The 57671-nt window shown below is 46.8% G+C and carries 55 protein-coding genes and 1 rRNA gene (1 of these 56 running past the window's edge); 25 read left to right on the forward strand and 31 right to left on the reverse strand.

Annotation, left to right across the window (positions count from 1 at the left end):
* Positions 1-117 precede the first annotated feature (117 nt).
* Positions 118-232: ribosomal RNA gene (gene rrf / locus MHN31_RS04395) — 5S ribosomal RNA — on the forward strand.
* Positions 233-500: 268 nt separating this feature from the next.
* Here rrf and MHN31_RS04400 read toward each other — a convergent pair.
* The 3 genes from MHN31_RS04400 to MHN31_RS04410 all read right to left on the reverse strand — a co-directional run bounded on the left by MHN31_RS04400 (position 501) and on the right by MHN31_RS04410 (position 4156).
* Positions 501-1388: an SAM-dependent methyltransferase gene (locus tag MHN31_RS04400; RefSeq protein WP_239443550.1), complete on the reverse strand. Its 888-nt coding sequence runs from the start codon at positions 1386-1388 to the stop codon at positions 501-503.
* Positions 1388-2593, reverse strand: coding sequence for a cyclic nucleotide-binding domain-containing protein (locus tag MHN31_RS04405; RefSeq protein ID WP_138538772.1), 1206 nt, complete (start codon positions 2591-2593; stop codon positions 1388-1390). Before MHN31_RS04405 ends, MHN31_RS04400 begins: the two co-directional genes overlap by 1 nt.
* A 426-nt stretch (positions 2594-3019) precedes the next feature.
* A complete protein-coding gene (locus MHN31_RS04410) occupies positions 3020-4156 on the reverse strand; it encodes a PQQ-dependent sugar dehydrogenase (RefSeq protein WP_239443551.1) in 1137 nt (378 codons plus the stop codon).
* A 449-nt stretch (positions 4157-4605) separates the two neighbouring features.
* On the opposite strand from MHN31_RS04410, the gene MHN31_RS04415 reads away from it, so the two are divergent.
* Positions 4606-5847: a carbohydrate porin gene (locus tag MHN31_RS04415; protein WP_239443552.1), complete on the forward strand. Its 1242-nt coding sequence runs from the start codon at positions 4606-4608 to the stop codon at positions 5845-5847.
* Positions 5848-5905: 58 nt separating this feature from the next.
* Here the strand turns inward: MHN31_RS04415 and MHN31_RS04420 are convergent, their stop codons facing one another.
* From MHN31_RS04420 to MHN31_RS04430, 3 genes are all read right to left on the reverse strand, one after another.
* Positions 5906-6109, reverse strand: coding sequence for a hypothetical protein (locus MHN31_RS04420; protein WP_125561554.1), 204 nt, complete (start codon positions 6107-6109; stop codon positions 5906-5908).
* Positions 6110-6449: 340 nt separating this feature from the next.
* Positions 6450-7664 (reverse strand): Xaa-Pro peptidase family protein, encoded by a 1215-nt coding sequence (locus MHN31_RS04425; RefSeq protein WP_125561552.1) that lies wholly within the window; start codon positions 7662-7664, stop codon positions 6450-6452.
* A 22-nt stretch (positions 7665-7686) separates the two neighbouring features.
* The gene (locus MHN31_RS04430; protein WP_239443553.1) at positions 7687-8952 is read right to left on the reverse strand and encodes an FAD-binding oxidoreductase; all 1266 of its coding nucleotides are present in this window, start codon (positions 8950-8952) and stop codon (positions 7687-7689) included.
* A 203-nt stretch (positions 8953-9155) separates the two neighbouring features.
* On the opposite strand from MHN31_RS04430, the gene MHN31_RS04435 reads away from it, so the two are divergent.
* The 4 genes from MHN31_RS04435 (at position 9156) to MHN31_RS04450 (ending at position 13479) form a co-directional block, all read left to right on the forward strand.
* Positions 9156-10070: a dihydrodipicolinate synthase family protein gene (locus MHN31_RS04435; protein WP_239443554.1), complete on the forward strand. Its 915-nt coding sequence runs from the start codon at positions 9156-9158 to the stop codon at positions 10068-10070.
* A 4-nt stretch (positions 10071-10074) separates the two neighbouring features.
* On the forward strand, positions 10075-11076 hold the full coding sequence (locus MHN31_RS04440) for a 4-hydroxyproline epimerase (protein ID WP_125561545.1): 1002 nt from the start codon (positions 10075-10077) through the stop codon (positions 11074-11076).
* A 54-nt stretch (positions 11077-11130) separates the two neighbouring features.
* Complete coding sequence (locus tag MHN31_RS04445; protein ID WP_239443555.1) at positions 11131-12624, forward strand: aldehyde dehydrogenase (NADP(+)); 1494 nt, start codon at positions 11131-11133, stop codon at positions 12622-12624.
* Between the two features lie 186 nt (positions 12625-12810).
* Entirely contained in the window at positions 12811-13479 is a 669-nt protein-coding gene (locus MHN31_RS04450; protein WP_125561541.1) for a GntR family transcriptional regulator, read from the forward strand.
* A 154-nt stretch (positions 13480-13633) separates the two neighbouring features.
* Here the strand turns inward: MHN31_RS04450 and MHN31_RS04455 are convergent, their stop codons facing one another.
* The 3 genes from MHN31_RS04455 to MHN31_RS04465 all read right to left on the reverse strand — a co-directional run bounded on the left by MHN31_RS04455 (position 13634) and on the right by MHN31_RS04465 (position 18597).
* The gene (locus MHN31_RS04455; protein ID WP_239443556.1) at positions 13634-15202 is read right to left on the reverse strand and encodes a sulfotransferase; all 1569 of its coding nucleotides are present in this window, start codon (positions 15200-15202) and stop codon (positions 13634-13636) included.
* 68 nt (positions 15203-15270) lie between these two features.
* The gene (locus MHN31_RS04460) at positions 15271-17682 is read right to left on the reverse strand and encodes a TonB-dependent receptor (protein WP_239443557.1); all 2412 of its coding nucleotides are present in this window, start codon (positions 17680-17682) and stop codon (positions 15271-15273) included.
* A 576-nt stretch (positions 17683-18258) separates the two neighbouring features.
* Positions 18259-18597 carry a hypothetical protein gene (locus tag MHN31_RS04465; protein ID WP_125561535.1) on the reverse strand — a complete coding sequence of 113 codons (339 nt, stop codon included), beginning with the start codon at positions 18595-18597 and terminating at the stop codon, positions 18259-18261.
* A gap of 275 nt (positions 18598-18872) precedes the next feature.
* Between MHN31_RS04465 and MHN31_RS04470 the strand changes: the two genes are divergently transcribed.
* Both MHN31_RS04470 and MHN31_RS04475 read left to right on the forward strand, forming a co-directional pair.
* Positions 18873-19412 (forward strand): hypothetical protein, encoded by a 540-nt coding sequence (locus MHN31_RS04470; RefSeq protein WP_239443558.1) that lies wholly within the window; start codon positions 18873-18875, stop codon positions 19410-19412.
* Between the two features lie 113 nt (positions 19413-19525).
* Positions 19526-19822 (forward strand): hypothetical protein, encoded by a 297-nt coding sequence (locus MHN31_RS04475; RefSeq protein WP_239443559.1) that lies wholly within the window; start codon positions 19526-19528, stop codon positions 19820-19822.
* Here MHN31_RS04475 and MHN31_RS04480 read toward each other — a convergent pair.
* From MHN31_RS04480 to MHN31_RS04500, 5 genes are all read right to left on the reverse strand, one after another.
* Positions 19819-21306 (reverse strand): SIR2 family protein, encoded by a 1488-nt coding sequence (locus MHN31_RS04480; protein ID WP_239443560.1) that lies wholly within the window; start codon positions 21304-21306, stop codon positions 19819-19821. The genes MHN31_RS04475 and MHN31_RS04480 overlap by 4 nt on opposite strands.
* Positions 21307-21450: 144 nt before the next feature.
* Positions 21451-21975 carry a macro domain-containing protein gene (locus tag MHN31_RS04485; RefSeq protein ID WP_239443561.1) on the reverse strand — a complete coding sequence of 175 codons (525 nt, stop codon included), beginning with the start codon at positions 21973-21975 and terminating at the stop codon, positions 21451-21453.
* A 9-nt stretch (positions 21976-21984) separates the two neighbouring features.
* Positions 21985-22515 carry a hypothetical protein gene (locus tag MHN31_RS04490; RefSeq protein ID WP_239443562.1) on the reverse strand — a complete coding sequence of 177 codons (531 nt, stop codon included), beginning with the start codon at positions 22513-22515 and terminating at the stop codon, positions 21985-21987.
* 114 nt (positions 22516-22629) lie between these two features.
* Entirely contained in the window at positions 22630-22851 is a 222-nt protein-coding gene (locus MHN31_RS04495) for a hypothetical protein (RefSeq protein ID WP_239443563.1), read from the reverse strand.
* Between the two features lie 341 nt (positions 22852-23192).
* Positions 23193-23753: a hypothetical protein gene (locus MHN31_RS04500; RefSeq protein ID WP_239443564.1), complete on the reverse strand. Its 561-nt coding sequence runs from the start codon at positions 23751-23753 to the stop codon at positions 23193-23195.
* 339 nt (positions 23754-24092) lie between these two features.
* Here MHN31_RS04500 and MHN31_RS04505 point away from each other — a divergent pair, with 339 nt between their 5' ends.
* Positions 24093-24857, forward strand: coding sequence for a class II glutamine amidotransferase (locus MHN31_RS04505; protein WP_010385515.1), 765 nt, complete (start codon positions 24093-24095; stop codon positions 24855-24857).
* A gap of 87 nt (positions 24858-24944) precedes the next feature.
* Here MHN31_RS04505 and MHN31_RS04510 read toward each other — a convergent pair whose 3' ends face one another.
* Genes MHN31_RS04510 through purM form a run of 3 tightly spaced genes read right to left on the reverse strand, consistent with a single transcriptional unit; the run spans position 24945 to position 27371 of the window.
* A complete protein-coding gene (locus MHN31_RS04510) occupies positions 24945-25715 on the reverse strand; it encodes a DUF3108 domain-containing protein (protein WP_171045093.1) in 771 nt (256 codons plus the stop codon).
* Positions 25657-26319: a phosphoribosylglycinamide formyltransferase gene (gene purN / locus MHN31_RS04515; RefSeq protein WP_239443565.1), complete on the reverse strand. Its 663-nt coding sequence runs from the start codon at positions 26317-26319 to the stop codon at positions 25657-25659. The genes MHN31_RS04510 and purN overlap by 59 nt, the downstream gene beginning before the upstream one ends.
* Positions 26319-27371: a phosphoribosylformylglycinamidine cyclo-ligase gene (gene purM, locus MHN31_RS04520; RefSeq protein ID WP_010385511.1), complete on the reverse strand. Its 1053-nt coding sequence runs from the start codon at positions 27369-27371 to the stop codon at positions 26319-26321. The genes purN and purM overlap by 1 nt, the downstream gene beginning before the upstream one ends.
* A gap of 127 nt (positions 27372-27498) precedes the next feature.
* Between purM and MHN31_RS04525 the strand changes: the two genes are divergently transcribed.
* Positions 27499-29199 carry a GGDEF domain-containing phosphodiesterase gene (locus MHN31_RS04525; RefSeq protein WP_239443566.1) on the forward strand — a complete coding sequence of 567 codons (1701 nt, stop codon included), beginning with the start codon at positions 27499-27501 and terminating at the stop codon, positions 29197-29199.
* A 205-nt stretch (positions 29200-29404) separates the two neighbouring features.
* Positions 29405-29992, forward strand: a complete 588-nt coding sequence (locus MHN31_RS04530) for an ABC transporter substrate-binding protein (RefSeq protein ID WP_239443567.1) — start codon at positions 29405-29407, stop codon at positions 29990-29992.
* Positions 29993-30031: 39 nt separating this feature from the next.
* Here MHN31_RS04530 and MHN31_RS04535 read toward each other — a convergent pair whose 3' ends face one another.
* Positions 30032-30838, reverse strand: a complete 807-nt coding sequence (locus MHN31_RS04535) for a DUF2989 domain-containing protein (protein WP_138538792.1) — start codon at positions 30836-30838, stop codon at positions 30032-30034.
* A 333-nt stretch (positions 30839-31171) separates the two neighbouring features.
* Between MHN31_RS04535 and MHN31_RS04540 the strand changes: the two genes are divergently transcribed.
* From MHN31_RS04540 to MHN31_RS04565, 6 genes are all read left to right on the forward strand, one after another.
* Positions 31172-32617, forward strand: coding sequence for a glyceraldehyde-3-phosphate dehydrogenase (locus tag MHN31_RS04540; RefSeq protein WP_239443568.1), 1446 nt, complete (start codon positions 31172-31174; stop codon positions 32615-32617).
* Positions 32618-32829: 212 nt separating this feature from the next.
* Positions 32830-33957, forward strand: coding sequence for a M14-type cytosolic carboxypeptidase (locus MHN31_RS04545; RefSeq protein WP_239443569.1), 1128 nt, complete (start codon positions 32830-32832; stop codon positions 33955-33957).
* A 66-nt stretch (positions 33958-34023) separates the two neighbouring features.
* Positions 34024-35757: an AGCS family amino acid carrier protein gene (locus MHN31_RS04550; protein ID WP_125561507.1), complete on the forward strand. Its 1734-nt coding sequence runs from the start codon at positions 34024-34026 to the stop codon at positions 35755-35757.
* Positions 35758-35959: 202 nt separating this feature from the next.
* A complete protein-coding gene (locus MHN31_RS04555) occupies positions 35960-36286 on the forward strand; it encodes a hypothetical protein (RefSeq protein ID WP_125561505.1) in 327 nt (108 codons plus the stop codon).
* A 2-nt stretch (positions 36287-36288) separates the two neighbouring features.
* The gene (locus MHN31_RS04560) at positions 36289-36570 is read left to right on the forward strand and encodes a DUF1315 family protein (protein ID WP_125561503.1); all 282 of its coding nucleotides are present in this window, start codon (positions 36289-36291) and stop codon (positions 36568-36570) included.
* On the forward strand, positions 36560-39244 hold the full coding sequence (locus tag MHN31_RS04565) for a DUF349 domain-containing protein (RefSeq protein ID WP_239443570.1): 2685 nt from the start codon (positions 36560-36562) through the stop codon (positions 39242-39244). Before MHN31_RS04560 ends, MHN31_RS04565 begins: the two co-directional genes overlap by 11 nt.
* Positions 39245-39302: 58 nt before the next feature.
* Here MHN31_RS04565 and MHN31_RS04570 read toward each other — a convergent pair whose 3' ends face one another.
* Complete coding sequence (locus tag MHN31_RS04570) at positions 39303-40199, reverse strand: TIGR01777 family oxidoreductase (protein ID WP_239443571.1); 897 nt, start codon at positions 40197-40199, stop codon at positions 39303-39305.
* A gap of 203 nt (positions 40200-40402) precedes the next feature.
* Between MHN31_RS04570 and MHN31_RS04575 the strand changes: the two genes are divergently transcribed.
* Positions 40403-41437, forward strand: coding sequence for an AI-2E family transporter (locus tag MHN31_RS04575; RefSeq protein WP_239443572.1), 1035 nt, complete (start codon positions 40403-40405; stop codon positions 41435-41437).
* A 29-nt stretch (positions 41438-41466) separates the two neighbouring features.
* Here the strand turns inward: MHN31_RS04575 and MHN31_RS04580 are convergent, their stop codons facing one another.
* The 5 genes from MHN31_RS04580 to MHN31_RS04600 all read right to left on the reverse strand — a co-directional run bounded on the left by MHN31_RS04580 (position 41467) and on the right by MHN31_RS04600 (position 44515).
* Entirely contained in the window at positions 41467-41892 is a 426-nt protein-coding gene (locus MHN31_RS04580) for a hypothetical protein (RefSeq protein ID WP_125561496.1), read from the reverse strand.
* Positions 41876-43213, reverse strand: a complete 1338-nt coding sequence (locus MHN31_RS04585) for an ATP-binding protein (protein ID WP_125561494.1) — start codon at positions 43211-43213, stop codon at positions 41876-41878. Before MHN31_RS04585 ends, MHN31_RS04580 begins: the two co-directional genes overlap by 17 nt.
* Entirely contained in the window at positions 43207-43881 is a 675-nt protein-coding gene (locus tag MHN31_RS04590) for a response regulator transcription factor (RefSeq protein ID WP_125561491.1), read from the reverse strand. The genes MHN31_RS04585 and MHN31_RS04590 overlap by 7 nt, the downstream gene beginning before the upstream one ends.
* Positions 43882-43884: 3 nt before the next feature.
* Positions 43885-44136, reverse strand: a complete 252-nt coding sequence (locus MHN31_RS04595) for a PepSY domain-containing protein (protein ID WP_125561489.1) — start codon at positions 44134-44136, stop codon at positions 43885-43887.
* Positions 44137-44215: 79 nt separating this feature from the next.
* Positions 44216-44515 (reverse strand): YciI family protein, encoded by a 300-nt coding sequence (locus MHN31_RS04600; protein ID WP_125561487.1) that lies wholly within the window; start codon positions 44513-44515, stop codon positions 44216-44218.
* A 259-nt stretch (positions 44516-44774) separates the two neighbouring features.
* On the opposite strand from MHN31_RS04600, the gene MHN31_RS04605 reads away from it, so the two are divergent.
* Entirely contained in the window at positions 44775-46199 is a 1425-nt protein-coding gene (locus tag MHN31_RS04605; RefSeq protein ID WP_049862992.1) for a sodium-dependent transporter, read from the forward strand.
* Positions 46200-46248: 49 nt separating this feature from the next.
* On the opposite strand, the gene MHN31_RS04610 is transcribed toward MHN31_RS04605, so the two are convergent.
* Complete coding sequence (locus MHN31_RS04610; protein WP_125561573.1) at positions 46249-46890, reverse strand: type II CAAX endopeptidase family protein; 642 nt, start codon at positions 46888-46890, stop codon at positions 46249-46251.
* Between the two features lie 322 nt (positions 46891-47212).
* On the opposite strand from MHN31_RS04610, the gene MHN31_RS04615 reads away from it, so the two are divergent.
* Positions 47213-47491, forward strand: a complete 279-nt coding sequence (locus tag MHN31_RS04615) for an HU family DNA-binding protein (protein WP_049862994.1) — start codon at positions 47213-47215, stop codon at positions 47489-47491.
* A gap of 8 nt (positions 47492-47499) precedes the next feature.
* Here MHN31_RS04615 and trpA read toward each other — a convergent pair whose 3' ends face one another.
* The 6 genes from trpA to MHN31_RS04645 are packed head-to-tail and all read right to left on the reverse strand — an operon-like array spanning position 47500 to position 54020.
* Positions 47500-48306, reverse strand: coding sequence for a tryptophan synthase subunit alpha (gene trpA / locus MHN31_RS04620; protein WP_125561485.1), 807 nt, complete (start codon positions 48304-48306; stop codon positions 47500-47502).
* On the reverse strand, positions 48303-49484 hold the full coding sequence (gene trpB / locus MHN31_RS04625; RefSeq protein WP_239443573.1) for a tryptophan synthase subunit beta: 1182 nt from the start codon (positions 49482-49484) through the stop codon (positions 48303-48305). Before trpB ends, trpA begins: the two co-directional genes overlap by 4 nt.
* Before the next feature lie 10 nt (positions 49485-49494).
* Positions 49495-50859, reverse strand: coding sequence for a bifunctional indole-3-glycerol-phosphate synthase TrpC/phosphoribosylanthranilate isomerase TrpF (gene trpCF, locus MHN31_RS04630; protein ID WP_239443574.1), 1365 nt, complete (start codon positions 50857-50859; stop codon positions 49495-49497).
* Positions 50852-51856 carry an anthranilate phosphoribosyltransferase gene (gene trpD / locus MHN31_RS04635; RefSeq protein ID WP_239443575.1) on the reverse strand — a complete coding sequence of 335 codons (1005 nt, stop codon included), beginning with the start codon at positions 51854-51856 and terminating at the stop codon, positions 50852-50854. The genes trpCF and trpD overlap by 8 nt, the downstream gene beginning before the upstream one ends.
* A 2-nt stretch (positions 51857-51858) precedes the next feature.
* Positions 51859-52449, reverse strand: coding sequence for an aminodeoxychorismate/anthranilate synthase component II (locus MHN31_RS04640; RefSeq protein WP_049862997.1), 591 nt, complete (start codon positions 52447-52449; stop codon positions 51859-51861).
* A complete protein-coding gene (locus MHN31_RS04645) occupies positions 52446-54020 on the reverse strand; it encodes an anthranilate synthase component 1 (protein ID WP_239443576.1) in 1575 nt (524 codons plus the stop codon). The genes MHN31_RS04640 and MHN31_RS04645 overlap by 4 nt, the downstream gene beginning before the upstream one ends.
* A gap of 518 nt (positions 54021-54538) precedes the next feature.
* Between MHN31_RS04645 and MHN31_RS04650 the strand changes: the two genes are divergently transcribed.
* The 5 genes in view from MHN31_RS04650 to rluB are tightly spaced (at most 50 nt apart) and all read left to right on the forward strand, a layout consistent with a single transcriptional unit that may run on beyond the window.
* Positions 54539-55384, forward strand: coding sequence for a PHP domain-containing protein (locus MHN31_RS04650; protein WP_239443577.1), 846 nt, complete (start codon positions 54539-54541; stop codon positions 55382-55384).
* Positions 55385-55388: 4 nt separating this feature from the next.
* Positions 55389-56009 (forward strand): L-threonylcarbamoyladenylate synthase, encoded by a 621-nt coding sequence (locus MHN31_RS04655; RefSeq protein ID WP_010385480.1) that lies wholly within the window; start codon positions 55389-55391, stop codon positions 56007-56009.
* Between the two features lie 2 nt (positions 56010-56011).
* A complete protein-coding gene (locus MHN31_RS04660; RefSeq protein WP_125561474.1) occupies positions 56012-56827 on the forward strand; it encodes a segregation/condensation protein A in 816 nt (271 codons plus the stop codon).
* A 50-nt stretch (positions 56828-56877) separates the two neighbouring features.
* Positions 56878-57465 (forward strand): SMC-Scp complex subunit ScpB, encoded by a 588-nt coding sequence (gene scpB, locus MHN31_RS04665; protein ID WP_010385478.1) that lies wholly within the window; start codon positions 56878-56880, stop codon positions 57463-57465.
* On the forward strand, positions 57462-57671 hold the beginning of the coding sequence (gene rluB / locus MHN31_RS04670) for a 23S rRNA pseudouridine(2605) synthase RluB (protein ID WP_010385476.1). The gene runs 651 nt beyond the window's last position; the window shows 210 of its 861 coding nt (coding positions 1-210); its start codon is at positions 57462-57464; its stop codon lies beyond the right edge, outside the window. Before scpB ends, rluB begins: the two co-directional genes overlap by 4 nt.

Raw genomic sequence — 57671 nt, forward strand, 5'->3', positions numbered from 1 at the left:
ATACAACGCCAAAGTGGTTTTGTTTGTTAGAAGTTAAGAAATAAAGTAGACGAAAGAATTTAATACGCTTTTCCAGATTTTAGTGAGATGTTGATAAACATCTTGCACACAGAATTTCCTGGTGAACATAGCATTTTGGGACCACCTGACCCCATGCCGAACTCAGTAGTGAAACGAAATAGCGCCGATGATAGTGTGGGGTTTCCCATGTGAAAGTAGGACATCGCCAGGGCATAATTAAAGAAACCCGTTGCAGTAATGCAGCGGGTTTTTTGCTATGTGCGATTTAAAAAAGTTGTAGACAGAGCGGTGTTGTCTATTCATCCATGAAGCTGGGTTGGATGGTGCATGCAGTACTTAGCAACCTTTGGGGACACTTCCCTGTGGAGGGCTCCCGGCTCGGCGTCCATGCCTCGCGTTCATTGCGCTGCGAAGCGGTGCTTCGGTCGCAATTCACCCTGACAATCATATCGAGGTTCATCATGCTAGAAAGCGTGTGCTCACTGGAAGGTGCAATGGACAAAGTATTCACCCTGATGTATTTTTTGTTTTAGTCCGCCAGTGAGTTGCTGTGCAACTAACTCCGGGCTACCAGCAACCGAGTGGAGCGTACATCCATGTGACTGTAAATAGGTTGGCATTTGGCTGCTGTCTATATCCCACACGATTGGCTCTCCCAGCTTTTCCAAATGGCGATACAGTAATTTAGGTATCGTGTTTTTAAGGCTCTCCTGGGGTTCCAGGGTGGAAAAAATAAATTGAGTGTCCTTGCCAGATAATATTCGGATCGAATCAAAAAGTAGATTGACATCCTGTTCGCTTAAATACATTAAAACCCCCTCGCAGATAAACAGCGTTAAGCGTTCTCGGTTAAATGCGCTAAATTCAGCGAGTGCGGTATTTAACTTTTGTTGAGCAAAATCCACAGCTAAAAAATGGATATTCTGGCTCTGAGCAATTCCCTTTTTAAATGCTTTGACCTTGAGAGCTTGAGTGGAAGGGTGATCAATTTCAATAAAGTTAACTTCAGGGTAGGCTTTCTGAAGACGCCAACATAGCGAGTCAAACCCTGCGCCTAACACCACAACTTGAGTGACGCCATTTGAGATAGCATTCAGCGTTAGTTGCTCAATATGCCGCTTGCGCAGAACATAGTGCAGAGAAATACCCGGTAGCAACAGGCGCTCCTTTAATTTTGACAGTTTGCAAAACCACCAACTATCGAGTTGTTTGAGTCTGTGGCGGCCATGCTGGCTGCCTTGCAGTATCTGGCGTGATACGGAAATCACGTTCTCGTCGACTAAGTTTCCGTGTGGAGAGTTTTTAGCGGCAAATAAAAGGCCCTGAGCGACGGTAAAAGCGGTAGAGCTGGCTTCATTGTCTTTCATTATCTGGCCTCACTATAAAAAACAATGCTGTTTTCTGTTAAGCCGATACAGCCTGCCTGAGCCTGGCGTTCCAAAAATGCCTGGCTTTCATCACGCTTAATCCCCGAGATGACGGAAAACGCATGCCCACCCATTCTGACAACACGTTGATGCGGCTTTCGCAGCATAGGTTGTGCGGTTTTTGCCAGTTGCTCCAGAAAAAACGCTAATCTTTCTTCGTGCGAGGCATGTGCATAAATGAGCGCTCTGCGGCCGACATCTCGAAGTTTTTGCTCCATCACTTGGAGAACCACTTTCATATAGCTCTGATCTTGATTCACCTGGTGCCAGAAGTCTTGTTTCTTTAGTACCAACAGATCTGTGTTTACGATGGCTGTAGCGTTGACTGTGCGTGCCTGTTCATCGAACAAACACGATTCACCAAATAGCTCTCCGGCCGTTAAGGTGGCAAGGTCAAAGCTCTGTTGTTCGGTTGTTGTATCCATAGCGATGCTGATGGCGCCACTGCTAATAAGGTAAGCTTCATTCGCATTTTCATCAGCAGCATTAAAAATAGGTGTGCCAGCGCTGACCAGTAAGTACTCATAGCACTGTGAGAATAATTCCGTTAGTTTTGAGTGTGTTCTTGCACCACCAAATGCCCATTGGGTGATCTGTTCCATGGTGCAGTGCATAGGCACCATAGAAACCGAAATATGCTCATGACGAATTTGCGCCCCCAGGGCTTTCAGGCCCATGCGTTTGTAAAGTGCCAGCGTTTCTATATTCGCCGTCGTGATTATATCTGTGACGCCTTTTACTTCGCCGATATCACAGCTCAGCTTGAACAGAGCTCGAAATAAATCGCGACGATTTCTCCATCTGGCATCAATCGCAAACATACCAGAATTAGCCAGTAAGGGGTGGGGTAAGCCTTGTGACTGAGCTTGTTCAATCAGTTGCATCCGGTATTGGTTAAAGTCGTACATTTGATCTGCTGGCAGCCGCAGCGCGCCATCGATAACCACACGTATTGTGCCAACCGGTATCTCACCATCATAGGCAATAATATTATAACTATCAGGCATACCATCAAACATATCCATGATGATTTGTTGTGGATTAGCCTGCATGTAGGCGTATTCCTCCACGTAGACCCGATACCTGAGCTGGTATACATGATTAAGCTCAACCGGTGTAGTAGCGACTTTGACTTTGATAGACATCGAACGAGACTTTATATTATTTATTGCAAAACCGTATTGTAACCTTTATTTATTAAAATTATAAAACGATTAATGAAATAGTCGTGGTAAGGTGAAAGTTTAGTGACCTGATCGCAATGACTGCCGGGTATATTACTCTTGTAGACACAGTTGCGAAGTATGCTTTTTAATTGCGCACTTTCGAAGTCAGCAAGACCTGACAAATTGGAGTTGAAAATTTTACTGAAGGATTTAGTTGAAAAGTGAGGGTTATAATGTTTATTGGAAGCAATGGGTCATTCCCCCAACAAAGCAAGTTAGCAAAGGTATTCTGAATTAACCACATTGCTTTGATATACTAAATTGTCATCTAATATTTAATCGGTTTCTTGAGCTGACATTGCGAGTTCTTCCCGGCTCCGGTGGCCGGGAAGATGGTATTACTGACTATTTGGTTTTGGGTACCACTTTAAAGATCCCGCTGCCATCTATACCCAGGTAGAGATCACCGTTCGGATGCGTGGCAATACTACGAACGCGTCCGGCACCTTCAAAGAGTTTACTGTGACCAATCACCTTATTGCCATCGAGCTCAACTAATACCAGGTGAGCAAACTTCATTGCACCCACAACCAGGTGACCTTGCCAGTGAGGGTATTTATCACTGGTAATGAACTCCATTCCCGAGGGGGCGATTGAAGGTACCCAAACCCAGTCGGGTTGCTGCATACCGGTGCGAGAGGTCTCATCGGTGATCTTGGTACCATTATAGTTGATCCCATAGGTGATGACGGGCCAACCGTAATTGCGTCCTGGCTTGATAATGTTTATTTCATCACCGCCGCGGGGGCCATGTTCATGTGTCCAAATCTCGCCGGTTTCAGGGTGCATAGCCATGCCCTGTGGGTTTCTGTGGCCAAATGAGTAAACACTTTTCCGTGCATCTTTTTGTTTTGCAAATGGGTTTGATTCCGGGATGGTGCCATCAGCATTAATCCGGTGTATTTTGCCTGCATCATGATCCAAACGTTGGGGATGCACGTCCCGATTACCCCGGTCGCCGATTGAGAAATACAGGTAGCCGTCTTTATCGAATTCAATACGAGAACCAAAATGGAACGCACGTTCGGTATTTGGGGAGCCATCAAATATTAATTGCTTGTCGACCAGTTTCATGTCTTTCAGTCGGGCACGCATGATAGAAGTGTTACTGCCTTTTTCTTTGCCTTCAAAGCCCGAATAAGAAAAGTAGATCCAGCCATTTTTATCGTAGTTTGGATCGATCTCGATATCCAGCAGGCCGCCCTGACGCTCAGCATGTACCTCAGGGACGCCTTCAATGGGCTTGTCGATTAGTTTTCCTTCTTTGATCAGGCGGAGCTGACCTGATCTGTCGGTAACCAGCAGTTCTTTGTCATTTAGCCAGACCATCCCCCAGGGGATCTGAATGCCTCTGGCTACCAACTCCAGCTGATAGTTGTCCGCGCTCTTTGCCAGCTCAATGGTTTGCGGCTCCACAGCCTGAACGCTTTGAGCAGAGATAAATAATAAGCTTAACGCAATCTTGTTTAGTGTTTTCTTCATGCTTGTTCAACTTAAGTCCACAGAAAGATACTCACAGATTAGCGTGTTTTGGTAAAAAATGTCGGCAGGTGCGGTAAGTGACAGGTGTCCGTTTGAGCTAGGAGTATGGAGGAATTTTGCTCACTTAAATCAATTAAGTAGAAATGTTCGCTAGAGCTGTCCATGGCCCCACCATTCCTAACTTTTCTTTAACTTTACCTGTAAAAGTTAGAATTTGTACTTATATAACTTTATGATTATTATGTTTATTTGTTTTTCCTCTGTGTCTTTGTTTGCGTTTGTATAAAAACAGCCTGACTGCATTTTCACTACAACTTTTACAAACGGAAACGCGAATTCCGAAGTCTTTAACATGCCTTACATTCTTACGAATTTCTTTAATTTGAACGTGTCAGCGTTGTCATATAGGCTTGCGCGAATTTTTTAGATTTCCCCTGGAATGTGTATCTATGTCATTTAGTCGTCGACATACTGCTTTGCTTTCGAGCGCCTTACTGATTGGCTCTTCACCTGTTTTCGCCAACACCACTGAACTGGATAGACTCAAACATGAGCTGACTCACCTGGAACAAAAAGTGGCTCAGCTTGAGGCACAATCTGACAGTGCCATTACACGCACAGAAGCACCTGAAAAAGGTGTTCAGGTCGGCGGAGCAATTCGTTTTAACTATGGTATGAATTCTTATGATCAGGACAGTGAACGCCGCGGCGGTGACATAGATTTTGATTTGGTTCGTATTAATTTATCCGGAGAAGTCGCAGAAGTTGGGATTAATGCTGAGGTGCGTTTCCATGACTATATGCGCGTCGTTAAGTTCGCTTACCTGGACTATGACATCACGCCACAGTGGCAGGCTCAGTTGGGCTTAGCGCCGGTCCCGTTTGGCAATACACCGGTTGCGTCACACAGTTATTTTATGACGCCAAATTACTTTGTGGGTCTGGAAGAGGACTATGACTTAGGTCTGGTGTTTAAGCGCGCTATGCAGGACAACTGGCAGCTTGATCTGGCGTTTTTCAAGAATGATGACCATGGGGGGATTGACGGGTCGGCAGAAGATCGTCAAGACCGCTATTCAGTAGATCTCGTTGGCCTGCGCGGAGCGGGTGAAGGGGTCTATGATGCGCCTGGTCAAAAACTGGCTGAGTACAATACACTGGTAGGTCGCTATGCATATCAGTTTGAGCATGCGCTTGGGCAAACCCAGATTGGCGTGTCTGCGCTGCATGGTGGTCTGGATAATGGTATTTCCCGTGCTGGCGACTATCAGGCCTGGGCAGTGCATGCGTCCAATCGGTATGAGCAATGGTATTTCCACATTCAACATACTGAATATGATTATCAGGTTGATGAGTCAACGCAAATGGTTGTGGCGGCAAATGCCATGTATGACACCATAGCGGCAAAAGCTTCCTCAACCACTTTGGGCGTGTCTTACGATTTGTCGGTGGCATTGGGGCCCATCGAAGATCTGACTCTGTATAATGATTTTGGTTTGATGCACGATAAGTCCGATGGCAGTGCTAACACCTGGATGAATATTACCGGCGTGTCCGTCGCTGCAGGTCCTATTTTTGCCTATATCGATTTGGTGCACGCTCAAAATCAGCCTTTTGTTGGTGGCACGCTTGTGGGCGACAGTGACGACTTTGAGCGCCGTTTTAACGTCAACCTAGGCTATTATTTTTAATCCGGACACCATGAAACCTCTGAGCATTTTGCTCAGAGGTTTGGCCGAGTAGGCTGAATTAAAGCTTGCAGTGATCCTGCGAGCAAAGTAGTTTTGAACATTCCTGCGAGCAGTTCACCAGCGACGTAACCACACATAATACGCCTGCAGAAATAGACGCAGCTTGCTGACCGCCAGCAACCTGAGGTGTGGCGTTTTTTGCCAATCCAGCGTGCTTGTCTGATAAACGTTTTAATTGGGTCTTTTTAACCTTTAATTTCATAATTATTCCTTGTTGATATGGGTATTTCATAGTCGTGGGCAGTGTCTTTTTGTGGGTTGATTGTATGCGCCGCCCACAGTATTTAAGCGCATTGAATTTAATTGGTCAAACGTTTTTACTAAATAAAAATTTATGTAATAAATACAGATGTATAGTGTTTTTTGAGTCTGTATTTTTGATTGGGTTTGGTCTGTTTTTAAAGTGATTGGGAAGAAGGTTTCCCATGTGTTTAATTGCTCAAAGGCGAAAGATGTGGATATGTGGTTAGTAGAGTGATGTCTGTTGCGTGAAATAGGTTGGATTATCATGGCGCCGCCTTTTGCACGGCGCCTGAAGTTAACTAGTTATCTAACCCAAACGGATCATCAATAGACAGCGCTGGTTGGGTAAACCACTTTGGCCCGTTTGATGTCATATAAAAATGATCCTCCAGTCGGATGCCAAACTCACCCGGTAGGACCAGCATGGGTTCATTAGAAAAGCACATACCGGCTGCCAGTGGCTGCGGATTGTCTTTTACCAGGTAAGGCCACTCATGAATATCCAGTCCAATCCCGTGTCCGGTGCGGTGTGGGCAGCCAGGTAGTTGATAATCTGGCCCCAGTCCTTGTTCGGCCAGATAGCTGCGGGCTGCAAAATCGACATCGCCACACGGAGTACCAATTTGCGCAGCTTCGAATGCGGCGAGCTGGGCATTTTTTTCGTGTTGCCACATGGTGCGTTGATGCGCTGTTGGCTCACCGAATACATAGGTTCGGGTAATATCACTCAGATAACCATGTAGCTTACAACCGGTATCTATCAAAACGACATCACCTTGTTTCAGTGTTTGCGGATCTTTCACACCGTGAGGGAAGGAGGTGGCTGTGCCAAACAGCACAATACAAAAATAGTTGCCTGTGGCGCCTACTTTACGGTGCGCTTCGTCAATGAAGGCTTCTACTTCTGTTGTGGTGATCCCTTCGTGAAGTATGGAGGCTGCCGCTTTGTGCACAGCCAGTGTCATGTCCATGGCCCGCTGGATCAGGGCAAGTTCACTAGCAGATTTATGCATACGACAATGTGCTGTGACACATTTGGCATTGATCAGATTAAGTGCAGGCCCAGCCTGGCGTATACCATCGGCAATAAAAAAGGCCGCGCTTTCATCAATACCAAGTGTGGCATCAGGTGCTACGTTCAGGTCGTTCAGCACCTTGACGAGCAAACTGTAAGGCGACTGTTCTTCCTGCCAGGTATGCATGGGACCTTCAATGACCTGATAGTCTTTGATTGAGCCAACTTCGAAAAAGGGCACAATGAACTGGACGTCGCCTTGTGCTGGTAAAACAGCCCCGACCATACGCTCGCTTGGGTACCACTGCAAGCCAGTAAAGTACTTCAGGTTAGTACCCGCATTAAGATAGATTGCGGCAATCTTATGCTCGCGCATGTAGGCTTGTGCTGTTGAAATACGTTGCTGGTATTCTTCTGGTTCAATTGCAGCTACGTCCCGGGTCATGTCTGTCAGTGCAGCCAGTGCCGCTTCACGATTTTGGTAACCTATGCCTTTCATAGTGATTCCTGTTTGTTATTCGTTATTGAAAACGCGCAATACTGTACGGGCCAATATCCAGCGTTGTGGGTTGGTTTGCAATGCATTGTGCGATGAGCTCACTGGTGATTGCGGCCTGAGTAAGACCCAGGTGCTGGTGTCCCAGTGCAAAATAGATGTTTGGATGATCCGGCGCCTGTCCTATAACAGGTAAGGAATCAGGGAGTGAAGGTCTGGGACCCATCCAATGTTCGCCTTGCTCTAAAGTGTCGCTGCCTTCAAGCAAAGCCCGGGCATGTGTCAGTAACATATCCGCGCGCTCATAGTTGGGTTGGGTGTCCAGCCCGGCAAACTCCACCGTGCCTGCGAGGCGCAGACCTCCTTGCATGGGTGTCATAATAAATTGTCTGTCCGCCGAGGCAACCGGGCGGCTGAGATTGCTGGTGACGGGTAGCATATTGTGATAGCCCCGCTCTGCTTCGATAGGAAGCTTGTAGCCCAACTGTGCACACAGTGTTTTACTCCATGCCCCGGTTGCCACTACAAGCCGTTCAAAGGTATGGCAGCCATGTGATTGCGTGGTTACTTTTATCTTTGCAAGCTGAGCCTGTTTTGTATCCGTATTAAGTGGCGCTATCTTTTCAACTTTGGCTTTAACAAAGGTGCCACCAAGCGCGGTAAACTGTTGGAACAGGGCCTGGCTCAGCTGGTAAGGGTCCGGTGTGTGGCCAGCTTGAGTAAAATAGAGTGCGTACTGAATACGCTGATCCAGGCCGGGTTCAAGGGCAAAAAGTTGTGTGCGATCCAAAAGCTCAACGGCAACGCCTTGTTGTTGGTATTTCTTCTGCAAAGCGCGGATCTGCTCAATCTTATCATGTTCAAAGGTCAGCAAGCTGCCACGCATGCTGATGTTGTTTTCGAAATCCTCTTGCAAGAGTTGCTTAAATGCGGGCAGGGCGGCTTCGTTCAGAGCGCGCAGTGCCCGAGTATGGCGTTTAAACCGGCTCGGTAACATATTGAGGCAAAAGCGGCTAAACCAGGGAAATGCTTTAATCAGGTATTTATGATCTATTCGTAACGGACTGAGCCTATCCAGCAGCATTATGGGTAAGCGGGGCAGCAGGGCTTTGTCTGCCAGCGGAAATACTTGCTCTGTTGCGAAATGGCCGGCATTACCTCGCGAACACTGCTCGCCAATACCTGCCGGGTCGTAAAGCGTGACGCTGTGTCCCTGACGGGCCAGTTGCAAGGCGTTACACAGGCCAACGACTCCGGCTCCCACAACTGCAATTTGAAGTGAATGTGTCATTTTTATTCTCGTTTGTCAGATTGCATTTTACCTACCAGATGCCCCCGCGAAGCATATAAAAAAATTAACCCTATAAATTTCATTGGTTTACTAATTTTATTGCCCCGATTTTTGACATTCTGATCATTTTCTTAAATTTGGATATTGATTATTGTATACAATATACCTATGATGGCAAGCACAAACTAAGTAGAGGACTTATCATGAAAGTAGATTGGCAGGGTGTTTATCCCGCAGTAACGACCCAGTTTAATGACGACGAAAGCATTAACTTTGAAACCACCAAAACCATGATCAACACCCTGATTGAAGAGGGTGTGCATGGCATCATCGTGCTGGGAACAGTCGGTGAAAACTGTTCACTACGTGCTGAAGAAAAGCGTGAAGTATTGCGTGCAGCAAAAGAAGTGGTTGGCGGGCGAGTCCCTGTGATTTCTGGTGTGGCCGAAACCACAACCGCACTGGCCGTTGAGTTTGTGCGTGATGCAGAGGAAATCGGGGTCGATGGTTATATGGTGCTGCCTGGTATGGTCTACCGTTCGACAGAGCGTGAGGCTATTCATCACTATCAGCAGGTTGCTCGCAACACAAACCTGCCTGTCATGATTTATAACAACCCGGTGACCTATGGCGTGGATGTATCTATCGAAGGCATGAAAGTGCTGGCAGAGGAAGCCAACATTGTTTCAGTGAAAGAAGCGACTGAAGACACGCGCCGGATCAGTGAATTATTTTCTGCCTTTGGCGACCGTTACGTGGTGTTCGGTGGTGTGGATGACATTGCGCTTGAAAGCTTGATGCTGGGTGCGACAGGCTGGATCTCAGGTCTGACAAATGTATTCCCGCGTGAGTCTGTCGCGATTTATAAGCTGGCCCAGCAAGGTCGTTACGAAGAAGCCCGAGAGCTGTGGCGCTGGTTCTTGCCTTTGTTGCGCCTGGATACGATCCCAACTCTGGTACAGTGCATCAAGTATGCAGAACAGTTGGCTGGTCGCGGCAGCGAAGTAACACGTTCACCGCGTTTGCCACTGACAGAGGAAGAGAAAACTTATGTGCGCCGTTTGTACGATGAAGCGCTCACAAACCGGATTGATTTAAGCAAGTTTAATCTGGATTAAGCCTATGAATAAGGGAACATTTTTCTGCATTGACGGGCACACCTGTGGCAACCCGGTACGACTGGTAACCAGTGGACATCCGCAGCTTGAGGGCGCGACTATGAGCGACAAGCGTCAGCACTTTCTGGCTGAGTTTGACTGGGTGCGCCGTGCGCTGATGTTTGAGCCGCGTGGCCACGACATGATGTCCGGGTCATTCTTGTATCCACCTACCACTGAAGATGGTGATGTGGCTATTTTGTTCATTGAAACATCTGGCTGTTTACCCATGTGTGGTCACGGCACCATAGGCACAGTGACCTTTGCGCTACAACAAGGCCTGGTGACACCAAAAGAGCCGGGGCGGCTGCGGCTCGATACGCCTGCGGGTCGCGTGGATGCTTATTATTCAATGCGCGATGGCCGGGTGGAATGGGTCAAGCTATTTAATGTTCCCGCATTTCTGGCACATCGGAATGAGGTGATCTCAGTCCCCGGTATTGGGGAGCTGCAGGTCGATATTGCCTATGGGGGAAACTTTTACATTATTGTTGAGCCTCAGAGGAATTTTAAAGGCACACATGCTACGAGCGCAGCTGAGTTATTGGCAATGAGTCCTAAAGTACGTGATGCCGTCAATGCACAGCTTGCTTGCGTACACCCTTTAGACCCGACTGTATGTGGCGCGTCTCACGTACTTTGGACCGGCGACCCCAAACAGGCCGACTCCAGCGCCGCCAATGCGGTGTTCTATGGTGACAAAGCAATAGACCGCTCACCCTGTGGAACGGGTACCAGCGCACGGATGGCGCAGTTGTTTGCGAAAGGCGCATTGCAAAGTGGCGAGGATTTTGTCCATGAAAGCTACATCGGCAGCCAATTTATTGGCCGGATTGAAGGCACGACAGAAATAGCTGGTCACAGTGCCATATTACCCAGCATACAAGGTTGGGCCCGTATTACGGGCCATAACTGTATCACTGTAGATGACGACGACCCGTACGCGTTTGGGTTTCAGGTGCTTTAACAAAGTGAGGCAGTCAACTTGCCTCATCATCTTATTTGTCTTAAGGAGACAGCCATGACTTTGACAGGACAGAGTTTTATTGCCGGGCAATGGCGCGGTAACGCAGACAATGGGCAATTTTTTGCGTTTTGCCCGCAAACCAATGAGAGACATCATCAGCCCTTTTTCAATGCAGAGGCCGGCGACCTGGATGCCGGTATTTTGGCCGCGCAACGTGCATTTAAGACTTACCGACGTGTGTCTTATTCGCAGCGTGCGGCTTTTTTGCGCAAAATTGGAGAAGAAATCCTGGCGCTGGGTGATGGCCTGATCGAAACCACCATGCTGGAAACCGGACTGCCAAGAGCGCGTCTTGAAGGTGAGCGAATGCGCACGGTAAATCAGTTGAATGCTTTCGCAGCTGCACTGGAAGCGGATCTTGCGCCATTGGCACTGACACGTCAGGATGCTCCTGATCCGGATCGTGCGCCTTTGCCTAAGCCTGCAACCGAACTACGTTACTTGCCCGTTGGTGTGGTGGCTGTATTTGGCGCATCTAATTTCCCTTATGCTTTTTCTACCTTAGGGGGAGACACCGCAGCAGCGCTGGCTTCAGGCTGCCCTGTTATTGTGAAAAGCCACACTGCACATCCAGGTACCAGTGAGTTGATGACACGGGCGATCGAACAGGCGATCCGTCACTGCCAAATGCCTGATGGAGTGTTTTCGATGATCCAGGGCACGGATTATGCCTTATCTCACCAGCTGGTGGGTGCAGCAGATGTGAAAGCAGTGGGTTTCACGGGGTCTTTGAATGTAGCGAAAGCGCTGCTGGACACCATTCATCAGCGCGAAGAAGTGATCCCGTTATACGGTGAACTGGGCAGTGTAAACCCGCAGGTGATCCTGCCTGACTATGCACAGGAGCAGGGGAGTGAGCTTGCAAAATCTCTGGTGCAGTCGCTGTTGATGGGTAATGGTCAGTTCTGTACCAGCCCGGGTTTATGGCTAATACCACAAGGGCAGGTTGAGTTTGAATCCGTCGCGATGAACGCAATCCAGGCTGCACCATCAGATACTTTGTTGACGCCCCGTATTCTGGACAGCTTCAACAAAGCCATGGTTGAGCTGAAACACAATGCCCATGTTGATTTACTGGCAAGTGGTGAGCAGAGCCAGGCGTTCCATGCCAACGCGCATTTATTTGCTTGTGAGGCAGAGGATTTCATTCACGATGCCAGTTTGCATGAAGAAGTTTTTGGCCCTAGTGCCCTGATTGTGCGCTACCGTGATGAAGCGCAATTACTGCGTGTGGTGGAACAGTTAGAAGGTCAGCTGACAGCCAGTGTGCACGCTACCAAAGCGGAAATGGCAGTTCAGGAAACACTGCTGGACGAGTTGAGCTATAAAGTGGGTCGCCTCATTTTCGGCCAGATGCCAACCGGTGTGGAAGTGTGTGGCTCGATGAATCATGGCGGACCTTATCCGTCATCAACGGATGTGCGTTCGACGTCGGTCGGGACACAGGCCATGACGCGATTCTTACGCCCACTATGTGTACAGAGTTAAGCAAACTCAGAAGATAGAACTTCTGTAACCCCGTGGAGTGCGGTTGCACAGGCTTGTTCCTTGGCATGTGCAACCGCCTATTTGATCATGATATGATTTCATAGACTGTGAACCTGTTCCCTCACAACGTGCAATTTATGGCAATGCACGTATAATGTATCCCAATGATAATAATTAACTAACCCTATGGCGATTGTACATAAAACCCGAACTCAACTGGTTGCGGAAGCGATCCGAGAAAAAATCCTGTGTGGTGAAATCAAAGCCGGTGAACCATTGCGTCAGGCTGCCCTTGCTGAGGAATTGAACGTTAGCCGTATCCCGGTCAGAGAAGCGCTATTGCAACTGGAAGCCGAAGGCCTGGTAAATTTTGAAGCGCACAAAGGGGCCACTGTCACTCGGTTGAGTGCTGAACAAATTGATGAGATCTTTGATTTGCGCGCCATACTGGAAGCAGAGCTACTGAGCCACTCTATTGATAATCTCACCAAACGCGACCTGCTGGAAGCTGAAGCCATTTTGGCCGATCTGGAAGAAGCAACAGATGCAGGTGATACCCAGCTGGCAACCGGTAAACTAAACGCCGAATTCCACAACAAATTGTACAGCCGTGCTGAGCGCCCCCAGACCCGAGAACTGGTCGACGTTTACAGTAAAAACTCAGAGCGTTACGTTCGTATGCATATCTTGCTTGCCGGCGGTTTGAAAACGGCGCCAGAAGAGCACCGCACTTTACTTAAGCTGTGTCACGAAAAAGACAAAGCCGGGGCCTGCGAATTTCTCAAAAAGCACATCATAGGCGCAAAAGACGACATTAAAGCCTTGCTCCTGCGCCTTGAGCAGGAAGCACAATAAGCCTCAACATATTAATGCGTTATAACTAACGCGTTATTTCGCTGTGCACACCGGACGCGTCTTTTTCCTCCGGCGCGCAGCGTTTGTTGCCAGTCTCATGGCGGGCTTTCAGTCAGCCTGGCCTCTAGTACTTGCTTTGGCAATGCCAGGCCATTTATGACAATACACCATGCTGACGCAAATACTGCTGTGCAGCATCTGTGTGTGGCGCAAAGCGTTTCCAGCGCCCGATAGCGCGGCGGTTAAGCGGTTCACGCACCTGTACTTTACTCGCTGTTGACACAGGCGCATCGTTAAGATGAAAATGCATACAGCTGTCCTGCCAGGGCAAATCACAATAATCCAGTAGTTTAGCGATTTCCTGCTCAGGATTATCAACCAGGGATTCGTACTGCATCATATAAAACTGCTCACCATGAAGCTGCTTCCAGTGCTGCATCAGCTCATAAAATCGGCTGTAGAAGCGTGCTGTATCCATCAGATCTAACGAATACGCGTAATACGGGTTGTTGATAGTAAACAACTGGCGGAAGTTACCAATGCAGGTATCCATCGGGTCACGCATCAGGCAGATGATTTTGGCATTGGGTAACGCCCGGCGGATCAGATCAACATAGAAAAAGTTAAATGGCAGCTTATCGACAAAGTGTGCATGGCTGCCGGTAACCACCCGGGTTGCATTCAGATAGGTCAGTCCGAGTTGGTGTGGGTCGCACTGATAAGCTTGCTCGAGTGTGAGTGGGTCGAGTACGGTCTGGCTGGTGGTCTGAGCCAGGCGTTTTACGCTGATCCCAAAATCCTGTAGTTCCCCGGCTGACATCACATCGCTGTGACTGGATAAGATCCTCTCTACCAGGGTGGTGCCAGAGCGCGGCATCCCGAGTACAAAGATGGGTTCGTGGCTGCTGTGACCAGCCTTTGGGTCGACGGTGCTGGTGGTGCTGAGTGCCTGAATACGCTCGAATAAGGCCTCGTTGTTTGCATGATCAAAGGGACGTGCACGGTGTAATGCCGTTTTACCCTGTTTAAGTGAATAGAATGCTGAATCAAACTCACCCAGATCCTGATATTCTTTTGCCAAAGCATGGCCAAGATGGAGCTGAGATTCGGGTGTGTTTGCCCGCGCAAAGGCGCTTTGTAAGCGTGTCAGGTGGTTGTTGTCTGTGCTGGCTTTTTTCAGGTCAGACAAAGCAAAGTGCGCTCTGTGGTGATCTTTATCTAATGCCAGCGCTTGTTCAAAGGCTTGCTCTGCGTCATCAAATAAGCCGACAAACTTCGCACTGACCCCAAAGTTATAATAATATTGCGCGTTGCTCTGAGTGAGCTTGAGTGCTTGGCGGAAAAATGCCAGGGCGTCATCGTGCAGGCCAACATGGCTCAGTGCCACCCCAAACGTGTCAGCATCAAGAGCTCGAGTCAACGCAGCAGGACTTGTCTGCTCTGCGGTTTGTCTGGCTAGTGTCAGCTCGCCCTGCAAGGCATAACATTTAGTCAGCTGAGCACGATACTCATCGCTGCTATGCAGTCCCAGCGCCTTTTCGAGCAATTTGATTGCTTTTTTTAACTGCCCAACCTGAAGGTTGATCACACCGAGCAGAAAGTAGCCGTCGGCATAGTCTGGCGATGCATTAAGCAGTTTGACCAGGTATTGATGGGCGGTTTCGAGCTGGCCCTGATTGAGTGCGCTAATGGCGCTTCTGTGTAATTGCTGGATAGACGTCATTGTGGGTTGTCACTTGTTATATAAAGGCCCATCACAATGGATGGGCCTCAGCGGGAGAGTTCAATTTACTAAAGTTCGAACTGATAGTCGAACTTAATGCCGACTGTCAGTGGTTTGTTCAGGTAGTGGCCATAGTTACGCTGGATCTCAGCGCCGTTGGCGGTCGTAATATCCCGTACATCGCGACGCACCGAGGTAAAGGCGTATTTATTGAACAGGTTGTTGACGTACAAAGTGGCGGACCACATATCGCCGGTTAGCTTGGCAGACAGGTTGCTGATCCCATAACCCGAGAGGGTTTCACCACTGTCACGCAGACCCACTTTGGAGATGATATCGCTCTGTGCCGTCAGGCCATAGTTGATATCCAGGGTTTTATCGCCCAGGACTTCAGTTTCGTAATTTATACCCAATGAGAACTGATGTTCCGGAGAGCCGGGCAGTCTGTCTCCATCTTGACCGCCATCGGTGCCATCGGCATTAAATAAGTAAGGTGCATCCGAGGTTAACTCTGCCTTAGTGTAGGCATAGGTTGCATACGTGCTGATAGAGTCACTGAGGATAGCACGTGTGGAGATCTCAACCCCTTTGGCGTTGGCTGTTCCGGCATTAGAGGTATACGGAAGCTGGCCAACCACAGTGGCACCGGCAATTTGTGCATCATCCCAGTCAACATTGAAAATGGCCGCGTTGAAATGCAGACGGTTCTTTAACCAAGTGCTCTTCAGACCCAATTCATAGTTGGTGGTGGTGTCTGCGGTGTACAGCATTTCGTCGGGCATACCACAACCGATCTGTTTGTCAGGCAGGGGATCCGGGCACGGCGCCAGACCGTTAGAACCACCAATACGGAAACCTTCACTGGCCGTGATATACGCCATGACTGAATCTGTAAACTGGTAATTGGCGTTGAACTTAAACAGGTTACCATCGTCTTCAGCATTGTTTTGCTTAAAGTCCAGAGTTATGTCGCTTGGACCTGCGCCGCTGTATAGCGTATTGGCCAGCGGGAAGTCAACGGCGGACTCTGCCTTCACTTCATACTCATAAAATCGTGCACCCAGGGTAATGGTTAGCTTGTCATTGACCTGATAACCCACTTCCCCGAACAGGGCCTGCTCTGTGATTTCACTGCGGTCGACCGAGAAATACTCGAGGTTGTCCGGGCGGGTTTGCTCGCCACCAAAATTAGCTACGGCAAATTCCCCAAAGCCTGGGGTGAACTCTTTACTGCTGGCATCACTTTCGAATTTGTTGTAGAAGCCACCCACAATCCAGTTCCAGGCTGAGTCGCCCTGCGACACCAGCCGGATCTCCTGCGTGAAGGTGTCTTCTTCTTCCACTTCGCGGGTAAACGCCGAGAAGGACGGGAATTCTTCATAGCCATAATCGAGGCGGATCAGCAGATCGGTCTGGTCGCGCTGTCCATCGGCTTCAAAGCTGGACCAGCCCGATGCAGAAACCAGTTCTGCAAATCCCAGATCGGCTTTTAATTCCAGGCTCAGCAGATCATCTTCTTTGTCTCTGGGCTCTTCATAGCGATAGGCCGATTCATATTTGCCGATGCGATCATTGAGTCCGTTTGCCGGGTTGAGTGCCTGATAATGTACTATCGAGCGGCCCTCACTTTCTTGTTTCTGGTAAAAATAGTTCAGCGTGCCATCGAACCAGTCATTTGGCTTCCAGCGCACAGAAATACGGCCGGTGGTGGTGGTTTCGCCATTGGCATCGGCTACGCGTTTGAGGTTGTTATCAACGTCACTTTGACTGCTCCAGTTGGGATCTGCCAAAGAAGCTCCGCCTTCGCGGACCACATAGTTGTAATCAATAAATCCGGGATCTTCATACTGGTTCAGGCTGGCACGCAGCGCCAGTTCATCTTCGATGATGGGGGTGTTGAAAATAAAGCCGCCTTCACCTCCAACTGAATCACTCTCTGAGTTTTGAAATAAGTCGCCATACAGTTGCACTGTGGTGATGTCTAACTCTGGCGCTTTAAGCATATAGCGAATAGCGCCGCCTAGGGTACCCGCGCCGTACAAGGTACCTTGTGGACCGATTAATACCTCTACGCGTTCTACGTCAGTCAGGCGCATATCCAGTGAAACGGGGATCTCATTCACATAGGTTGCAACGGTGCCGCCATCCTGATCCGGACCTGATGAGTTGGTGTTTAGGCCGCGAACGATGATCGGTGAGCCAGAGCGACCACCCTGATCGGTCACAGTCAGACCTGGCACCCAACGCGCCACATCGGCCAGTTCACCAATGTTTTGATCTTTCATTATATCCGCATCAAGAGCGGTGATGTTTAAAGGGGCTTCCTGAACTGAGCCACTGCGGCGAGTGGCAGTGATCTGGATAACTTCCAGAGACTTCTCTTCGGCACCTGCTTCATCGGCCTGTGCTGTTGCACTGAGCATAATTGAGCCTGGCAAAGCCGTAGCTATGGCCAGAGATATGAGTTTTGGTTTTAGCATTATTTTACATCCCGGATGTGTTCTGGTTGTTGTTTTTATGCAAACTAAGAAAGCATAAAGTGAATCTCGTAACAAGATTATCAAAAAAGGTACGGAGATAATTATTTATTATATTTGCAAAAATATTCACTATCAATGGGTTTTTCGTCAGAATTGTGCATGAAATTGCAGTAAAAAAATTTTTTGCGTTATTCTGGTTTCTTTGGGTTTTTTAGTTGGTTTTCGGGGTTTGGTATGCACCATTTTGAATTGAATATGCATTTTTAGTTATTGTTGAATCACCTTGTTGCCTTGGAAAGGTGAAAGTTTATGCGTTAAATAGCCGGGGTTAACCAATTCTAGAGGTGCTGAACTGTCGGTTATGCTGCTGTTTTTCGGACTGATGGCGAATTTTGTTTGGATTGTGCGAAGTGAATAAGTATGCGATGTTGAAAGAGGGAGATGATTTGAAGGGTATTTGCACAGTGAATAGAAGTGCAGAATTACTCATTCCGTGACGGTTTTTTCTGCCGAAGGCCGTGCGCCTTATTTGAGACACACGGTTCCGCTTAATTGCGATTTATGAATGAGGGCGGGTTACCTTTTAACGTCGACCGCGTAAAGTTTGCAGTAGTGTCGGCCTGGAGACCCGTTCCATTTACTGGCACTGTCATCCAGCCCGACGATGCTTACGGCTTTTTCGCTATAGAATGACGCCAGTAATGTAGAGAGGGCGGCATCATGACCTTTTGATCCCGTTTCAATCCAATACCCGTAACAGGTATTACCCCGATTGCTCAGTTCGACAATGGTGTTTCCGTTGCCAAAATCAGGATAGGTAACCATTCTGTCGATATGACCCGACATGGTTTCACGCGCAGCAAGGCTCTGAGTTGATGCCAAAGCCAAAAGTGTAAAGATAAGTGTTTTTCTCATATAGTTAGCTCCTTTATTGAGATGTTCCTATTATAAGGCTTAATCAAAAAGGTAACACTCTGTTTTTGTGTGAAATACAAAAGATGTTGTACGCTGACTTTTACCTGTATACACCCGAAGAGGCGCAGCAATGGGGAATTTTTGGATACTGATGGGTGTAAAAGGGGGGACAGGGTGAATTCGACCCTTTTACTAATGAATATTGCGGTCAACACTTTGCCGGCACTATATTTGGCGGCATACTGAGTCTGGTTGTTTCTAATAGTGAGCCCGTTATGCGACTCTTATCTTTGTGTTTTTTCAGTGCTTGTTCTTTTGCTTCTTATAGTGCCGAGCTCTATCCCGGCGCACCAGCGGCGGCCAGTGACTATGCTTTTTTGATTGGTCACTGGCAATGCCAGTATGAGCAGCTGGGCCCGCAAGGGAAAGTGCTATTCTCAGCCCCATGCCGCTGGCAAGCCGACTACGCCTTTGATAATAAAATGGTGGTGGACGACTTCAGCCTGCTCGATGCGCAAGGCAAAGTAACTTACGCAGGCAGAACACTCAGAACCTATTCATTGCAGGACAAGCGCTGGCATCAGGTATTTCTGCCCGTACAAATGAACGCAACCCTCAACCCGTTTACCGCACATCGGGATAAAGACGGCGTGCACCTCAAGGTTGAACAGCGCCTGCCTGGCGGCGAGCTACAACCCGCACGCTTTCGCTTCAGCCAGATCAGCGACAAGGGCTTTGTCTGGGAAAGCAGCAAGCAACTTGACGGCAGCGACAACTGGTATGTTGATATGCGGATTAGGGCTACGCGGGTATGAGGAGTGAGTTACAGTTTATGGGGGAGTTACAGAGGGGATCATGCTGGGCAGTCAGAAGAATTTTGACATCAAAGCCCACCAGAACATGACGTTGGAATCGCTACAAACCCTGCATGCCAAAAGCAACGCATTTGGCGAAAGTGCAGGAGGTAACCGTGTGGCTCGGGGATGAGTCGGTCAACATGGCACAGGTGCTGCTGGATCTGATTGAACTGATTCAGTCACTGAGCAGTGATTTAGTATCCCATGGTCATAAAGATCGGGGGTGGGACCGCCTCTCACCAAAAGCGCTTGTGATGGGCATAAGGACACTGCCGAATCACTGGCCAACACCGTGCGGCCAGTTGTCTCTAGCTAGCGCTTACAGCTTAGGCGTGAGCTTGCGAACGTCCTATGCCTGTTATTGTTAGATACTTCTTTCAATCTCTTTGATAATTTTAGGAATCTCATCATAGTTTTCGTACCAGATAATATTTACACCAAGCTCTCGCATGACTTCTTCATTTAAACTATGATGTCTCTCAAGAAATTTTCTGGTTGTATTAGCTGACGTCTTTACAACGGTTTTCCCCTCTTCCTTAGAAAATTCTTCAAAGCTGATTCTCTTGAGAAATGCAAAATGTTTCGGCTTGTCTAGTGACTTCGCAGAAATTTCAAGCAGCCTTCTTAGATTCGGATCAGTAAGAGAAAGCCCAACCATCAAGCAAGCTGTTTCTTTCAAACTATTTAGCTGAATTAAATTAGACCAATGATAAGCTTCACCATATATCTGGTGGTAGCCCTCTTCTGAAAATACCAATGTTGATTGTTCAATATTTGGATAATTAGAACGATCTTCTGGTAAAAACCCGTGTACATGGTAAACCGGTAGCTCCTCAGGTCCAGCCAAGTCAATTTCTTCAAAAATACTCTTGAATGACAACCCTCGATCTTGCAATTCCCTCTCAAGAAGGTCATCAAAGTTATATGTAAGAACAGACCTAACCCTAGCTCCCGTGCGACTTGGTGTGCATAAGCTTGCTATCGACTTAATTAAAGGTGAATTTAAGGAAAATCTCTTGTCTCTTAGTTGATATAACTGACTAGTTACAGATTCAATAAATTTACTTTGCTCTTCAGATGAACCCGAAGATAACCCTTTTCTTAAGTAGCGGGCCAACATTAGGGAAGAAGGCCCGTCTATTTCACGCAATCTTCTAACGATGCTTGATATTTGGTCATTTTCAGTTTTTTTTGTGTTTAAACCATCGTCAGTAAGCATGGAAACAAATAGAGAATTTAATAATGTATCCCAATCAGGAAGACCTGCGCTACTTGATACTCCCGCGCCGAGCATCATCGAGAATCGGCCGCTTTTGTAGTGATAAGAGATTTCTTTGATTACTTCTTTTCTTTGCTCTTTCCAGTCCTCGGATGAACGAGAAATTGCTTGTTTAAAGCGAATTGAGAAGAGGGTGTTTACCAGTTTGCTGGCTTCATCAGAATGCTTGTCTATCAAGCTCTGTATTTCATTCTTACCCCAAAAAATTATCTGTTCATTAAGCCCAATGCCGAGCTCTTCGAAAAATGAATAGTTTTTGATGTCTCGCATTGAGATAATTAAAAGGGATTCATCTTCAGAATTACTGAGCTTTTTATACCAACTAACAATAGAGTCGATTTTTTTGGGAGATATTGAGTGGACTATTTCTATGGCTAGAGGCTTATTAATTTCCGAGAGGCCATTAGGAGCATAGGCGTCAAATCTAGATCTAGAGTTACGCTCTCCTGTTATCAGTTTTCTTCCAGAGCTATTTGCCTCGAGTCTCAGCAACTCCAGTAAGAAGGACTCAATCAGGTAGTAACCACCTGTTCCATAGTCTAGTAGCTTTTCTTCTAACAGATTAAAATTCAATTTCTTTGATTCCTATTCTTGGTATTTAACGCTGCATTAAGGTGTGAGCAATGCTGTCACTGAAACTGACCATTCCACCGTAAACACGAAACTCAACGGTGGCACCCAAAATACTAAGCGTTGGGAGTCACTCTAAAATGCTTGTTATATGCCTTTTCTCAACAAGTTCAATTTGTCTAAGTACATTTTATATAGGTCTTGCTCTACTAGATAAAAGTAGATTTGAAGACCTGTTTCTAGAGATGGTTCTAGCGCATTAATCGCTATTTCTGTAGCTTCTTCATATGGGTAGCCATATTTACCACATGAAATGGCAGGAAAAGCGATCGATTTACATTTAAGCTCTAGTGCTATCTTAATACAATTAGTGTATGCGCTTCGTAAGAGTGCTTCTGGGTTACTGCATTCTCGATAGATGGGACCAACAGTGTGGATTATAAACTTGCAATCAAGGTGACCAGACCGAGTTACTTTCGCTTCACCTACAGGGCAACGAACACCATCAAATTGCTCTATCTCTAAGCACTCTTTCAGTACACTTGGTCCTGCCGCTCTATGAATAGCCCCGTCTACACCGCTACCTCCGGCGAGAGAAGACTTAGCAGCATTCACAATAACATCTGCTTTAGCTGATGTTATATCACCTAAAACTACTTTAAATTCATCCATTCCTTTCTACTAATCCACACCAAAGTCTTTTGACAACGCTTTCATTAATTTATCATTTGCTTGATCAAGTTTCGACTCTACAAAGTTTCCGTCAAAATACTCATTAAACTCATCTCTCCAAGAGGCCAACTCTTTAAACTTTATAGCTTCTGCAACGATTCCTGCATTTGCCTTGTGTCCTCGATTAGTAACAAAACATGTATCCATAAACTCTTTGTAAGCAAGCTGCATTTCTTTTGACCAGAAAGGCCTTGTTGAGTGCATCTTTTGATCAACTTCTCTTTTTTTATTAATAACCTCTTCTGGTTTTAGTGTTTTCCACTTACCTACACGTTTGATGTAGCAATAAATATCATTTAATGGTTCATGTATCTCAGCATAAATTTCTGCTCTCTTTTGTACTATAGCCTGATTAGCTTGTAAGCGACTTTTCAATTTCTCTAATGACCGGTTAAACCAAAGGCCTGACAATAAAATCACTATTATTGGAGAGAGCACTGAGAGTACAGGAGCTATCTCATCCCAACTTGTTAAATCCATAAATATTTTACTTACTTAATTTCTAACATGGAGTACTCTGACATATAACAACTCAAGCCGCGGCGCGCGTTAGCGCGTCCAGCGACGTTGCTGCCTTGACTTGTTAAATGTCTTTTAGGATAAATCGAAAATGACATTACCACGCCCAGCAGCAGCGATTTTTACTAGTTGATCGGTCATTTTGCTGTCAGCATTTTTAATTATTACCTTGGCGCCAGAATTGACAGATGCGGCAGCAATTTTTATTAGTTGGTCAGCCATCTTTCCTTCTGCATCAACTATAACTCCTCCTCCTGAAGCTACGATGTTAACAATTTGGTTTGTCATTTTGCTCATATTCATTCCTTCAAAATGGCCGGATATCTCCGGGGGATTGTGGCATTTAACAGTTTTTTAGTAAGACCTTCCAAGGTCGGGAGTGACCGATGTATGGGTAAACCACTAAATTACTAAAAAATTTACGCAAATAATACATTAATAAAAATAATATTACACCTCAATAGCTAGATGACTCACATTTCCTGTGGGTAAAATTATTATTTGTACTGCATTCATCGACCATTAAAAACGCCGCATTACGCGGCGTTTTTGGTACAGATAATCCGTATTGACTTTTCAAATCTGTTTTCAATAAGTGTTTTTCTGATTGTCAACGTCCCCTCCTAAGAGGGCGTTTCTCAGTCTTCTGTTGGCATACATTTTATGTTCGCTACATAAAGGAGGATAGGTGTTATTATAAAAAACGGTATAATAATAGCTGCACTGAGTGCCCAGACGTGTGTGGGATAAAGATAAGCTAAAAGGCTTGACGTAGTTGCGGTTAAGCCTAATATACTTAGAATATTAGCTATCGTACTCACTTTCTCTAGCTGCGTTCTAGCTTTTTCAGCTGACTGCTCATGCTTTGCAATAATTTCACTGATCTCCTTTCTGGACTGATAGCTAGATTCACCTTTAAGGTTGTTTTCTTCCTTATCTGTTAAGTCTTTTAGTTTGTAGTACCTTTTTATAAGGTCTTTAGCTTTTTTCCACACTTGTACTTTTTCGTCAATTATAAAGTAAACCAGTAGCGCCCCTCCATGAATGTACATAGCAACTACAGAAGAAATAAATGACAATTCTAAAATTGGTTTACTATGAGTCGAAAGTTTCATACCTACGATTGAGGTAATGATTGTTAATGCAATAAATAAAGCAGATGCGTGAAATGCTTTTAAGGTGTTGATTGGAAAAAACACTTTTGATTGTCTTTTCGAGAACTTGTAACAAAGGTACTTTATCAGAGCTAAACAGGTTCTTGTAGTTTGGGGCAAGCGGTGGGGCTTTCATGTCCCTGTATATACCCCCGAAAATTCCTCAGGATAGACATATTGGGATATGTGAGATCACTCATTATTCTTTTGGGGGTTCGGCTCCCTCTGAGGTAAGTGCTAATTACGCATTCGTACTACCTGTGGTAAAATTTCGGAATGATTATTCCATAATCAAAATCCAATGTGTGACCAAAACTGTGACCTATTGAGGTTGGGATGGATTTTGAGTTTTCAAATTTTTGAAATTTAAAGGCTTTTTATTCTATGTGTGAACTTTTGGGCATGTCTGCCAATGTACCCACGGATATTTGTTTTAGTTTTTCCGGGTTGCTGGAGCGTGGAGGGAATACCGGGCCGCATAAAGATGGCTGGGGGATCACTTTTTATGAGGGTAAAGGGTGTAGGACGTTTAAGGACCCTGAGCCAAGCTGTCAGTCGGAAATTGCCAAACTGGTGAAAGCCTATCCGATCAAAAGTGTGTCGGTGATTAGCCACATTCGCCAGGGCAACCGGGGCAGAACGTGTCTGGAGAATACCCATCCTTTTACCCGTGAACTTTGGGGCAGGGAAATTACCTATGCACACAATGGTCAGCTGTCTAACTATAAAGATCTGACCACTGAGTTTTATAAGCCAGTAGGAAATACCGACAGTGAACTGGCGTTTTGCTGGATTTTGGACAAGATCCGTGAAAAATACCCGAAAAGACCCAAAAATATGGCCTCGGTGTTTCGTTATGCGGCTAAGCTGGCAAAAACCCTGATGGACAAAGGGGTGTTTAACATGCTGCTGACCGACGGCGTGTTTGTGTTGGCGTATTGTTCTAATAATCTGCACTGGATCACGCGTCGTGCGCCGTTTGGAAAAGCGACGTTAATCGATGCGGATATGGTGGTGGACTTTCAAAAAGAAACGACCCCGGATGACGTGGTGACTGTGATTGCAACCCGACCGCTGACGAATGATGAGCAGTGGAATAAGATGGAACCCGGCGAGTCTGTGCTGTTTAAGCTGGGTGAGAAAATCTAGCGCTGATGCTGGGAAGCAAGTTCACGAAATGAATGACATAAAAAAGCCCTGATGATCAGGGCTTTTTTATCTTATATTGCTGGGATATTACTCAGCCGACTTTTCTGCATCAAAGCTCTTTAGCTGGATCATAAACTGCTCCACGCCATCTTTGCCTTTAAACATTTGCACTACAGAGTAGTGGTATGCCGGTGCCAGCCAGGCCATAGCCTGACGCTTATCGTTGTCATACAGGCGCTTCACTTTAATGGTTTCGACATTGCCGATGGGCAGGGTGATGGCTTCGGTGCCAACCACTTCAAAGTCATAGCTACGCACATTGCCTTTTTTATCGACAATGGGGTAACTCATTTTGGTTTTACCGGCTTTGACATCGTTGCGCAGGGCTATCTGGTAAGACAGAACATCATGACGTTGCTCATTCCAGTCGGCATTGATGGGGTATTTCTCATTGTCTTTAAACAGTTGTTTGTTGTCTCTGTCAAAGCGGATTTTGTAGCTTTTGTCCGGCCCGGTGCCTTCGCGCTTGAGTGTGTAAAGCAAAGGTTTGGGGTGCTTATCATGGTAAGTGAACAGTGAGTTTTCTGTGCGTTCGTCGGAGAAAATCATCCATTCGATGTTACTTTCGTAATTCAGGGAGTAAGTGTCGTTTGAGACTTTTGACAGCTCTCTGATGGCGTTGCCGTGCACTGAGCCTTTACGCAGTACATCATATTCTGCGCGGTAGGGAACCAGATCACTGGCTAATAAGGAAGAAGAGAAAACAGCGCTTAAACCAAATAGTAAAGCGCTGTATTTTTTATTCTTCTGGGTAGGTTGCGCCTTGAGCTGGAAGGGGTTGATTGTCAAAAACGGCATAGTCTGCTTCCATCGTTAGTCTGTGTTCGCTGAACCACTTGACCACCAAAGGATAGATTATATGTTCTTGTTCATGAACCCGCTGTGACAGCGTGTGCGCAGTATCATCAGCCAGGATTGGCACCTTGGCTTGTACGATGACCGGTCCACCATCTAGTTCTTCTGTCACAAAGTGAACACTGGCGCCATGAAACGTTTCTTTTGCATCAATCGCTCTTTGGTGGGTATTCAGCCCTTGATACTTAGGCAACAAAGAAGGATGAATGTTCAACATTTTTCCTTTAAATTTTTGCACTAAGTTAGCAGTTAGAATACGCATAAATCCAGCTAATACAACTAAATCTGGATTATAAGAGTCAATTAATTGTGCTAAACGTTGGTCATAGGCTTCACGGCTGTCAAAGTCTTTATGACTTAATACTTGCGTGTCAATGTTCGCTTGCTGGGCTCTTTGCAGCCCGTAAGCATTTGCTTTATTACTGATGACGGCACAGATCTCGCCATTGATTTCGTTGCGCTGACAACTGTCCATAATGGCCTGTAAATTAGAGCCACTACCTGAGATCAGCACAACAATCCGAATTGGAGATCGTTCGGGTGCCATTACTCGGCACCGCCCAGGATTTCAACTTGTTCTTCACCTGCGTTTGCAGCTTGAATTTCACCAATGTGCCAGGCGTTTTCGCCCTGTGCCTTCAGGATTTCCAAGCTTTGTGCAAGTTTATCAGCAGGAACAACCAGGATCATGCCCACACCACAGTTGAAAGTACGGTACATTTCATGGGTGCTGATGTTGCCGTTTTCCTGTAACCAGTTGAATACAGCAGGCCATTCCCAGCTGTCGCCTTTTACAACGGCTTTTGCTGATTCAGGTAATACGCGCGGGATGTTTTCCCAGAAACCACCACCTGTGATGTGAGACAGTGCATGCACATCGACTTCTTTAAGCAGTTCCAAAATAGGCTTAACGTAAATACGGGTTGGTTCAAGCAGATGCTCGGCCAGAGGCTTACCTGCGAACTCTTCGCTGGTATCAGCACCAGAAACTTCCAGTACTTTACGGATCAGCGAGTAGCCGTTTGAGTGTGGGCCGCTTGAAGCCAGTGCGATCAGCTGATCACCTTCGGCGACTTTAGTGCCGTCAATAATTTTAGACTTTTCAACCACACCAGTACAGAAACCAGCCATGTCGTAGTCTTCGCCTTCGTACATGCCAGGCATTTCGGCAGTTTCACCACCGATCAGGGCACAGCCAGCTTGCTCACAACCAGTGCCAATACCTGTCACTACGTCAGCAGCAGTATCAACATCCAGTTTACCAGTTGCGTAATAGTCAAGGAAAAATAGGGGTTCAGCACCTTGAACTATTAAGTCGTTTACACACATGGCAACCAGGTCGATACCTACGGTATCATGTTTTTTCAAATCGATGGCCAGACGCAGCTTAGTGCCTACGCCATCTGTGCCAGCAACTAAGACAGGCTCTTTATATCCGGTTGGTAGTTCGCATAATGCGCCAAAGCCGCCAATACCGCCCATCACTTCAGGGCGACGCGTCTTTTTAACTACCCCTTTAATGCGCTCAACCAATGCATTGCCCGCATCGATATCAACGCCTGCGTCTTTATAGCTCAGAGACTGTTTTTGTTCGCTCACAGGTTTTCCTCAAAAATAACATAATGGATTTGCTTAGAAACGCGCGTATTTTACATCAAATGCACGAGTGCGGCTAGTCGATTTGGTTCGCATACACGCTGATTTCGTGTGTCAGAAGTGGCTACAAATGCATCGTTGGCGCTTGGCTGTACCTGTTATCAATCGCGCAGGGTGGGGGATTCTTCACTATACTCTTTACATTTTAGTCTGTGTGAATGTGATCTATGTGGAAAGCCTGAGCTTAAGTTTCATCTTAGTTGGGTTCTTGCTGCTGGTGGTGGCACTGCTACCGGCACTACAGATCTGCCAGATCACTCAAAATCGCGGCTGGCGCGTTTTGCTGGCATTGATATTTTTCTTTGTATGCGGATACCTGGCCTTTGCTTATCATGTGTATCGCACAGCCGATGCTTCTCCCATGGTACTTGGTCTGTCGGTGATCCTGATGCTGGGCGCGGTATTTGTGATTGTGGTCGTACAGTTAAGCCGCTCCAGTTTGTTGCTGTTGCAGGAGATTGCACAAAGCGAGCGTCACCTGGCCCGGCATGATTCTTTAACTGAGCTGGAAAATCGCCAGCAGTGCACTAAGTATGTGGAGCAATGCATACAGCAAGGTAAAGCGTTTAGCGTCTTACTCCTGGACATCAATAACTTCAAGCAAGTAAATGATGCGCTGGGCCATTTCTTTGGTGACAAGCTGCTGGTGGCCTTTGCTGGCAAATTGCGTTCACTAGCCAAACAGGGCAGCAAGGTATATCGAATGGGGGGCGACGAATTCGTCATTGTGACGGACGCGGCGAGCGAAACTAAGTTGTTTTCACTCAACAACGGACTACTGAAGGCCTTTAATGATGGCCTGGTGATTGATGAAGTTCACGTGGATGTATTTTACAGCGCCGGTGCGCGTATCTTTGATGCCGACGAAAAGTCGTCTGTCACAGAGCTGATGAAGCATGCAGATATTGCCATGTATGCGGCCAAAAACAGCCGGCAAAGCCTGGTGATATTTGATCAGGCGCTGCACGACGGCGTGGCCGCAGAGTTTGAACTGTTTAATGCCTTAAAAGTGGCTTTAAGCGAGAAAAAACTTAAGGTGTTTTATCAGCCACTGGTGTGTGGGCACAATAATGAAGTGCATGGGCTGGAAGCCTTATTACGCTGGACTGACGGGCCGGGCTCATACATTAGCCCGATGCGGTTTATCCCCATTGCTGAGAAAAACAATTACATCAAGCAGATCACCAGTTTTGTCATTGAACAGGTATTTAAAGATCTGGATAACTTTTTGACCATAGAGCCGGGAGTCACAATACACATTAATCTGTCTTGCCAGGACTTTCATGGCCGTTACCTCATCAATCAACTGGTTGAGCTGCAATCTAAATATCAAATCCAGCCGAGTTGTATTGTGTTCGAATTAACAGAGAGTATGGTGATGGTTGATGTTGAGCAGGCCAGGTATATGATAGGCGTGTTGATTGATATGGGATTTGCGGTGAGCATAGATGATTTTGGCACCGGATTTTCATCCTTTTCAATGCTCAGAGAGCTGCCTATTTCTCAGATTAAAATTGACCGCTCATTTGTGAGTAGTTGCCTGGACAGTGACAAAGATCAGGCCATAGTCGAAACAACCATTTACCTTGCGAATCGCCTGGGATGTTCGGTGGTTGCTGAAGGGGTGGAGGACAGTAAAACCGCAGCCTATCTCAACAGTAAAGGATGTCACTACTTACAAGGCTACTATATAAGTGAAGCACTGGAGAAAAATAGCGCAAAACAGTGGTTACACTCTCATCGTATGGTGAAAAAAGTACTTAAGCGGTAACCTTCCCAGTAGCTCTTTAATCGCAAAGTTTAATAGGGTCCGCAGAGGTATGCTGACTGGCTACTGAATCCGATATATTTTCATACATTTTCTCACACATTCAGACGCGTTTTAGCGTTACATTATTAATCTCGCACCATCCGACCCCCATAGCTCTGGCGGGGCTGGACCAGGACGTCATTTTTTCAAGTATCGAGGAACGAACGTGAACAAATTAATTGCTGGACTTTTTCTGTTGCTGTTTTCATCACTGACTCTGGCATCAAAACCACCGTTAGAGTTAATCAATGAAGTAGGTGACTCACTATTTTCTGACATTAAAGCCGTTAATCAGGATGGCAATGCCAGCCCTTTGGAAATGCGTCAGATCGTTAAGGCACATCTGATGTCACACATTGATATTCGCTTTGTGTCATACAAGTTATTGGGTAAGCATATAAAAGGGTTAACCAAACCGCAGGCGCTGGCGTTTATTGCTGCTGTTGAGCATTATCTTGAAGTGAGCTACGCCAGTGCACTTATGCAATATAAAGGACAGCAAGTGACGTTCGAAGCCTTGCCCACTGACAGCAAAAGTAAATATGCTACGGTCAAAGCTGTGGTGAGACAGCCTTCAGGTCCGGACATCGACATCCACTTTAAATTTCGCAAAAGTAGCAAAGGTGAATGGCGCGTATACGATCTGGTCGCAGAAGGGATCTCCCTGTTAAGTGCTAAGCAAAAAGAAATTTCTGTACGGATCTCTGAGGTGGGGTTAGCGCAGGTAACGGCGGAGCTTAATGCTAAAAGTTAATCAAAGTGGCCCGTATAGGCCACTTTGTTAAGATACAGATTAAAAGTTTCTCGGGGAGAGGAATTCTCCATTACTGATTTCTTCCCAGGTTTTTGTAGCCAGCGTATCCAGTGCACCTAAGTCTTTACCACTGGCAGAAAGTTTATGTTCCACAGGCAGAATATCAATATTCTCAAAGCCAGATAGCTGCGCCACCCGGGCAAATGTATAAGCATGCTTATATTTTTGTTGTTTGTAAAAAATACTGACCAGACTCGCGAATACTTCCGGGTCTGGGGTTTCGCCCGCTTTATTCAGTTCCAATACACGATATAAAATGTCTATGGTCTTGTCGTCATCAATCTTGGCATAGAAGGTTGCCAAAAAGAGTTGTATCTCCCGATCACTTTTTACATGTTCCTGATCCTGCATATTAAGTAGCTTGTTTAATGCCATGCGGTTGTTGCGTCGGGACCAGTGATAGTAAAGTAAGCCCGGATGTTCAGTATTAATCGTGTCCTGATAGATGCGCGTCATTTCTTTCAGGCTGGTGAGATGGCCTTCAACCCGTGATGTGGTTTTTTCTTTTAGTTTGATGTGTTCAATTTGTGCGGCGAGCGAAACACACTCATTATACTGTTCAAAATCTTTTAGCAGCGTGTATTTATTCTCGTCAGTTGGCGCTTTGTATTCGCGGTAACGTGAGAATATGACTGATGCACGCTCTTCTTTGCAATGACTGTCTTTATTGAGGTCTTCGCAAAACCCCGGTGTATCCGAGCAAATTTTACTCAGCGTTATCGTGTCATCGCAGCCACTGAGCAGTGCTGTTGTGATACACAGGCTTGATATTAGCCACCACCTCATTGTTATCCGTACTCCAAGTCTTTGTTGTTGCTTGCGTATAGTACCAATTTCGACAATTCTGGACACCCTTTATTTAGGTCAAGTGTAGCAAGGGATCACGCGCCTGGCAGATTAGCGCAGAATTTCTTGTGTTGTGTGGGTTCTGAACCTGAAAATCTGCGTTGAGATTAACTGTGCAGTTAATTTTACAGCAACAATTGTCAGTAAATGGTGGAGAATCCGAGCCAATTAAATTAAAATGTCGCTGCCTTGGGGCCTGTTGACTCTCAAATTATGCAATACATCAGGCTCGGTTAGGCTATCCGTTCAAAAATTGTTTATTAGGCAGAAAAAATGACCTTATCTCACGAGCAAGAATATCAAAACAGCTGGCAAGAACGTCAAGACTACGCAGAAAGCATGCAACCGATCATCGGTCGTTTGTATCGTAATCTGGGTGTAGAAATTGCGGTTTATGGCCGTCCTCTTGTTAACACCAGCACTATCGATGTTATTAAAGCCCATAAAACAGTCGCGCGTTTTGAAGAAACTAAACTGCGTCTGCGCGAGAGCTTCCCATTCTTAGAAGCAATCAGCAAGATGGAACTGGCTCCAGGCCGTGTTGACTTAGGTAAACTAGCCTATGCATATATTTACAAGAACGCAGGCGAAGGTCGCTCAATTGAGGAATACCTCAATGCTGAGCTGTCTGTACTGCTAAATACAGGCAACCGTCCGGCCCCTCGCGACGTGGTACTGTATGGTTTTGGTCGTATTGGTCGTCTACTTGCTCGTCTATTGATTGAGCGCGGTGGCTCTCACGCTGATCTGCGTCTACGTGCAATTGTTGTGCGTGGTGGTCGCGATGGCGATCTTGAGAAGCGTGCAAGCTTGTTACGTCGTGATTCAATTCATGGTCCTTTCAACGGTTCAATTACTGTTGATCACGAAAAAGGCGCTATCAAAGCAAACGGTAACTACATTCAGATCATCTATGCTAACTCTCCGGAAGAAGTAGATTACACACAGTACGGCATTGAGAACGCACTAGTTGTAGATAACACGGGCGTGTGGAAAGACGAAGATGGTTTAGGTAAACACCTACAATCTAAAGGTGCGTCTAAAGTACTTCTTACTGCCCCTGCGAAAGGCGACATCAAGAACGTTGTATACGGCGTTAACAATGCTGACATTCTGTCTGAAGACAAAATTGTTTCTGCAGCAAGCTGTACAACAAACGCCATTACACCAGTATTGAAAGCGTTGAATGACAAGTTCGGTATTAAGAACGGTCACGTTGAAACGGTTCACTCTTACACCAATGACCAGAACCTGATCGACAACTACCACAAAGCTGAGCGTCGTGGTCGCAGTGCTGCACTGAACATGGTTATTACGTCTACTGGTGCTGCAAAAGCAGTTGCAAAAGCATTGCCAGAGCTGGCAGGTAAATTAACGGGCAACGCAATCCGTGTTCCTACGCCAAACGTTTCTATGGCTATTTTGAACCTGAACTTGAAAGCAGAAACGACCGCAGAAGAGCTAAACGAGTTCCTGCGTGAAACATCTTTGCATTCAGAATTACGTGATCAAATTGATTACACAGCGTCAACTGAAATTGTATCAACTGACCTGGTTGGTAGCCGCTACGCTGGTGTGGTTGATTCACAAGCTACCATCGTTGACGGTGATCGTGTGGTACTTTACGTATGGTACGATAACGAGTTTGGCTACAGCTGTCAGGTTGTACGTGTAATGCGTGACATGGCTGAGGTAGAATTCCCAAGCCTGCCGCGTTAATTCTCGGTTTGTCTAAAAAAGCCAGCGATTGCTGGCTTTTTTTGTTTTTGTCTCGCACCAGGTGTGTTAGGCTTGCAGCTGATTTATTGCTACAAATCACTAACAAAAATCATCAAGGTTAAAACAAAGTTCCTTGACTATGTACTGCGCTGTTAAGTGCTCTGTACATAACACCTGGCGCAATGAGATGGTTTTTTTATTTAGGGTATATGATGAAGATCACCAGTAATTTTGACAGCGGAAATATCAAAGTGATTTCTGCTGAGGCTCCACTCGACATTCAGCTGGAAATTAACCACGACAACGAATCTGAATTCTTTCAATGGTTCCACTTTCGTCTCGAATCAACACCATTTGTAGAACACAAACTTCATATTAATAATCTGCAAAATTCAGCCTACCCAGAAGGGTGGGATGATTATCAGGCTGTTGCTTCCTATGACCGACAAACCTGGTTCCGGGTGCCGAGTACTTATCAGGATGGCCAGCTGGTTATCGACTTTGAACCTGAATGTCATCACACTTATTTTGCTTACTTTGCGCCGTATAGCTACGAGCGTCATTTGGATCTGGTTTACTGGGCCCAAAGTCATGATGCGTGCCGGGTTGAAACTCTAGGTGAAACACTAGACGGTCGTGACATCAGTTTATTGTGCATCGGTGAGCCGGGTGATGAAAAGAAAAAAATCTGGATCACAGCACGTCAGCACCCAGGCGAAACCATGGCTGAGTGGTTTGTAGAGGGTCTGTTACACAAACTACTGGATGATGAAGATCCGCATGCAGCAGCGCTGTTATCAAAAGCGGTGTTTTATATCGTGCCAAATATGAACCCGGATGGCAGTGTGCGTGGCCATTTGCGTACTAATGCGAAAGGCGTGAACCTGAACCGTGAATGGCAAACGCCATCACTTGAAAACTCGCCTGAAGTGTACCATGTCCTGAATAAGATGCATGAAACGGGGCTGGATTTGTACCTTGATATCCATGGTGATGAAGCGCTGCCATACAACTTCGTTGCAGGTAGTGAAGGGATCCCAAGTTATGATGCTCGTCTTGAGTCGTTGGAAGAGCAGTTTAAGCAAGCCTTATTAACTATCACTCCTGAGTTTCAGGATGAGTTTGGCTACCCTAAAGATGAGCTTGGTCAGGCTAATCTGACGGTGGCTTCTTGTGCGGTAGGTGAAGCCTTTAAAGCGCTTGCATACACCATTGAGATGCCATTTAAGGACAATGCTAATTTACCTGATCCGCATTATGGCTGGTCTGATCGCCGTTCATATCAGTTTGGTCAGGATACCTTAGCCGCCATCGTAAACGTGGTGGATAATCTAAGATAAACATCATCGCAGGCAACCTCATTGGTTGCCTGTCGCATATAATAACAACGAGAAAGAGGAAGAGTCGTGGACGCGTTAGGAAGTTTTCTGGATAGTCTGGATGCCTTGTTGGGGGGCTCCTGGTGGTTCCCTTATGTATTACTTGGGGTGGGTCTGTTTTTTACACTGTACTTAAAATTCCCACAGATCCGATATTTCAAGCATGCGTGCAAAATTGTTACGGGTAAATACGACAAGAAAGGACAGGAGGGGGACACCACGCATTTCCAGGCGTTGTCCACAGCCCTGTCAGGCACGGTAGGTACCGGTAATATCGGTGGTGTTGCACTGGCCATTTCAATTGGTGGTCCGGCAGCTTTATTCTGGATGTGGATGACCGCATTTTTCGGTATGACGACTAAGTTCGTTGAGGTAACCTTATCTCACAAATACCGTACTAAAGCAGAAGATGGCACTATGGCTGGTGGTCCCATGTACTATATGGATCGTCGCCTGAATATGAAGTGGCTTGCTGTATTGTTTGCCATTGCGACGGTTATCAGCTCGTTCGGTACGGGCAGTTTGCCGCAGATCAATAACATCGCGCAGGGTATGGAGGCAACCTTTAACATCCAGCCTATGGTCACCGGTGCGGTACTGTCTATCCTACTTGCCCTGGTTATCCTGGGTGGTATTAAGCGTATTGCTGCGATTACTTCTCGGGTTGTGCCTTTAATGGCTGCTGTATACATTATCGGTGCACTGGCGGTTATTCTTTATAACGCTGAAAATATCATCCCCTCTTTTTCTGCCGTGTTTGTTAATGCATTTAGTGGTTCGGCTGCGGTTGGTGGCTTCCTGGGTGCGTCTTTTGCCTATGCCTTTAACCGGGGTGTAAACCGTGGCTTATTCTCTAACGAAGCTGGTCAGGGGTCGGCACCGATTGCGCACGCCTCAGCCAAAGCTGATGAGCCAGTATCAGAGGGCATGGTGTCTATTTTGGAGCCTTTCATCGATACCATAGTGATTTGTACGCTGACAGGCTTGGTGATCTTGTCATCCGGTGTATGGACAGAAAAATTCGAAACCACTTTTGAGCGTTCGTCAATGACGATAGTTCAGGGCAACTATGTTGAATCAAACGACAGCGATCGGGAAGAGTTGTACAAATACCTCAATGGTATTGATGGTCACAGTGTTGAGGCCTACAACGGAAATATTCGGGTAGTCGAAGGGGTTGCTGTGAATAAAGACTTCACGGTGATCCATTCGCGCTCGATCGGTGAGGACATTCGTTTTGGCATCACCGATAAGCATCGTTATACAGGTACGGTTGAAGTTAACAAAGGCATGCTAGTTGATACCAGTATCAGTATTAAAGGTAAGTCTTTGGTGCACTCTGCTGAGCTTACAACGAAAGCGTTCACCCGTGGATTTTTTGGTGACAGCGGTCAGTATATTGTTTCAATCGGTCTGTTGTTGTTTGCGTTTTCCACAGCGATCGCCTGGTCATACTATGGTGACCGAGCTATGACTTATCTGCTGGGCTCTCGTTCTGTTATGCCGTATAGGGTGTTCTATGTCGCGGGCTTTTTCTGGGCATCATTTGCTGATACTACATTGATCTGGAAGCTCGCAGCAGTTGGGATAGTAGTAATGACACTACCAAACTTGTTCGGGATTATGCTACTTCGTAAAGAAATGAAAGAGTCTATTGACGAGTACTGGGATAAGTTCGATAAAGAGCAACGTAGCTCGGAAGGAAATGTTGAGGTACAAAAAGACAATTCTATGCATTTCCAAAAAGACAAACCTGAATAAACCAAGTAGAATAGGGCGCCACATGGCGCCTTATTTTTTGGTCTTACTCTTTTAGAAGCAGTCATACCTTTTTGCGCTTATTTGTTGCTTGATATGCCAGCAGGCCTTTTGTTCAATCAAGATGACACTAAGCACACTGGGTTCAGCACTCTAAAGGTGACCGGCGTGTAAATGCTAGTTTTTCGTTAGGAGTCACTCGAGTATGGCGATTGCCCAATGCCCCAGTTGTAACAAGCCCATTTCTTCTATGCACAAAACCTGCCCACACTGTGATTTTGATCTTGCGAATATGGATGAAGAGTCTTTGCACAGAGAAACAGTTCGCAGGCGAATTAAGAAACAGCAGACCATCATGAATTATTCATTTCTGGCACTGATTTTGTTTCTGGGTGGGTTTTTATACTTATATTGGCAGCAGCCGGTAGAAGGGACATTAGAAATGCTGGCAGCCAAGAGCGCAATTGGCGTAGGCTTGGTTTGGTATTTGGTTAATCGGGTGATTTTAGTCGTACTGAAAAAGAAAAAGTGAACATGAATATAGACAGTTTAGTTAAAAATATTACTCCGGAACTTTATGAGCGATTGCAGTATGGCGCCGCGACTGGACGCTGGCCGGATGGCACACCACTGAGTGACGCACAAAAAGAACAAACCGTTCAGTTGGTCATGTTATATCAGGCAAAAGTCGCGAACAGCACTGAGCAGTTCACCATCAACAAAGAAGGTGAAATGGTGCAAAAGTCAAAACGTGAGTTACAACAAGAATTTAAAGCAGAAAATGAAATAGCCAGGTTTAGTGAAAATGATCTTTAAAAACCTTTTTACCCCTAAATGGAAGCACCCGAAAACACAGGTGCGATTAGCCGCAATCGATAAACTGGACATGAGCAAAGACGCCGAGGTGTTACAGACCTTGGCACTTGAAGATGCCTCAAGTCAGATCAGAAAAAAAGTGCTGGATAAAATCAATGATTTGAGTCTTTGGTGGAAGGTATATAAGCAAGACCAGGAGTTGAAAGAACTGGCCGAGCAGCATATCTCTCAGGCAGTTTTATCCGGTTCACAGTCGCTGAGTAAGGCAATTCGTGATGAGTACATCGATCGTTACGCACCGGCAAAAACGCTGGAAAAGGTGGCTTTTAGTGATATTGCGAACGAGCAAAAAGCCAAGTTATTAAAGCGTCTTGCCAATGCCAAGCTGATTGAAAAGGCATTTAAAGAAGGCAACGAGGCACTCCAGAGCCTGTTATTGCCTTTGATCGCTCAGTATCAGCTAGAAAAAACCGTGCTAAAAGCCGCTAAGGGTGAGGCTCTTACTGCGCTTGAGCAGACCCTGGAACAACAGCGACTGAGCCAGGTTATGCCAGAGCAGGTCGCTCAGGAAGCAAAACTGGTCTTGGCCAAGCTCAACGCATTGCGTGACAAACAGGACTACCAAGTGGTTGCTAATCAGTCTGATGTACTACTTGCGCAATGGCAGGCACTGGAAGTGCAGTGGCTAAGTGAAGAAGCCCAGCAGGTCAATCAGGAAAAATTCACCACTATCTCGGAAAAACTGGGTAAGCACCGTGACGCATTAAAGTTGGCGTTTGATCAAGCGCAGCAACAAGCTGAACAGGCTGCCAATAAAGCTAAAGCGATCGGTGAATTTGAGTCCGATTACTTGGCACTGGAGCAAGCTCTGTCAAGCGCCGTTGATGCCTTGAACTTGTCTGCTCAAGAAGCTTTAGAAGCACAGTTATCGCAGCTTCAGAGCCGCTTAGAGGCTTCTCCTTATCAAGCTGATGCTCCGCTTCAGAGTCTACTTGGAAAGTTACGTGCATGTGCCAGACAACTTGAGAGTTTGCCTGAACTTGTCAGTGCGAAAGCGCAATTCGATGATGCGCTGAAAGCGTTGGCCGAGATAGCTCCGAGTGAAGCGCTTGAGCAGTTGGATGCCACTATGGCGCAACAAAAACAAGCCTACCAGCATGCTCAGACTCAGTTACGCCAGTTGCCGGGGGAGTTGAAAAAACAAGCTTCAGAGCAGCTTAAAGCTGTCAGTGGCCAATTTAATCAGAGCATGAAACCTCTGGTTGATGGGCAGGAAAAGCACCTTAAGGAAGCGCGCAAGAAGGCAAGAGACGTACAGCGACTGTTGGATCAGGGTCGTTTTAATGTCGCGTTCGGCGTATTTAATGGTTTCATTGAGAGCTATGACTTGCTGAGCGAAGGATATAAACAGCAACTGGCCAAACAGCATACGACTTTGAGTGAAGCGCTCGAAGAGCTCAAGGACTGGCAAAAATATGCGTCTCAGCCGAAGCGCGCTGAGTTGCTGCAACAGTTGGATGACATGCTCACAGAGCAAGAGATTGACCCTAAATCTCGTGCAGCGCAGGTAAAGTTATTACGCGTACGCTGGAATGAGCTGGGACGTGTAGAAAGCGATGAAGAAAAAGCGCAGGCTGCTCAGTTTGATGAGAAAATTGAGCTGCTATTTGCCCCGTGTCGTGCTTATTTTGCAGAGCAAGATGCACAGCGCAAAAAAGTCATCGAGCAGCGTGAGGCGCTGGTTGGTCAAATGACAGAGCTGATGGAGCAGGCGCAAACAGCAGAGCCTGATTGGCGCCAGGTTGAAAGCGCGTTTAACCGTATCAACAAGCAATGGCGTGGTGCAGGCAGCTTAGATGCAGCGACTTATCAGGCACTTAATACGCGTTATCGTCAAGCCTATACTCAGGTCAATGAGCTGTTAAAATCTCGCCACCAGGCCAATGCTCAGCTGAAGCAACAACTGGTGACAGAAGCACAGGCTCAACTTGAGTTGGAAGATGTCATGCAAGCTTGTGACACCTTGAAAAGCTTGCAAAAGCGCTGGCAGGAAATTGGCTTTGCTGGCACCAAGCAGGAACACACATTGTGGCAGGAGTTCAGAAAACACAATGATGCCGTGTTTGATAAACGTCAGGCGCAGCAAAATGCTGAGCGTGAACAAGCTCAGGCACAAGAAGCGCAGCAGCGTCAGTTATTGAGTGAGTTAGACAGTCAAATGATCGATGCTAAGACGCAGTCAGAGCTGCTAAGTGTAAAAGAAGCCATCATTGCAACAGACGTGCTTGGTCCATTGAGAAAAACCAAACAGCAGCTTCTGGAGCAGGTAGAAGCCAAATTAAATGAACTTTTCTCAGCTCAGAGTCGTGAAAAGTTCAATGAACTGGTAGAAGCTGTGCGTGCGGGTGAGAGGCCATCGGATAACTGGTTAAGGGGCAATGACTCAGGGCTGTCTGCTGAGCAGTTGTTGCTGCGCCTTGAAATCATGACCAATAATGAGTCCCCGGACTCTTGTGCAAAGGCACGAATGACAGAGCAGGTTGCTTTGTTAGAAGCCAAGCTACAAGGTGGTGCTCAGTCGCTTGAGTATTATCTGACTTGTTACCTGTCACAGGTGGTCAGTGACAACGAGCAGGTTGAGCAGGCGCGCTTAATCAAGGTGTTAACCGCATAATTGAACAGATAAAAAAAGCGCCGCTAGGCGCTTTTTTTATTTCTGAACCACACCAACATCAGTGAAACAATTGCTGAAGCGCTTCATCCAAGTTGGGGTAGCGAAAACGGTAATTTGCTTTAAGTGCCCGGCGGGGTAGTACGCGCTGTCCGTATATTAGTAACTCAGACATTTCACCAAACAGTGCCTTGAGCACGAATTCTGGCATAGTAAACATGGCTGGACGTCTTAAAGTGATGGCCAGGCGTTCGGCAAACTCTTTGTTGGATACCGGGGCTGGCGCAGTTGCATTAAACACTCCGGATAGATCCTGATGTTTAATCAAAAATAAAATGAGCTGCACCATATCGTCAATATGGATCCAGGACATCATTTGTTCACCGCTGGCCATGGGTCCACCCATACCAAACCTAAAGGCAGGCAGCATTTTCTTCAGCGCACCGCCGTGCCTGGATAGCACCACTCCGGTTCTGATTATACAAACCCGGGTGGCTTCATTGTGGGCAGAGTTGGCCTTTGCTTCCCAGTCTTTGCACAATTGATGACTAAACTCCGGATAGGGGTCGTCGAAGTCTTCGCCCACCTTAACCGTTGCCGGCTGTCTGCCGTAGTAGCCAATGGCACTGCCTGAAATAAAGGTATGCGGTGGCGTGTCGCAATTGCGGATCCGCGCGCTGAGCGCTTCGGTCAGCAAAATGCGGCTGTCCATGATCCGGGCTTTTTGTTGCTCAGTCCAACGTTTGTCAGCAATGGGTTCACCTGCCAGGTTGATAACCACATCCAGTTCATTGAAGTTGACCAAGTCTAGATCGTTAACGAGTTCAATTTTGCTGTCCAGCAAGCGCCGGGCTTTGGCAATATTGCGTGTCAATGCAATGATTTTATGTTTATTGAATAGAAACTTGCACAACTCTGACCCGATAAGCCCGGTGGCACCTGTAATTAATACCTTCATGTATAGTCCATTTTAATATTTTAGTGTTTATACTCAGCGTATTGCATTGTCGATCAATTTGTTAGTTCTTCGTGCTTTGATGCAAATTTCCGTTACAATGAAGTCGCCGGGCAATAATTAAATTAATGCGCTTATGGCAGCGACCCGGTGCCATCCCCACGCTTTTATAATGGGGTTTTGCAAAGTTAATGTAAGGAAAAGTCGTGTCTTCATTGTCTGGGATCACTAAAAGCTTAGTCGTTATTGCGTCATTGTTCATTGTTTTAGCCGGAATAAAACTGGCTAACGACATCGTTGTCCCTTTTGTTTTAGCAGCTTTTATCGCCATTATATGTAATCCACTTCTGAAGTTTTTTGCCAATTATCGTATTCCTAAAGGGCTGGCAATTGTTTTGATCATCATGATGGTCATGCTGATGGGTATGAGCCTGACAGGTTTGGTCGGCCAATCGTTAAATGACTTTTCGAGTCAATTACCGCAATACAGGGAAGCGTTGCGAAGCAAGTTTATCTGGTTTGTTGATATGGCGGCCCAATATAATATCTTAATTGATAAACAACAGCTTATTGCGTTGTTTGACCCTGGTAAGATGATTGATGTGGCGACCAATATGCTGGCGGGGTTTGGCGGCGTGATGGCCAACATCTTTCTGATCCTGCTGACCGTGGTATTTATGCTTTTTGAAGCGCCCATGATCAGCACCAAGGTGCACCTTGCACTAGATGACCCGGATATGAAAATGAAGCAGATTGATCGCTTTTTGGACTCGATAAACAGCTATCTGGCTATTAAGACTTTGGTGTCATTGGCAACGGGGGGTCTTGCAGCGGTTTTTCTTTGGGTGCTGGATGTTGATTACTTTGTGCTCTGGGGTGTGTTTGCCTTTCTATTGAATTATATTCCCAATATAGGCTCAATTATTGCGGCGGTCCCTCCGGTGTTATTGGCGCTGGTGACACACAGCCCTATGGTCAGCGCGATTGTGGCAGCAGGGTATATCAGTATTAATACCATTATGGGAAATATTGTCGAGCCGCGCTTTATGGGCCGAGGACTTGGCCTGAGTACTTTGGTGGTGTTTTTGTCTTTAATCTTCTGGGGTTGGTTGTTGGGTACTGTGGGTATGCTGCTATCAGTGCCTTTAACTATGGTAGTTAAAATAGCCCTTGAAAACAGTGAAGATGGGCGTTGGCTTGCAACAATGCTAGGCGGTGAAGAGCAGCAAAATGCCAGATAATAATCGTTATCTGGCATTCAGAAGCAGGCCTACTGGATCATAAAGTCGGCCTGCAGCTCTTGTGTGTGTTGCTTGATAAACTCTATTTTACAGCGTTTGTATATCTTGGCTGCCATGGTGGCGTTAGGCATTTGCTTTAAGTAGCGCCAGCGACAGGCGTCTTCCATGTATCTTTCCTGATTGATAAAGCTGCGCTGGATAATGGGCAGTAGTTGAGAGTTGCCGGTTTCTTTTTGCAGGTTTTCAGTGTCCATCACCAATTTAGTTACCCAGGTTTTTCTTTCACGTTCCAGCAACTCAATATTTCCATCCAGGCACATCAGGTAGCGCTTGGCTTTTTCAGGATGATCCGAATTGAGGTGCTCACATTGCTGTAAAGTTAGCCTGGCTGCTTGTGCAGACACGCTAAGCGTTAACAATGATAAGAAACACAGTGTTTTATTGGTTCTGTTCATAACTAAATTCTATTGTAAACTGGGCACCGCCCAGCTGGCTGTAATCTATGTCTATGCTTCCGTGATAGGAAGAGACGAGGTCGGATACAATGGCCATGCCAACACCGTGGCCATTTTCATAGGTATCCAGGCGCGTCCCACGTTGCAACAGGGTGCTTCTGTTCTGTTCAGGGATGCCTGGGCCATCGTCACTGATGATAAAACGCACGCCTTTGCTTTGATTATACTTCACGTTGATATCAACCTGCGACTGGCAGGCTTTACATGCATTGTCGATCAAATTACCTAAAATTTCCATCAGATCGGTTTTATCACCCAAAAATGCGGCCTCTTCTGGACACGCAGAACTAAACTTGATCTGCTTATCATGATAGACCTTGTTCATGGCATTGAGGATAGCACTGACCACAGGTTGCACCTGAGTTTGTTTTTTCCAGGTGTCCGATGCGCCCGATGCGGCACGTTTCAGCTGATGTTCAATCATGGCATTAATGCGATCAAGCTGCTCCTGAGCGTCGGCGTTTTCTGCCAGCGGACTTGATTTTAGTACCGCCAGAGGGGTTTTGAGTGCGTGAGCAAGGTCGCTCAGTGAAGCTCGGTAGCGTTCTTTCTGCCTTCTTTGCGAGTCCAGCAGTAAATTCAGGTCGGCTTTGATGGTATTGAGTTCAACAGGGTAGAGCCCACTAATTTTATCAATTTCGCCTGCCTCGACTGCTTTTATTTCTTTATCCAGCCTTTGCAGGGGCCTTGCACTCCAGATAAATCCCAGCGCCATGAGCGCCGCTATCATAATGCCCATTACCAACATCCAGTTGACCAGGGTATTACGAAACTGGGCCATTTGCGCAACCAGGGCTGAGTTTTTCTTCAGTAGAATAAATTTGGCCTGTTGTGAGTGACTGGCATTGCCCAGAATGACCGTCATACTGAGTTGCCAGTAGAGCTCCTGATTGTACTCAACCCGCTCGAATTCCGCCGCGCCGGCTTTACTTTGTGAAATGTCCGGTGTAACGGTTAGATTCATAGCCGACTCAGAGTGCCAAACCAGCGTATTCTGTTGATAAATAAGTGCATAGGTATCTGAATTAAGCCGATTTAACTCAGGTGCTAAAATACTGTTAGGCATCTCCATGGTCACGAAATCAACCTCAGAGATAAGCGAGTAGAGATGGGCTTCCAGGGTTTTTTCTGTGGCGTCGACCAGGGTGGCGTAATAGGCACGGCCGATTGAGAAAAACAGTGCAGGCAGTGCAACGATAAGAACAAAGACAAGGATAAATCCTTGCCTTATTTTAAGAGAAATTTGAGCGCGATTTACCACTGGTTTTTAAACCTATAGCCTCGGCCTCTAAGTGTTTCAACGGGGTTAAGCGTACCGTCTGGATCTAGTTTTTTTCTCAGTCTGAGTACAAACACTTCGATTACATTTGAATCAAGATCAAAATCCTGATCGTAAATATGTTCGGTCAACTCGGATTTTGAAATCACCTTGAGTGGATTGACCATCAGGTATTCCAGTACTTTGTATTCATACGCAGTGAGTGTCAGCTCTCTGTCTTCTACCCAAACTTGCTGAGAACGCGTATGTATTTTTACCGGACCAATGCAGATCTCCGGGTTTGCTTGTCCGGCACTCCTTCGGATCAGGGCATTACAGCGGGCAATCAGCTCTTCTGTATGGAAGGGTTTGGTCAGATAGTCATCGGCACCGGCATCCAGCCCCTCGACTTTTTCCTGCCAGCGATCACGTGCAGTGAGGATCAAAATAGGTAACTTGATGCCTTTGGCGCGTGCCTGGCGAATGAGTTCTATACCATCCAGTTTAGGTAAGCCAAGGTCGACAACTGCTAAATCCAATGGATACTCAGTTAAGTGAAAAAGACCATTTTCTCCATCGTGACACAAGTCAACACTGTACTTCTCTTTTTCCAGCGCTGTACGCAGGTTTTCTGCCAGTTGTATATCATCTTCTATTACAAGAATTCGCATTGTTTAGTCCTTCTTCACTTCGCCCGTCACCTGGTGAACCTTTAAATCTATGATCCGGCCGTCATCGAGCAAAATTCTCACTACGTAATAGTCTCCTCGCTTGGAGATCTTGAGCGTTTTACCTGAGTACTGGTCGGTTGCAAGTTTAACAGCTTGCTTTTTGCTTATCGTATCTTGCTTTTGAGAAGCTTCAGTAGGCTGGGCACCCAGCAAACAGAAGGCTAATATGATCGCAAGACATCTTGGCAACTGCATTTAAAAGCTCCACGGTTAGGGTTGCTTAACATCTTGTCGCACAGGCTATTGGAAAACGACTTAACCCATGCTGAACTTGTTAAGGCAGCACTTTCTTGTATGGCTTGACGACACTGTTGGCATAAACACCCGCTGCGATATAGGGGTCTTCTGCAGCCCATGCTTCGGCCTGCGCCAGGGAATCGAATTCTGCGATAACTAAAGAACCAGAAAACCCAGCTTCGCCTGGATCTGGGCTGTCGATGGCGGGCAGAGGGCCGGCGGCGAACAAGCGCTGTTGCTGATCAAGCTCATTCAGTCTGGCCAGGTGTGCTGGGCGTGCTGCTAAGCGCTTCTGCAAAGAGTTTTCAACATCAGTTGAGTAGATCATGTAAAGCATAGGATGTAAAAATTATTGTGTTATTTGCGCCTATCATAGACTGAACTGACCCCGTGTGTAAATGCCGGAACCACTGACGAACGAAGACAAATCAAGGTGTCATGTGTGTGTAACATGTTATGAGTGCGTTGTGTAAGCGTGCGAAGGTGTGAGGTTTACGTCAATGCGCATCGGATTAGACGTTTATACTTGAAATTCCGTGCTGATGGCTGGTAGAGTCCTTCGACTATTCTTATAAAATAATAATAAGGTTGTTCTTGTGAGCGCAAATCGTGAGCACTTTAGCTCGCGGCTTGGTTTTATCCTTGCCGCAGCGGGTTCCGCAGTCGGGATTGGTAACCTGGTTGGGTTTCCCGTGTCTGCAACAAAAAATGGGGGCGGTGCGTTTCTGCTTACTTATGCCCTGTTTGTTATCTTTATTTGTCTGCCGGTGATGATGGCAGAAATGGCGATGGGGCGTAAGGCGCAAAAAGACCCTTATGGTTCCTACAAGTCTCTGACGCAAGGAGATAAAAAATGGTCCCTTGCGGGGGCGATCGCCGTATTAACGCCGTTTATGATAGCCGTGTTTTATATGGTCATTACTGTATGGATCTTTGGTTATCTGGTGCAAACTGTACTTGGAAACCTGGATATGCTGGCAAATCCGGGTCACTTTGATGCCTTTGTAAACGAATACACTATGTTTATCTACATGGTATTTGTTGGCCTGTTCGTTAACCTTATTCTGGTAGGCGGTGTGAAAGAGGGCATTGAAAAAGCCGCTAAGTTTATGATGCCTGCGCTTTTTGTGTTATTACTTGGCTTGGTGGTCTATGTATTGACGCTGGATAACGCCATGGCTGGTGTGCGTTATTATCTGGTACCAGATTTCTCTAAAATGAATGCCAGCGTGCTTAACGGCGCCTTATCGCAATCGTTTTTCTCCCTGTCTCTGGGAATGGGTATCCTGATCACTTATGCCTCTTACATCTCAAAGAAAGATGACATTGTTGGCAGTTCTAAAATGGTGGCAATTACAGACTCTTTGGTCGCATTCATCGCAGGTCTGATGGTGCTGCCCGCTATTTTCAGCTTCAACCCGGATACCGATCCTGCCAAGCTAAGTGACTCGTCAGTGTCTATGATTTTTGTCTATCTGCCAAAGCTGTTGCTGGCATTGCAATCTGACATTGGCTACTTCGGCGCTTCTGCGGTTGCTGCGTTGTTCTTCCTGCTGGTCTTTTTTGCTGCGATTACCTCACTGGTGTCAATCATCGAAGTACCAACTGCTGCGTTAATGGAAGAGAAGAACATTAGCCGTAAAAAGGCGCTGGGCCTGCTGGCATTGACAACGGGCGGATTGACGGTGCTGTGTACCATGTCTTTTGGTATGGTTGGTTGGCTGACCGATTTTGTTAACTATGGCGGTGCCAGTCAGAGCATGTTTGCGCTGATCTCGGATGTATTCTACGAAACCATTCTGCCTTTTAACGGCTTACTGGTTTGTTTGTTTGTGATGTACCGTTGGAAAAAGCATAACTTGTCAGAAGAGCTGGCACAGGGGTCACCAAACTATAAAGGCAGCCTGATGGAAAAGTACGTGAACTTCTCGTTATCTACCTTTATCCCAGTGATCCTGACGGTCATCTTCGTTAATACAGTAACGACGAAGTTCTTTGCATTTAGTTTATTTGGCTTCTAGCCGTACTTAGAATGCCACAGGGGCACCTCAGGTATGTGGTGCCCCTTTGCTAAAACGTTACGCCTGAATCCAGGTACTGACCCAGCCCCAGGGTAAAGACCCACAACCCCCAAAGACTATGTTCGAGTACACAGACGGCCAAAGAGCGACTATGTGCGTAGGTATAGGCAAATAACAACCCGCCGGCAAAGGAAAGAGCGATTGCCACCCAATTGTCATACACACAATGGGCCAGCGCGAATACAGCAGCACTCAGCACAACCCTGATTGTCTTCCTCGGTAAAATTCGTTTGTAGCGATGAAAAAAGTAGCTGCGGAACACCAGCTCTTGTGGTAACACCGATAATATTGGATAGGCTATTAGCAGGATCAACCAGTCATTGGTGGAGTTGAGTGGCATATCAAACCAGCTTTCCTGATTCACCAGGCCATAAAACATGGCAGAAAACAGGGCACCGATAAAGAAGGTTGAAAACAGCCGCCGCTTTACTGTGGAAAAGGTGCCCAGACTGGTCAGGCGAAATCGTTTGAAATGTGGGTCAGTGAGTAACAAATATGTACACACAGCTGTGAGTATAATCAGTGCCGGAAATAACCAATTGGCGAGTTGATGGCGAAATGCATAGGCAATAACAGGTAGCAGGAAAAACACCAGGAATAGTTCGCACCAGCGATATTGGTTTGCGTTCAATGTGGCCTCTGGTATGTCTGTCAGCGTTAGCCTAACTATAGTCAAGGCATTTCAACTCGGGTATGGCAGGACAAGGAAAACTTTGTCTATACCAATTTGCTTAATGTCGCGTTCCATTTTGAGGCAAGCAAATATTGTTGATAACCAGCTAAGAATTTTCAACGTTACAGTTTTAAATGAAAATTTTAACGCTGCTTGCATAATAATTGTGCCTTCAAATTGAACAGATATGAAGTGGACTTGGTATTTATCCACTCAGGATTGACTTTTAAGACAGAACTCCTTAGCCTGCCGGGCTTTGTTGTATAAAGACGGATGCATGATGAATAAAAGTGAACTGGTTACAGCCATGGCGGCGCATAGTGAATTGACCAAGAAAGACACACAGGCTGCACTGGGTAGTCTTATAAAACTTATCACCAAACGTCTCTCTGAAGGGGATCAGGTCCAGCTTAATGGTATGGGCACCTTTACGTTAAGCTATCATCCGGCCAAGCCGGGTAGAAACCCCAGAACAGGGGAAGAAATCATGATTGAAGGGCAAAATAAAGTACTGTTTAAGCCAGCCAAAGCCCTCAAGGATGCTCTGGCTGACAAATAGCTCTGATGTTAGCGCGCGGTAGCGGCTTTCATGCTACGTACAAAAGCGCTAAGGGCCTGATACATCGCAGGCTTGTCATCCAAGTGCTGCTCAATAATTTTGACCACAGCAGAACCTGAGATGGCCCCAGCGGCACCTGAATCCAGCGCGGCTTTGACTTGCTCAGGCGTTGAGATACCGAAGCCCAGTAGTGCAGGGGCTGCATGGTACTCGGTGAGCTTAGTGATGATCTCGTCAGTTGGCATTTGCACTTGGCTTTCTGTACCGGTTACACCAGCGCGCGAGAGCAAATAAGTATAGCCTCTGCCGTAACTTGCACATTCGCGTAAGGTATCATCACTGGCATTAGGCGTTGCGATGAAAATTGGCTCAATGCCTGCCTCTACCGCTGCTCTGCGGAACATTTTTGATTCGTGCAGCGGCACATCTGCTACCAATACCGAATCGACGCCCGCGGCTTTGGCCTGTTGATAAAATGCATCAAGACCACGTGCGAAAATCAGGTTTGAATACAATAGCAGCCCAATTGGGATATGAGGATATTGCTCACGCACCGCACGGATCACGTCAAAGCAATCTTCTGTGTCTATGTGCTGTTCTAGTGCACGAATATTTGCAGCCTGGATAACCGGACCGTCCGCGATTGGATCGGAAAACGGGATACCCAGCTCCAGTGCATCCGCACCGCCTTCAATCAGGCTTTTGATGATTGCCAGGCTGGTTTCTTTGTCCGGGTCGCCAATGGTCACGAACGGGACAAAAGCGCCTTGTTGCTTGTCGTTTAGCTGCTGGAACATCTCATTGTAACGGCTCATAGTTCACCTCGCGCTTCTAATACCTGGTGGACATGGGCTAAGTCTTTGTCACCACGACCACTTAAATTGATCACTATCACTGTGTCTTGTTCTTGTGCTTCAGCATATTTCAATGCGTAGGCTAACGCATGACTCGATTCCAGCGCTGGAATAATCCCTTCATGTTTTGCTAATGACTGGAAAGCTGCCAGCGCTTCGTCATCGGTTACAGCGACATACTGAGCGCGGCCTGTCTCGTGCAGGTAGGCGTGTTGTGGTCCAACCGCTGGGTAATCCAGACCAGCAGAGACCGAGTAAGACTCCTCAATCTGACCGTCCTGGTTTTGCATGATATAGGTATAAGCACCATGTAAAATGCCTTTAGTCCCCTTACACAATGCTGCGCCATGTTCTTCAGTTTCCAGACCTTTACCTGCAGGCTCTACACCGATTAGCTTGACGTCTTTTTCGTCAATAAAGTCTGCAAACATCCCAATCGCGTTGGAACCACCACCTACACAGGCCATGACCACATCCGGCAGTTTTCCTTCAGCTTCCAGTACCTGTTGTTTTGCTTCTTCACCGATCATTTTCTGGAACTCGCGTACCAGGGTCGGGAAAGGATGAGGGCCAGCTGCGGTACCAAGCAGGTAGTGGGCGGTTTTGTAATTGGCTGACCAGTCGCGCATGGCTTCATTTACGGCGTCTTTAAGTGTGCCCGAGCCTGCTGTAACCGGGATAACTTCTGCACCCATCAGGCGCATACGGAACACATTTGGTTGTTGACGTTCAACGTCTTTGGCACCCATGTAAACGCGACATTTAAGACCCAGCAAGGCACAGGCCAGTGCTGTTGCAACACCATGTTGCCCGGCGCCGGTCTCAGCGATGACTTCTGATTTACCCATACGTTTAGTGAGCAGTGCCTGACCAAGTACCTGGTTGGTTTTGTGTGCGCCACCGTGGAGCAGATCTTCTCGTTTCAGATACAGCTTCACCTTTGGGTTTTTAACCAGGTTTCTGGTCAGCGTGAGTGGCGTCGGACGCCCTGCAAACTCATTGAGTAATTGATAAAATTCCTGCTGGAATGCCGGGTCTTGCTGTGCTTTGTTAAATTCCTGCTCAAGCTGCTTAAGCGCAGGAACTAGTAATTCAGGGACAAACATGCCACCAAAATCACCGTAATATCCTGTATTCATTTTTTCCACCTCAGTATTTACGAATTGTGTTAAAAGCTGTATTGAGTTTGTCGGCACACTTTTTACCTGGGCTGATCTCGACGCCAGAGTTCAGGTCGAATCCTGCTGCGCCCAGGTATGAGGCCTGTGTCAGGTTGTCAGCGCTCAGTCCGCCTGCCAGCATAAAGCTGCCCGGGGTCTGGCTAAGCAACTGCCAGTCAAATGCTTGTCCTGTTCCACCAAGCTGACCTTTGACCTTAGTGTCGTATAAATGTTTGTCGACGCCCTGTAATGGCTCAGGCAGATGATCACTGATCCCCTGAGCTTTCCAGATCTGGCAGTTAACGGGTAATTGTTTGCGCAGCTCATCGATGTAATCTTGCGTTTCATTGCCATGCAATTGCACAGCGCTGAGCTTGAGGATACGGACGTTTTCAACCACTTGTGCAAGCGATGCATCGACAAATACGCCCACATAGTTGAGCGGTGCGCTGTCTACGACGGCTTTTGCACAGTCAATGTCGACATAACGAGGTGATTTGGGGTAAAAAATCAATCCTCCGTATACCGCACCAGCCTCATAAGCGGCAATGGCGTCCTGGCTGCGGGTTAAGCCACAGACCTTGTTTTCTCCCAGAATCAATTTGCGACAAGCGGTCTCCAGGTCTTGTTCAGCCATCAAAGAGCTGCCGACCAGGAAGCCATTGCAAATGGGGGCAAGGCGTTTAACGTCTGCATGGGTATAGATACCGGACTCAGAGATCACGGTTTTATCGTCCGGGATTAATTTGCGTAACCGCTCGCTGGTCGCCAGATCTGTACTTAAATCCCTGAGATTGCGGTTATTGATACCTATGAGTCTGGCGTCTAACGCGAGTGCGCGATGGACTTCTTCTTCATTGCTGACTTCAGTCAGCACTGCCATGTTCAGGCTGTGCGCAAGTTCAGCCAGAGCTTTGTAACGCGCATCATCGAGTACTGATAGCATTAACAAAATGGCATCGCCACCACTTAAACGGGCCAGATACACTTGGTATTCATCGATAAAAAAGTCTTTACAGATGAGGGGTTGCGAGACCTGAGTTCTGACATAACTAAGATACTCAAAATTACCCTGAAAATACTTTTCGTCAGTGAGCACACTGATGCAGCTAGCGTAACGACCATAAACCGCAGTAATTTCATCCAGGTTGAAGTGTTGACGGATCAGACCTTTTGACGGCGAGGCTTTTTTACACTCCAGAATAAACTGAGTACCCGGGCGGCTCAGCGCCGCGTAAAAGTCCCGATCACTAGGCGTAATTTGATCAATAAAACTCTTCAGCGGGCGGTCTTGTTTTCTCTGAACGACTTCGACTTCTTTGTCAGCAACAATTTTTTCTAACACATTAGCCATTGCTCACCTCCACTATTTCAGCAAGTTTTTGCGCGCAGCGTCCGGACGCCAGTATTTCTGAAACCTGAGCACTGGCTGATTTAAGATCTGTTGCTTTGTCTGTCATGACCAGCAGCGCGGCGACATTGGCGATGATGGCAGCGTTATGTGCTTCTTTGCCTTTGCCATCGAGAATATCCCGGGTTGCCTGGGCATTAAATTCCGGAGTGTCGCCAAAAATGGCTTCGAGCGGGTAGCGTTGCAGCCCAAAATCTTCAGGCGTTAGTGTGTAGTCTGTCAAAACGCCCTGATTGAGCTCGGTTACCTGAGTTTCGCCATGCAGTGCAATTTCATCGCAACCTGAACCATGAACAACCATGGCGCGTTGAGTACCGAGTTTTTGTAAAGTCTCAGCCATAGGGCGACAAAGTTTAGGGTCATAGACGCCAAGTAATTGCACTTGGGGCTTCGCTGGATTCGCCAGTGGGCCAAGGATATTGAACAAGGTGCGGGTCTTGAGTTTAGTGCGCACCGGCATCGCATGTTTGACACCAGCATGATAGTGCGGCGCAAACAAAAAGGTGAAGTTAGTTTGCTGCAAACAGCGTGCACCCAGTAGTGGGTCCATATCCAGGTTTATGCCCAGTGTTTTTAACAGATCAGCAGAGCCGGATTTACTGGATACGCTGCGGTTGCCATGTTTCACCATAGGGATGCCACAAGCGGCCGCAACGATTGCTGCTGTAGTACTGACATTGATGGTGTTGGTGCCATCACCTCCAGTGCCACAACTGTCTGCGCATAGCAGGCCATGGGTGTCAAATGCGGTGGCGTGATCGCGCATCGCTTTTGCGGCTCCGGCGATTTCTTCGGCGGTTTCCCCTTTAATTTTCAGAGCAACCAGAGCTGCGGTTAGCTGTACTTCATCTAGCTGGCCTTGCATGACTGCGCTGAACAGATCTGTAGCCGCGGCGAAGTCCAGTGATTTCTGTTCAAGTAATAAATTTAAACTGTCCATGTCTACTCCTCAGATGTGAGATAGGCGATGCTTTGCTGTAGTAGCTGAGCGCCGCATGGGGTTAAAATTGATTCCGGGTGAAACTGATACCCGATCACCTTATCGTCCGGGTGGTAAATCGCCATTGGGATTTCTTCATAGTTAGCAATGATTTCCAGGCATTCAGGTACCTGAGTTGCCATAAGAGAATGATAGCGAGCCACAGGAAATGACTTACCCAGTCCGTCAAAAACGGGGTGAGGTTTGACGCTAATATGGGATGATTTACCGTGCACCGTCTCACCGGCATGGCCTATGGTGCCACCATAACTTTGCGTTAGCGCCTGTTGACCAAGGCAGATCCCCAGCATGGGGTAGTGACCTTTGCACAATTCAATTAATTCAAGTAAACACCCTGCGTCTTTAGGCGCACCTGGGCCCGGTGATAAAACTAGAATCACAGGATCGGTTTCTTGCTGCATCTTGGCAAAAATGGTGCTGGCATCGAGGTGATTACGATATACCACGAGCTCAGCTCCAAGTAGTGACAGCTCATCGACCAGGTTGTAGGAAAAGGAGTCAAAGTTATCGAGAAAATATATTTTGGGGATCATGCCGGTGCTCCTGAATAAGTCGATTGAATGGCTTTGATGACAGCACTGGCTTTCGCCCTGGTCTCATCGGCCTCGGCTTGTGGGTCGGAGTCATAAACAACGCCTGCACCGGCCTGAACCAGTGCCTGGCCATTTTTGACAAAAGCAGAGCGGATCACGATACAGGAGTCCATTGCGCCATCCCCGGTCAGATAGCCTACAGCACCGCCGTAACTGCCACGGCGTTGTTGTTCTGTATGCCTGACCAGCTCTGCCGCTTTGACTTTAGGTGCACCGACCAGGGTGCCCATATTCATACTGGCCTGATAGGCATGCAGGGCATCCAGATCTGGTTTAAGCTGACCTACGACACGAGAAACTAAGTGCATGACCTGAGAGTATCTGTCTACTTTAAGTAGCTCTTTGGCGTGGCGGGTACCAGGTACGCTGATCCGGGCTACATCGTTGCGCGCCAGATCAACTAACATCAGGTGCTCTGCACGCTCTTTTTGATCGTCTCGAAGTTCAAGCTCGATGCGGCTGTCGAGATCCGGGTTAATACTGCCATCGGCAAACTTGCCTCGAGGTCGGGTGCCTGCAATCGGGTACACTTCGACCTGATTACTCTGCTCACAATATTTCAATGCCGATTCAGGAGAGGCACCAAATAAAACAAACTCCTCATCGCGCATGTAGAACATGTAAGGGCTTGGGTTTTGTTGTTTAAGTGCTTTATAGGCCGAGAGTGGATCGCCACAAGGTAAGGAGAAAGTGCGAGAGGGCACAACCTGAAAGATGTCGCCATCCACGATGTGCTGTTTCAGTTTTACTACCTGCTCTATATATTCTTCGTCACTGATATCAACACTGACCTCACAGCTACCTGCAAGCGGGCTTGGCGAGAATGACTCCAAAGCATCACACTGATGATTGAGAACTTCAAGCTGGCGGCCTACTTCAAAGCAGTTCGCATGAACATCGGGACCGTTGAATACATTACCTATCAACTCAGTCGTTTGAGCCTGATGATCTATGATCAGCAAGGTCTCAGCCAGGTAGAACACGTAGTCCGGACAGCTGTTTGCACCATCCGGCACGTCAGGGAGTTGCTCAAAATTAGCAACCATATCGTACGCAAATACGCCACCCAGAAACAGCGAGAATGGTGTGTCTGAGTTACACTTGATGCGGTTGATACAGGTTCTGAGCGCGCTGAACGCGTTATCGGCCTTCAGCTTGGCATACTCATCGAGATCGGCAGATGTGTCCTGATAAGTAATGGTCAGCACTGAGTTGTCGAGCGTTACGTCACAGTTTTCGACTTCCTGCGCCAGATAGGGCAGAAGCTGCTCGCCGTTGTTGGACATCGCCCGGACTATTACATTTTTGCCCGTACATTCAAAGCGCAGTGCTGTATCAACCAGGATAATGCTCTTTACATTGTCTTTGGAGTCTATTTCTGCAGATTCCAGCAACAATGAGTTGGGCTTATCCAGCGCCGCGAACAGAGACAAGGGGCTGGCGATGTATTCTCGCCGTAACCGAATACTGGTTACTTCCCCGGGCTGTGTCGTTATATGACTAAAAATCACACCTCATTCCTCGTAATTTTCATAAATTAATCTAAAAAAAACCCCCGAAAGCGATTTGCTTGCGGGGGTCTGTGTATTAGGTACAAAGATGCCGTCCCGCTAATTCAGGCACCACCACCAAGATTCTACTAGTAAAATAGTTGTTATATTATTGATCACTATACAATATCTTTGAGAAAATTAAGTTACAAAAAAACCCGCGTGTTTAGCGCGGGTTTCGAAAATCTTGCATGCACAACGACTCACCCGCTAATTACGAGTGCCACCACCAAATGTTGAAAGTTGTTTGTGTTTTCATTTGTTAAGTCGTCGTTATGTAAATTTAGTGACCACAGTAAACCGCACTATAGGACAAAGTGTCAAGGTCAAATTGGAAAAAATGCGGCCAGTTCCCAAAAATGGTTATTTTGGCCTAGCTGCTTGCTGCATTATCACTGTTTAGTGCGTCAGATAACCGCCCTTAGAAGTAAACAACATGGTATACTAAAATCCGCATTTTTTTAGAAGGTTATGAGAGTTTGATAAAATACGACTTACACAGTCACAGTACTTTTTCGGATGGTCGTTTGGCGGTCGGTGCCTTGCTTGAACGAGCAACCGAAAGAGGTGTGGACGTACTTGCCATTACAGATCACGACACCACCGCAGGTATAGCTCCTGCAAGGGCGTATATCACTGATCAACAGTTGCCTTTGTCACTCATCTCCGGGGTTGAGATTTCAACCAAGTGGGAGAGCTTTGAAATACACATTGTGGGTCTGAATATAGATGAATCGAACAATGCACTGAGCACCTTGCTTGCCAGTCAACAGCAGAAACGTCGTGATCGCGCTAAAGAGATTGGTGCACGACTGGCCAAGCGAGGTTATGAAGGTATCTATGAGCAGGCGCAAACCCTGGCTGAGAACGCTGAAATTACCCGTGCTCACTTTGCCAAAGCACTGGTAGACAGAGGGGTCGCTAAAAATATTCAGGGTGTGTTTAAAAAGTTTTTGGGGCGCAACAAAATCGGGTATGTGCCCAGCAGCTGGTGCAGTATGAGTGAGGCGATAGATGCCATCCATCAGGCTGGTGGCGTAAGCGTACTGGCGCATCCGGGTCGTTATCAGATGTCTAATAAGTGGCTCAGAAAGCTACTAAGCGAATATAGTGCTGCGGGCGGCAAGGCAATGGAGGTCGCACAGCCACAACAGGCACCATCGGAGCGACAGTTTCTGGGGCAGTTGAGTCGTGAGTTTGACTTACTGGCTAGCCAGGGATCTGACTTTCATTATCCAACGAACTGGTTGGATCTTGGAAAAAATCTATACTTACCAAAAGATTGCCAAGGTGTTTGGCAATTCTGGGGCGCGACAGAGGAGTGACAGCGTGAGCCAATTTTTCCATATCCATCCTGATAATCCACAAGGTCGTCTGATCCGTCAGGCCGTTGACATCATTCAGCAAGGTGGCGTAATCGTATATCCAACCGATTCTGGATACGCCATTGGCTGTAGTCTGGGTAATAAACAGGCGAAAGAGCGAATTGAGCGTATTCGCGGTATTGAGAAGCATCATAACTTTACGCTGATGTGCCGGGATTTATCTGAGCTTTCGACTTATGCGCGTGTCGACAATCAAATGTTTAGGATGATCAAAAACAATACGCCGGGCCCTTATACATTTATTCTTAAGGGAACTAAAGAGGTCCCAAGGCGGTTGCTTAATGAGAAGAAAAAAACCATCGGGATCCGGGTGACAGAACATCCGATCACGGCAGCTTTACTCACGGAATTAGGTGAGCCCTTGATGTCTTGTTCGTTAATTCTGCCGGATGAGCAATTTACCGAATCGGACCCGGACGACATTCGCCTGCGTCTGGAAAAGCACGTTGACCTGATCATTCATGGTGGGTACCTGGTAGAGCAGGCGACGACTGTGATTGATATGTCCGACGATGAAGTGGTGATCCTGCGTCGTGGTTGCGGCGATACAACCCAGTTCGAATAATCATGCCTGATCAGAGTGCCCAGCAAAAGCTGCCACTGGCATTTTTACATGGTGAAGCGGTATTGGAAAAGCCGGAGGATCTGTACATTCCTCCGGATGCACTGGAAGTCATACTGGAGACTTTTGAGGGGCCGCTCGATCTGTTGCTGTATCTCATTAAACGCCACAAGCTGGACATCCTTGAGTTACCGATACTGAGTATTACGCAGCAATACGTGCAGTACGTGGAGATGATGCAGGATATGCAGCTGGAGCTGGCCGGTGAATACCTGGTTATGGCGGCCTTACTGGCACAAATTAAATCGCGTTTATTGTTACCGGTTCACGAAGAGCTGGAAGATGAGGAAGATCCGCGTGCAGAATTGGTCAGACGGCTTCAGGAGTATGAGCAATTTAAAAAAGCGGCTGAGAATCTGGACCAGATCCCCCGCGTAGATCGGGAAATTTTTGTTGCCCGCGCGCTGATGGAAGAATCAGAAGAACCACAAACCCGATTACCCGACATTGAGATGGCCGAGCTGCTTCTGGCCCTGAGTGATGTGATGGCACGGGCAAAAACCTTTGAACATCATCAGATCAGTGCTGAAGTGTTGTCAACTCGTGAGCGTATGGCCGCAATTCTTCAGTTTTTATCTGAACATACCGAGCCGGTTGAGTTTACACGCTTGTTTACTTTGTCGGAGGGGCGCAGTGGTGTGGTGGTCACGTTTATCGCCATGCTTGAGTTATTGAAAGAGCAATTGATTAACTGTGTGCAGGTAACTCCCGCAGGTACGCCTGCCAGTGCAATTTATTTGTCATTAAAGCTACACGAGTGACGCGGGCTCTGTCATAATACGCCGCTTTAGACTAGCCTTATCCTACTTGCATGAAACGTCGTATCAGTGATGAACAATTGGTTGAACTGGTTGAAGCAGCCATTTTCGTTGCCGATAAGCCTTTGTCTCGCAAACAATTGAAAGAAACCGTTTTGCAGGATATTCATGTATCTGATGTCCGCCTCAGGCAGGCGCTGGATACCTTGAGCGAGCATTATCAAACCCGCGGTGTCAAACTGGTTGAAGTCGGAACGGGCTACCGTTTTCAGGCCTGTGCCAGCTTAAGTCCCTGGCTCAGTAATCTGTGGCAGGAAAAAGCGCCAAAGTATTCTCGTGCAACACTCGAAACATTGGCACTTATCGCTTATCGACAACCCATAACCCGGGGCGAGATTGAGCAGGTGCGGGGCGTGACGGTCAGCTCTAACATCATTAAAAGCTTGTTAGAGCGACAATGGATAAAGATAGTGGGCTATAAAGAAGTGCCGGGTAAACCCGCACTGTATGCAACAACGAAACAATTTTTAGACTACTTTTCGCTTAATGGGTTGGATATGCTCCCTGAGCTGCCTTCCCAACAGGGCGAAAAGCTAGATCAGATGTTAGATGATCCTTCTGTGAGAGAACCATCAGAATGAGTGAGAAGTTACAAAAAGTTTTAGCACGCGCTGGCGTTGGCTCGCGTCGTGAAATGGAAAAGTACATCGAAAGCAACCGTGTTAGTGTTGATGGTAAGGTGGCCAGACTGGGTGATCGTGTTGAGGAAAATGCGGTTATCCGGGTCGATGGGCATATCGTAAAAGTAGAGCAGCAGGATGATCGGATCTGCCGTGTCTTGATGTAC

Source organism: Pseudoalteromonas sp. McH1-42, from assembly GCF_022347845.1.
Lineage (GTDB): Bacteria > Pseudomonadota > Gammaproteobacteria > Enterobacterales > Alteromonadaceae > Pseudoalteromonas > Pseudoalteromonas rubra_D.

Excerpts from the sequence above, each read along its gene's own strand:
- scpB (WP_010385478.1), top strand. The coding sequence starts at position 56,878 with ATGAAACGTCGTATCAGTGATGAACAATTGGTTGAACTGGTTGAAGCA.
- trpCF (WP_239443574.1), bottom strand. The coding sequence starts at position 50,859 with ATGGCTAATGTGTTAGAAAAAATTGTTGCTGACAAAGAAGTCGAAGTC.
- MHN31_RS04525 (WP_239443566.1), top strand. The coding sequence starts at position 27,499 with ATGCATCGTTGGCGCTTGGCTGTACCTGTTATCAATCGCGCAGGGTGG.
- MHN31_RS04535 (WP_138538792.1), bottom strand. The coding sequence starts at position 30,838 with ATGAGGTGGTGGCTAATATCAAGCCTGTGTATCACAACAGCACTGCTC.
- MHN31_RS04595 (WP_125561489.1), bottom strand. The coding sequence starts at position 44,136 with ATGCAGTTGCCAAGATGTCTTGCGATCATATTAGCCTTCTGTTTGCTG.
- MHN31_RS04600 (WP_125561487.1), bottom strand. The coding sequence starts at position 44,515 with ATGCTTTACATGATCTACTCAACTGATGTTGAAAACTCTTTGCAGAAG.
- MHN31_RS04435 (WP_239443554.1), top strand. The coding sequence starts at position 9,156 with ATGAAAGTAGATTGGCAGGGTGTTTATCCCGCAGTAACGACCCAGTTT.
- MHN31_RS04510 (WP_171045093.1), bottom strand. The coding sequence starts at position 25,715 with ATGCCGTTTTTGACAATCAACCCCTTCCAGCTCAAGGCGCAACCTACC.
- MHN31_RS04465 (WP_125561535.1), bottom strand. The coding sequence starts at position 18,597 with ATGAGAAAAACACTTATCTTTACACTTTTGGCTTTGGCATCAACTCAG.
- trpD (WP_239443575.1), bottom strand. The coding sequence starts at position 51,856 with ATGGACAGTTTAAATTTATTACTTGAACAGAAATCACTGGACTTCGCC.
- MHN31_RS04570 (WP_239443571.1), bottom strand. The coding sequence starts at position 40,199 with ATGAAGGTATTAATTACAGGTGCCACCGGGCTTATCGGGTCAGAGTTG.
- trpA (WP_125561485.1), bottom strand. The coding sequence starts at position 48,306 with ATGAGCCGTTACAATGAGATGTTCCAGCAGCTAAACGACAAGCAACAA.
- MHN31_RS04410 (WP_239443551.1), bottom strand. The coding sequence starts at position 4,156 with ATGAAGAAAACACTAAACAAGATTGCGTTAAGCTTATTATTTATCTCT.
- MHN31_RS04425 (WP_125561552.1), bottom strand. The coding sequence starts at position 7,664 with ATGAAAGGCATAGGTTACCAAAATCGTGAAGCGGCACTGGCTGCACTG.
- MHN31_RS04445 (WP_239443555.1), top strand. The coding sequence starts at position 11,131 with ATGACTTTGACAGGACAGAGTTTTATTGCCGGGCAATGGCGCGGTAAC.
- MHN31_RS04565 (WP_239443570.1), top strand. The coding sequence starts at position 36,560 with ATGATCTTTAAAAACCTTTTTACCCCTAAATGGAAGCACCCGAAAACA.
- MHN31_RS04615 (WP_049862994.1), top strand. The coding sequence starts at position 47,213 with ATGAATAAAAGTGAACTGGTTACAGCCATGGCGGCGCATAGTGAATTG.
- trpB (WP_239443573.1), bottom strand. The coding sequence starts at position 49,484 with ATGAATACAGGATATTACGGTGATTTTGGTGGCATGTTTGTCCCTGAA.
- purN (WP_239443565.1), bottom strand. The coding sequence starts at position 26,319 with ATGGCACCCGAACGATCTCCAATTCGGATTGTTGTGCTGATCTCAGGT.
- MHN31_RS04460 (WP_239443557.1), bottom strand. The coding sequence starts at position 17,682 with ATGCTAAAACCAAAACTCATATCTCTGGCCATAGCTACGGCTTTGCCA.
- MHN31_RS04580 (WP_125561496.1), bottom strand. The coding sequence starts at position 41,892 with ATGAACAGAACCAATAAAACACTGTGTTTCTTATCATTGTTAACGCTT.
- MHN31_RS04560 (WP_125561503.1), top strand. The coding sequence starts at position 36,289 with ATGAATATAGACAGTTTAGTTAAAAATATTACTCCGGAACTTTATGAG.
- MHN31_RS04415 (WP_239443552.1), top strand. The coding sequence starts at position 4,606 with ATGTCATTTAGTCGTCGACATACTGCTTTGCTTTCGAGCGCCTTACTG.
- MHN31_RS04490 (WP_239443562.1), bottom strand. The coding sequence starts at position 22,515 with ATGGATTTAACAAGTTGGGATGAGATAGCTCCTGTACTCTCAGTGCTC.
- MHN31_RS04660 (WP_125561474.1), top strand. The coding sequence starts at position 56,012 with ATGCCTGATCAGAGTGCCCAGCAAAAGCTGCCACTGGCATTTTTACAT.
- MHN31_RS04450 (WP_125561541.1), top strand. The coding sequence starts at position 12,811 with ATGGCGATTGTACATAAAACCCGAACTCAACTGGTTGCGGAAGCGATC.
- MHN31_RS04430 (WP_239443553.1), bottom strand. The coding sequence starts at position 8,952 with ATGACACATTCACTTCAAATTGCAGTTGTGGGAGCCGGAGTCGTTGGC.
- MHN31_RS04400 (WP_239443550.1), bottom strand. The coding sequence starts at position 1,388 with ATGAAAGACAATGAAGCCAGCTCTACCGCTTTTACCGTCGCTCAGGGC.
- MHN31_RS04405 (WP_138538772.1), bottom strand. The coding sequence starts at position 2,593 with ATGTCTATCAAAGTCAAAGTCGCTACTACACCGGTTGAGCTTAATCAT.
- MHN31_RS04420 (WP_125561554.1), bottom strand. The coding sequence starts at position 6,109 with ATGAAATTAAAGGTTAAAAAGACCCAATTAAAACGTTTATCAGACAAG.
- MHN31_RS04545 (WP_239443569.1), top strand. The coding sequence starts at position 32,830 with ATGAAGATCACCAGTAATTTTGACAGCGGAAATATCAAAGTGATTTCT.
- MHN31_RS04495 (WP_239443563.1), bottom strand. The coding sequence starts at position 22,851 with ATGAGCAAAATGACAAACCAAATTGTTAACATCGTAGCTTCAGGAGGA.
- MHN31_RS04505 (WP_010385515.1), top strand. The coding sequence starts at position 24,093 with ATGTGTGAACTTTTGGGCATGTCTGCCAATGTACCCACGGATATTTGT.
- MHN31_RS04475 (WP_239443559.1), top strand. The coding sequence starts at position 19,526 with ATGCCAAAAGCAACGCATTTGGCGAAAGTGCAGGAGGTAACCGTGTGG.
- MHN31_RS04540 (WP_239443568.1), top strand. The coding sequence starts at position 31,172 with ATGACCTTATCTCACGAGCAAGAATATCAAAACAGCTGGCAAGAACGT.
- MHN31_RS04590 (WP_125561491.1), bottom strand. The coding sequence starts at position 43,881 with ATGCGAATTCTTGTAATAGAAGATGATATACAACTGGCAGAAAACCTG.
- MHN31_RS04470 (WP_239443558.1), top strand. The coding sequence starts at position 18,873 with ATGCGACTCTTATCTTTGTGTTTTTTCAGTGCTTGTTCTTTTGCTTCT.
- MHN31_RS04555 (WP_125561505.1), top strand. The coding sequence starts at position 35,960 with ATGGCGATTGCCCAATGCCCCAGTTGTAACAAGCCCATTTCTTCTATG.
- MHN31_RS04640 (WP_049862997.1), bottom strand. The coding sequence starts at position 52,449 with ATGATCCCCAAAATATATTTTCTCGATAACTTTGACTCCTTTTCCTAC.
- MHN31_RS04485 (WP_239443561.1), bottom strand. The coding sequence starts at position 21,975 with ATGGATGAATTTAAAGTAGTTTTAGGTGATATAACATCAGCTAAAGCA.
- MHN31_RS04440 (WP_125561545.1), top strand. The coding sequence starts at position 10,075 with ATGAATAAGGGAACATTTTTCTGCATTGACGGGCACACCTGTGGCAAC.
- MHN31_RS04455 (WP_239443556.1), bottom strand. The coding sequence starts at position 15,202 with ATGACGTCTATCCAGCAATTACACAGAAGCGCCATTAGCGCACTCAAT.